Here is a 56,935-nt window from a genome sequence, read left to right on the forward strand (position 1 = left end):
CAGCTTCCATCACAATATGCAAATCCTTTCCTTTTTCCGTTAATTCATATTCAATGCGCACAGGCTTTTCAGGGTAAACGTGGCGAACAACGATGTGTTCTTCTTCTAATTCTTTTAATCGTTCTGTTAACATTTTTTGGCTAATTTCTGGAATGCTTTCTGCTAAATCTTTAAACCGAAGCGGTCCGCGAAATAATACGTGAATAATAAGTCCATTCCATCGCTTTCCAAGCAGTTGAAACGCCGCTTCAATTTTCGGACAGACATGTGAATGCTCCATGAATGATCACCCTATGCATGAAATTTGACAAACTTATTGTAACTAAATTAATATAAACATTGTTTCTAACAAAAAGTAAGTTATTTTCTTTTATAAAGGAGGATTATATATGCTTTCGATTATTGAACAACGGCAATCCGTCCGAAAATACGATCCGAACGCTTCGATTTCGAAAGAACAATTAACAAAACTGTTGCAGTTAGCAGGAAAAGCGCCTTCCGCTTGGAATTTACAACATTGGCATTTCGTCGTCATTTACGGAAAAGAAGCGCAACAAAAGCTCCTTCCGATCGCCTACAACCAACAACAAATTGTTGATGCTTCCGCCGTTGTTGCGGTGCTTGGCGACTTAGAAGCCAATAAAAAAACAGATGCCGTCTATGATCAGCTTGTCGCAGAAGGAAAAATAACAAAAGAAGTGAAAGAAACGCTCGCCAAGCAAATTGAACAGGCGTATACAAACAGCCAATATGCGCGCGATGCGGCATTTTCAAACGCATCATTAGCTGCGATGCAATTCATGCTCGCGGCAAAAGCGGAAGGTTTCGATACGTGTGCGATCGGCGGTTTTGACACACAAGCATTTGTGGAAGCATTCAACATTCCTAAGCGCTACGTTCCAGTTATGCTGATTACAGTCGGAAAAGCGAGCGCACCTGCTCATCCGTCGTACCGTTTACCAATCAACGAATTAACGACGTGGGTAGAGTGATAAGAAAAGCGCCCCCATTTCGCCATTTTTGGCGCTGCGAAGATCGCACAAACACCGAGGAGGCTTATCGGGCGGAGCGCATCACACCGATGGCGCTTGGAGCTAGACATCTCCCTGTACCCGATTTCCTATCTTTTAAAAAAGACCCGTTTTAAGACGGGTCTTTTTGTTCACATGTTGGCAACATGATCCGAACCCGTGTTCCTTTGCCGACTTCGCTTTCAATTTGCATCGTGCCTTTATGTTCATGAATGATTTTCATACTCGTCGTTAAGCCAAGTCCCATACCTTTTTCTTTTAACGTATAAAACGGTTCGCCGATATGTTTTAACCGCTCTTGTTCGATGCCTTTTCCTGTATCTTCGATGACGACATAAACGCAATCGACTTCATCTTTTGCGGAAATCGTGAGCCTTCCCCCTTTTGGCATCGCTTCTAATGCGTTTTTCACGATATTGACAAATACTTGAATGAGCTCGTTTTTGTCCCCGTATATCATTGCGGATGTGCGCGGTTCGTATTTCATTTGTACGTTTTGTAAAATTGCTTCATACGTAAACAACCCGAGCACATATTCGAGCACGTCGTGTAAAGCAAGCGGTTTGTACGCTTTCATTTGCGGTTTCGCAAGCACGAGCAGTTGGGTGACGATTTGATTGACTCGTTCAATTTCATCTAACATAATTTGTACAAATCGCTCATCCACTTCTTTCGTCTCTTTCATCATTTGCAAAAATCCTTTAATCGACGTTAACGGATTCCGAATTTCATGAGCGATCCCAGCTGCCAACTCGCCAATCACTGACAGTTTTTCTTTTTTCAACAACAGCTGTTCGGCAATTTTTTGTTGTGTAATGTCGCGCCCGATGACGACAAGTCCTTTTCTCTTGCCGTTTCCATGAAATAGCGGCACTTTAATGACGTCAAACGTTTTCATTTCACCGTTCGGCATCGAAAACGACTCTTCTGCGCGCGTCACCGTTTTCGCTTGCCACGCTTCTTCATCGGAATCGATGCAATAAAGTAACGCTTCGCGAAAATGAGGAGTGTACTCTGCGAGCTCGGCATCTGTTTTTCCTTTATAGTCGACATGCTCAAGCCCATATAGTTTTAAACCGAAATCGTTGACTCTTAACCAACGGCCTTGTCCATCTTTAAACGATACGAAATCAGGCATCGCATGAATAAGCGTTAACAATTCTTGTTCGCTTTCTTCCATTTGTTTTAACTGGCGATGTTTCCTTAAAGCGATATACATAAATACAGCAGATAAAATAACAAAAAGCGAGCCTTTGAGCGTCTGAACATATGGTGCGATATGTTGAGGAATCGGTAATTTCTCCACATACCAATCGGTCAATACAATCCAAGCAACACTTACAATCACATAAATAGAAATCGCGTATTTCATCTGGCAACGAAACCTTTCTTTACATCTCTCTCATCCATTGTGCGAGCTTCATCGCAAGTGGCAACACATGCTCTTCGTCTAACACGTTCGCAAGCGATTGTTGGAGGCGTGATTCAATATTTGCTAAATCGTCATAAGTGACATGTATCGACCATTCTAAAGAAGGAATGGCGACAACGATATATTGTTCTTTTTTATTTTCATAAATGTATACGTTTTGTTGAGTAGAGTTTTGTTGAACTGATACTTTTCTTATTTTCATGTTGCTCATGCCTTTCCATTTTTTATTATCATAGCACAAAAAATTCCCATCGTTCAAAACATTTTTTTAGGCAAATACGCTATTTTCCGCCCTTTTTTCGCCTCATTTTCTGTATTTCCCTAAGGGAAACACCGCATATGCCTAACATAAACGGGACGTTTTTTCCTACTTTCTGTTTCGTGCAACGTAAACGTTTTTGATAAGCTACATGTAACCGCGGAATATGTGAGGGCGCGCCTTCAAGAAAGGGATATATATGTTGTTTGAAACGGTTGTCGAACAATATCGCCCGCTCATTTCATATATCATTCGCCAATTACATATTCATCGCCACGTCGATGAATATGTGCAAATCGGTTTAATCGCGCTTTGGGAAGCGTACGAACGGTATGATGAAACGAAAGGTTCGTTTTGTACGTTTGCCTTTAAAATGATTCGTTGGCGCATCGTGTCGCAGCTTCGCAAAGAAACGAAAAACGTATACGTCCCGTTGCCAGATGAATATGTGTTAAAAGAAGATGTCGATTTTTTTGCCAATATCGTATGGGAAGATGCGATGCGACATTTATCACCACGCGAGCAAATATGGCTCGTTCGTCACGTAATGGAAGGAAAAACGTTCAAACAAATTGCTGCTGAAGAAGGCGTCACCGTCAATGCGGTGAAGCAATGGCGCATGTCCGCTGTAAAAAAGCTACGGCAATATGTTAACTGCGCGGTCGATCCATGTAGTAATATAAAACATCGCCACCGCGCTGCGCCACACCACGAAAATGTTTAAAATCGTCTTGCTGGACGAGCACATGACGAAACGTTAAAAAATGTTCTTTTTTCACAAGCACATACGGAATATCTCTTGTGCGCAATTGTTGCAAAAGTTGCTTTGCTTCTTGTTCAGTCATCGTCATCCCTCCCTCTTTGTTTTAACGTGGTTACGGACACATGTCAATACGATGTGCGAATGCCTAATTTTGTCATATCGACACACGTCTATAAAAAATACACATACAATGTTGGTGGATTCTAAATGAAAGAAAGGAAGATGAACGATGAATGACTGGAATATGTATGAAGATTTCCGCTTAGATCAACAAATGATGCCGCAACAAACGCAACCGATGCCACAGATGATGCCGACGCCGCAAATGATGCCGGGCGATTGTGGGTGTGGCATGCCAATGGGACCGATGTGGCCGATGGGACATATGATGCCACAGCAAATGCCACAAATGATGCCGATGCCGCACATGATGCCACAGCAAATGCCACAAATGATGCCGATGCCACAGATGATGCCGCAACAAATGCCACAAATGATGCCGGGCGGTTGTAGTGCACCGATGTGGCCGGGAATGCCCATGTCGTATGGACCACAGCGTTAAAAATAGTTGAAAATGCCCTTTACGAACGAGGAAAAATCATGCAAAATAGAAAAAAGGTTTAAAAATTCAAAAGTAAAGGGGATTTTCAATGAAAAAAGCGCAAATTGGCGACGTCATTGAATTTAAAAATGGGTTGCGGGGAATTGTGGAAAAAGTAAACGAAAATTCGGTCATTGTCGACTTAACGTACATGGAAAACTATAAAGAACTTGACTTGCAAGAACGGACGGTCGTCAACCATAAAAATTACAAAATTGTTGAATAACGAAAAGAGGGCTGCTTATTGTTGATGAGACAGCCCTCTTTGTTGTCCACATTGCTCTTTCATCTCGCTACATTCGTAAATATATACGCCTTGCTTTTCCGAAAGCGCGGCATAATACATCGCTTCTGCCACTTGTTTTGCTGCAATCGGTTTATATTTTTCCCATTTGCCAACGAACGCAAACGAAAAACCGTGACAAAGCCATTCCGCTGTTTTTTCACCGAGACGAAATTCTTGTCGCTCTCCCATTAATAAAGATGGGCGGAAAATGTGAAGCGAACGAATCGTAAGTCGCTGTAGCGCTTCTTCCGTTTCTCCTTTCACGCGATTGTAAAAAAACATCGAATGCGGATGAGCACCGATCGCAGAAACGAATAAAAACGTTTTAACATGACATTTTTCTGCCAGTTTCGCAGCACGCAACGTATATTCGTAATCGACTTTAATAAATTGTTGCCTTGTTTTCGCTTTTTTCATCGTCGTCCCTAAACAGCTAAACACATCATCAACATGAAAATATTCTTCATATTGTTCGATGTGGTTAAAATCAACGACGACTTGTTGTAATTTTTCATGTTTGAACGCCATCGGCCGTCGAACAAATACCGTTACTCGTTCATAATGCTCTGAACGAAGCAACCGTTGGAGAAGCTCGCCTCCGACTAATCCGCTTGCCCCGATCACAAGAGCAGTTCTCTGTCTCAAATGAAGACCCCCCAGACGAAAAAAGGTTCGTAACAATTTGTCATTATATACCCATTTGCAAAAAAAAACTAGGTGTGTTTTATGAATTTTTTAAGGCTGGCGTATAAGCCAGCCTTACTAGCGATTATCCACTTTTTCTGGATATAAGTCGTGGTTTAATAAACGATATTCCGCCATTTTTTCGTATTTTGTCCCCGGGCGTCCCCAGTTGCAATACGGGTCGATCGAAATGCCGCCGCGCGGTGTAAATTTGCCCCATACTTCAATGTAGCGTGGTTCCATAACACGAATTAAGTCGTTCATAATAATATTGACGCAATCTTCATGAAAATCACCATGGTTGCGAAAGCTAAATAAGTATAACTTCAATGACTTACTTTCAACACATTTTTTATCAGGGATGTAACTAATGTAAATTGTTGCAAAATCTGGTTGTCCGGTTTTTGGCAACTGCTTTTTGTAGAGCAGGTGGACTATATCTTATTCTTATTCGACTGCGATATCGAATAAGAACCCTTGCGCTTCCACCACGATATTTTCATCGTGATGTACTCTACTCTCTTCCTTTATCACTACTTTTACTCGCTTCGTGATAAAGTGATTTCGATAGTCTCTGCACCTTCCTTAAAGAAAAAGGCTGTATACATCGCACTTTCTTCTTTAAGGCTTGGCTCAGGGTTGGAGAAATAGGGTTCTAATAAATGGATAAGACGATTCTCTTCTTGAATTCTCATATAATAATTCTCTTGTCGATGGATATTGCGATGACATGCAGAACACAAACATTTGTAAATTTTACTAAAGTTTTCTTTATGGAATTTATGCATTTCTGAAATGACAGACAGTGTGTCTAAACAATTACGTTTATCTAAATAAAAGCAAATAGCATCAAAAATTTTTGTAAAAGATAGGAGATGATGTCCATTACAAGTAATGGATCTGATTCCACAGCACTCACAAGTATAGTCTTTTTCAATAACGATATATCTATTCCAAGTGTCAAGAACATACTCTTTCACACTAAGACGATCAATGTGTTTATAGACCTGAGAACTGTAAAATCCACCTTTCCAATTCGAATTATTTTTCCCTCTTTGTTTTTTGGATAGATTTTCTTTAAATTCCTCTGATCTTTTCACATTTTTATTTGAAGCAGAAATTTTATTTTTTATTTCTTGAGCCTTCTCTTTACCATAAATATCCTCATAACTTTTCCCTTTATACATAATCTCTGCTTTTCTTTTATTAGAAATCGAATATCTTTCCTTTTTCCTCTTCACTATGTTTTCAAAAACATCTAATCCGTACTCCGCAATAATCCTTTCTCTTTCCGAGTGCCTAGGTAACCCGTGAATCTGCCTCCACCTTTCAAGACTAGACCAATCCATACCTAATTCAATGGACAACTCACGAATACTTTTCCCAATGTAAATAAACTGCTCAGTAAACCATCCCTTATCTCTCCAAGGTGTACCGTACAATACAAACACCCTTTCACGAACACATATTCCTATGCTTGTATTGTACATAAAAATTCAGATAATTTCCACCCTTTTTCTCTTCCCCTGAATTCACAAGGTTTAGCCGACAGTGTCACCACTGAAGTGTGCCCTCATTGACACAAGCTCGTAAACTCCGGACAGTTAAATTTTACAAAGTAGTCGCGATCTGGATGTTTGTTATCAAACACTTCAAGAATGTCTGGGCTGTATTCGAATACATATTTCGTTCCTTGGTTGCCAAGAAGCGTGACTCCTTTTAGTTCTTCATCTTTTCTCATGTTTTTCTCCTCCTTTAGTTATACGCCGCGACGATTGCCCCATAATAACGTGTGCAGTTGCGGCAATACGCGAACGTCGTTCATTTCGTTTGATTGCACAACTTGTTCGACGAGCCATTCAAGTTTTTGTAATAATTTTAAGCGAAGCGTTATGTCGTCTGCTTCATGTATATCATCGTTGCCGACTTGAACGTAAAACGGAACGGTTGGATAGCGTTGATGCACATGTTTAGCATAAGCAAAATCTTCATCGTTAAATACGACGACTTTTAAACTCACTTGCCCGCGATGCGCTGTGAGCCGTTCCATGATTGTATCAAGCGTCGTAAAGTTTGTTTCCATGTTTGAGCTTGGCGGCTTTGGTGAAATCGTTAAATCGTCAATGTCATAAAACCAATCTTGCCATACGCTCCCTTGCGTCTCTAGTCCGATGCGTATGTTATGTTCTTTTAATAATGAAATAAGGGCACGAAGTCCTTTTAGTAACGCTGGGTTGCCCCCAGAAATCGTCACATGATTGAAACGGTCGCCGCCAAGTTGTTTCAATTGTTGCCAAATGGCTTCAGCGGTCATTTGTTTTATTTCATGTTTAGCTGAACCGTCCCACGTAAACGATGAGTCGCACCAACGACAACGGTAGTCGCATCCTGCTGTGCGGACAAACATCGTTTTTTGCCCGATGACCATCCCTTCTCCTTGAATCGTCGGACCGAAAATTTCAATAACCGGAATGCGCTCCATTATTGTTTCCCTGCTTTCGGACGATATACGACATAACTCGTTGGGGACTCTCGTACAAACACTTGGACGCACGTTGGTTTGTTTGGCAACGTGTCTAAATGTTCCTGAACGATTTCCGCAATTTTTCGCGCTACCACTTCTGTCGTCGGAAAATGCTCAGCAGCTGTATCGCTAAATACATCTTTATGGTCGTTCATGACCGTATGATCAAAGCGGTTGTGTATAAGTTTTTTCAACTGTTGAAAGTTAATTAAAAAGCCCGAATCATCAAGCTCGTCACCCGCAACCGTAATGTTTATAAAATACGTATGTCCGTGCATGTTCGCACATTGCCCTGCCGCTTCATGCGGAATAAAGTGCGCAGCCGCAATTTGCATATCTTTATTTAGCTCATAGCGAAACGGGTGAATGACTTGCGGATAAATTTGTTGGATCATTGCACACCTGCTCCTTTCTTTTCATTCATATACTGATCGAGACCACGCTTACGTAACACACATGCTGGGCATTCACCGCAACCGTCTGCGATAATACCGTTGTAGCACGTGAGCGTCTTGTGGCGCACGAATTCAAGCGCACCCAACTCATCCGCAAGCTTCCACGTTTCTGCTTTATTTAACCACATAAGCGGCGTATGAATGACGAATTCGTAATCCATCGCTAAATTAAGCGTCACGTTTAACGATTTTATAAATACGTCGCGACAGTCCGGATAGCCGCTAAAGTCCGTTTCGCACACCCCTGTCACAAGATGGCGCGCCCCTTTTTGTTTCGCCAGCACTGCCGCAAATGATAAAAATAATAAATTGCGTCCATCGACAAACGTGGATGGCAATTGCCCTTCTTTTTGCTCGATCGCTATGTCGCTTCTTGTGAGCGCATTTGGGGCGAGCTGGTTTAGTAGCGACATATCAAGCACCGTATGTGGTACGTCAAGCTCTTTGGCGATTGATGTGGCGACATCAATTTCAAGTCGGTGGCGTTGATTGTAATCAAACGTCACTGCCTCGACTTCATCAAAATGTTTTTTCGCCCAAAATAAACACGTTGTACTATCTTGGCCACCGCTAAAAACGACAACTGCTTTTTCTTTTTTCATCTTTCGCTCTCCTTTCTTACATGATGAGAAGAAAGAGCGTTCTAAAACAAAAACGCTATACCCCCTAAGGACATAGCGATCCCTAGTTTTTTTATAGAGGGTGTTCTAGAACCTCTCCTACGCAAGCAGCGTAGAATTCTTCTTCAATTGTACGCCTAACAATATACCATAAAACATATATTCATTCTATAAAAATTTATGCTTTATTTGTGAACTGTTTTCAGGATATAATAACAACAAAAAAAGTTAGGTGATTCAATATGACAAAACGTTCTACTTTTGACGCGGCACTTCAACAGCTACGCGAAAAATTAATGACGATGGTATCTGCATCTCAACAAGCGCTTCATGAATCAATTGAAGCGTTAAAAACGCAAAATATCGCAAAAGCAGATGAAATTATCGAAAACGATAAAAAAATTAACGAACTTGAGCGCGAGATTAACGAGCTGGCGATTATGACAATTTTAAAACAACAACCGGTTGCATCTGATTTACGTCGATTAATCGTTGCGCTGAAAATTTCGTCTGATGTCGAGCGCATTGGTGACATTGCAGTCAATATCGCAAAATCGGTTAAATTTATTGGCACAGAGCCACATGTAAAACCAATCGTTCACATTCCTGAAATGGCAGCAATCGTCAATGAAATGTTAGATCATGCGCTTCATGCGTTCCATAACGATGATATTGAAGAAGCGAAACGTATCGCTCTTGAAGATGATCGCGTAGATGAATTACAAGGGAAAATTATTCAAGAATTAATCGACTTAATGAGCGAAAAACCTGAGTTTACGAACCAAATTACGCAATTATCGTTTGTGACGCGCAATTTAGAGCGCGCTGGCGACCATGTGACAAACATCGCTGAAAATATTTTATATAGCGTTAAAGGAATTCGCATTGATTTAAACTATTAACATTCGGGTGCCTCATATTAGTTTGAGGCACTTTTTTCATTTGTCGATTTTTTTCCGATGTGGTGATATAATCGTTTCGGGGGAGGTGAGTAAACATGGATGAGATGCTCAAACGTATTTTTGATGAGCTCGCATTGTTGCGCGAACGTATGGCTACAAAAGACGATATCGCAAGCATTGAGCAACGCATGGCTACAAAAGATGACATTGTTGCCATAGACAAGCGTATCGGGCACATCGAGCAAACGATGGCTACAAAAGACGATATCGCAAGCATTGAGCAACGCATGGCTACAAAAGATGACATCGCTGCCATGGACAAGCGTATCGGGCACATCGAGCAAACGATGGCTACAAAAGACGATATCGCAAGCATTGAGCAACGTATGGCCACAAAAGATGACATTGTTGCCATGGACAAGCGTATCGGGCACATCGAGCAAACGATGGCTACAAAAGACGATATCGCGAGCATCGAGCAACGTATGGCTACAAAAGATGACATTGTTGCCATGGACAAGCGTATCGGGCACATCGAGCAAACGATGGCTACAAAAGACGATATTGCAAGCATCGAGCAACGTATGGCCACAAAAGATGACATTGTTGCCATGGACAAGCGTATCGAACACATCGAGCAAACGATGGCCACAAAAGACGATATCGCAAGCATTGAGCAACGTATGGCCACAAAAGATGACATCGCTGATCTTCCTCTCATTAAGCAAGCTGTATTTGAAATATTAGAAGCAGTCAATGAAATTCCAACGATCAAGCAAAACCTCGCTGAAATGTCCCAAAAACTAGATGATGTCATCCGTAAACAAGCGCAACAAGAACTTGCCATTCAATCGCTTGCTGTTCGGTCACTTGTACATGAAAACGAAATTCGCGCGTTAAAGGCAAGATAACGATCAAAAGGCTGTCTCAAGCTTCTTTGGGACAGCCTTTTCCATTTATTTTTCTTCTTTCAATAGTTGTTCAAACGACTTCACTTTCCCGTGTGGTTCGTTTTGCGCTTGCTTACGAACCGTCCATTGTCGCTCTTTTTGTCTTTTAGACTGAGTCATTCGTCTCACCTCCCTTTTTATCATTTGTTCATTTTCCTTTTTTATGACTTTTTTATTGTTTGAAAATTGTGTATATTTAAAGTAAGGGGAAAAGGGGGAGAGAAAATTGTTACAATCGAAACAAGCAAAAAAGGCGCTAAAAAAAGTGCAACACGTAGCGAAAGAAATAAAACAAACGATTCGATTCGATCAACCGCTCGCTCAACAAATCGATTCGTTGCGTGACGTATTAGACCGCCATCTTGATCGCGATGAATATTTTGTTATCGTGGATGAAGACGGACACAGTCTTGTACATACAAATCGGTTACGCGAAGGTATGTTGTTTGATGACGAAGTAGGAAAAAAATCTGCACGGACAACTGCTCCACTATTACAACTGTATAAACGAAATACAGGCGAAGTGCTCATCGACGCTTCTTGTCCGCTTGTTGAACAAAATGGAAAGCGCTTTAATTTACGCATGGGCCGTCTCATCCATCAGCCATACATGGAAATGTGGCTTGGTGCGATCGTTTTATTGCCTGTCATCGCTCTCTTTATTCTTGCCCTTCTCGTGCATTTATCGCTGAAACAAACGTTCATTCTTGTTGGTGGCACATGTGTTGTCGGCTTTTTCGTTTCTTTTTCCTTTTATCGCATCATCATGAATCGCCTTCGCGCGTGGTATCATGTCACTCGTGCCGTTTCATCTGGACAGTTGCAAGCAGAAGTGAAAACGGTCGGAAAGCGCAACGCTTTTCATCAAATCGGCTACGAAATAAACAAAGTCATTCTCGGTTTGCGCATGATTTTACAACAAATTGCTAAAGCTACCCACTCCGTCGAACATGTGAGCCACGATCAAAAAGAAGAAACGAAACGAATTGCGGAAGCGTTTGATGAAGTATCTGCGACAATGGAAACATTTCGTGAAGGGGCACAAAAACAAACCGCGTTTGTTAATGAAGCAAAAGAGCGCATTCAAACGATGTTACAATATATGCACACCGTTCAAACAGACATCGAACAAGTTGTTGAACGAGCGCAATCGACGTTTGAATCCGCCAAAACAGGATATCACGGTATGCAGACGATCGAACAACGAATGAAAGAAACGAAACAACAAATGAATGACACCGCACAAGGTATTCAAACGGTCGCAAAAGAAGCGGACACTTTAATTCAAAAAGTATCCGCCATTACCGCCATTGCGGAACAAACGAACATGTTAGCGTTAAACGCTTCGATTGAAGCGGCAAGAGCAGGGGAAGCCGGAAAAGGATTTGCGGTTGTCGCCAGCGAGGTGCGTAAACTTGCGGAACATACGAATGCGTTTGCGAATGAAATTTTATCGTCGCTTGCCAACACGCATCGTCAACTATCAACTGTCGCAAACGCAGTCATAAATCAAGCAAATACAATGGACGAAACGACTACCTCCTTAACAAAAATGACCGAAAGTCTTGCCCATTTTCAAACGATGTCGCATGAGTTAAACGCTTTAATTCAACGAAACCGAACGCTTATGCAACAAACGACAAAAGAAGGAAATGAACTATATGAAGCCATTGCAGACGTTTACACGATCGCCAACGACTTTACAAAAATTGTGCACGAAACAGCAAGCGGTCTTGAACAACAAGCAACAAGCGTTCATCAACTTGCGAAAGAGGCAGCGATACTAGCAGAAGAAGTACAGCAACTGAAACAAATTTTACATCGTTTCGGCATTAAATAAATTAAGAAAAAAAGCGAGCCTAATGCGCATTGGCTCGCTCGTTTTTTGTGTTATGCATATATGCCCCGATGCCGATCGTTAAAACAAAAAGCAGTAAAAATATGTCCCCTGTTTCTAAACTAGCTGCTACGCTACATCCGAAACAAAAAAGAAGCGGCGTTTTCAGCCACTGTTCACCGCTGAACAACCACCATTCAAATAAACCGACCGTAAACGCCAATACGTACATCGTTCCGTCATTTAGCGAAAAATAATGACCAAATGCAAGAGCTCCCATCCATAGCGCAATGGCGGCCGGCAATAAAAGAAAAGCTTCGTGCTCACGTACACCGCGCTTGAACACATATATATGAACAATAAGTCCAAAAGAAAAAACAATAACAGGCCATACGCTTGCATTATACCATTGAATGATGTGAAACGTTTCAAGCGTAAATACAATCAGTAAAGCTACAATAGCGATGACCGTTTGACGCATCATTTCACCCCCTTACATTCAATGTACTATACTTCTTTTTTTCTAGCTAGGCATTTTTCGATAGAAAAGCAAGAAAATAAATATGATGCTCATATATCCAAATAAAGGATATAACAAAGTGAGAAGCGAGTGATATCCGACTAAACTAAACGCATACATCGCCATCAAAAGCGCAATGAGGACAAAGATCGGTGTCCGAAAAAAAAGCGCTAGTTTTCGATGCAGTCCGAACACACCGGCAATAAATGAAGTGAAAATTTCACCGTAAATGATGACGACGTATAGACCATAAAATGATGCAAGCGAACGTTTCACTACTTCCGCCATCGGAATGCTGTAAGATTGCAAGTCTGGAAGCAAAGACAGAGCCAAATGACTGCTGAATAAAATGCCCATAAGCAATATGCCACCAAGCCACCCTCCAAGTCGAATCGTTCGTTCATCTTTCACTTCTGTCGCAAGTGGAACGAGCACAACTTGTGCCATCGCTAAATTAAACGCGACATACGCAAACGGAGAAAAAAGCGCAGCAAACGGCGGTTTCGTCCAGACGATGTCGCCTCCGTTCATCATCGCAATGGACAAACTAAAGACGATCATCAGTGGCACAACGACCATATTGACGCTTAATATGCCATTTAAGCCAAATAACATCGTCACAAACGCAAGCAACATCGTAAACAAAAGCCCGACATGCGCCGGCATATGAAGCTGTTCTTCAAACACCGCCCCTGCTCCCGACAACATAACAGACGTCACGCTAAATAGCACAACAAACATAAACAAATTGACAACTGCGCTCATTTTTCCGAACAAATAGGCGTTGAATTGCTCATATGACCGCGCTTGAAGCCGATTGGCCATCACCATTAAACGCGTCCCGAAAAAAATAAATAGACCTCCGCTTCCTGCAATCATGACCGTCCCAATTGCTCCGTATTGCGTAAAAAATTGCACAATTTCTTTTCCGGTCGCAAAACCGGCACCAACGACTGTTCCGACATACACAAACGCAATTTGAATCGCTCGCATCCACACGATACTCTCCCCCACTCGTCCATTTTTTCTATATATATGAAAAAAAACGGCGAATATTTTCCGCCGTTTTTCTTATTCCACTACTACATCAACTTTTGGCATATTGTGCATATTTTTTGCTGTCACATGTGCAACAACCGAATACGTCCCTTTCGTTGGGAACGTATATCGCGCAACATATTTTCCGTCACCGACGTGTTTCCCTTCAATCATTTGCCGATCTTCTTCACCGTGTTTCCATACTTCAAACTTCACTTCTGAGGCATCGGTCACTTTTTCATCACCATATGTGGCAAAACAAGCGAGTTCGACTTCTTGATTAACTGGGAGCTTTTCTTCGATCGCCATTTTGACGTCTAAATATGCCAGCTCTTCTTCTTCCGCTTTGTTCGCACAGCCAGCGACAACGAGTAAAGCAAATGCAAACAACAATAACCATTTTTTCATTTGAATCCCCTTCCATGTTACAATAGTTTCACAAAATAATCACAAATATTTGATACAATCATAATAAACATACTTGATGGAGGATGCGTGCAATGCAAGTTCGTTTCTTTTTTCTGCTCATGATCGTCGTTTTGTTGGCAAGTTGCGCCCCACAAACGTACACTCCGATTCCACGGGACAAATCGGTCGTTAGCGTCGTCAATATAAAAGAACAAAGCTTGTCATTTATTGATTATAACACGAAAAAACTTATTGCAACATGGAAGATGAAAAAACCGGTAACAAAAGCGATCCTACTTCCTGATAACGATACAGTGATGTTATTCGGACAAGATATGGACGAAATGATCGCCTATTCATTATCGACAGGAACAGAAAAGAAACGATGGAACGTACATAAAGGCGTGACGGACATACTTGTCACCGCGCATGAGTTACTTGTTGTGAACGAAAAAGATAGTACGGTGTCGATCATGACGTTCGATGGGAAAGTGAAACATACGATCGCTACTCCCCCTTCCCCTTTTTCGATCATCGAAGATAAAAAACATCATCAATGGATCGTCATTCATTTTAAACAGGGCGCCATTTCATTCATTGACAAAGCGACAAAACGAGTGAAACGAACAGTCGATACGCTCGATTTTGCCGTGAGTGGCTTAGTCGTACCTGAAACCGATGAACTATGGGTTGGCGGGCATGGAAGCGGGGCGAATATTCAACAAGAAGCATATGTTCATTCACTTGTGGACGGGCGTTTGCTCACACGTGTGAAAGCGGAAACGATGCCGATTCAATTTGTACAGACGAACAAAACGATATACGTGCTTTGCCACGGATCGAACATGCTATATGCATTTGATCCGAAAACGAAACATTTGATGCGCTCACTTGATATTGGCGCAAATCCTTTCGCCATAGTAAAAGCAAAAAAGGAGCTCGTCATCGCAAGCTACGATGGCAATGAACTTATTTTTGTCGACGAAAAAACGTTAAAACAAACAAAAACGGTTTCTGTCGGACATGGACCGTTTTACATCTTTTTCCGTGGTGCGAAGGAGGAATAAGCATGGCAACGATTTTAATTATTGACGATGAAAAAGATATGCGGGAATTGCTCCGCCTTTATTTAGAACCAGAAGGATTTACGTGCATTGAGGCAGAGGACGGCGAAGCAGGACTTGCCGAGTTTAATCGAAGACATGTCGATTTAATTTTACTAGATATTATGATGCCAAAACTTGACGGCTACCGCTTTTGCATGCACGTACGCGAACGGTCACAAGTGCCAATCATTTTTTTAACAGCAAGAAGCGATGAGTGGGATCGCGTATATGGGCTAAAAATTGGTGCGGATGACTACATCGTGAAACCGTTTAGCCCTAATGAAGTTGTGGCACGTGTGCATGCTGTTCTTCGACGAACGAAAGGAATAGATGCAACATCACAATATGAAGCAGGTCCGATTAGCATTGATGAAAAAGCTCGGAAAGTAAAGGTACATGGAAAACCGATTGTGTTAACGTTAAAAGAATTTGAACTTCTTGTGTTGTTTGTAAAACATCGCGGGCAAGTATTTACGCGCGAACAGTTGCTCGATCGCGTCTGGGGCATTCATTACGTCGGCAGCACGCGCACCGTTGATACACATATTAAAACGTTGCGCATTAAATTAGGGGAAGCAGGACAACTCATCCAAACGGTATGGGGAGTGGGATATAAATTTGATGAAACAATTTAATTCCCTTTCACTACAACAAAAACTATGGCTAACGATTAGCGCTTTTTTAGTGCTAGCGGTGTTTCTTTTATATATCGTTGTCGTTTATATATATGAAAACATTTATATCGCCAACGTCGAACAACGTTTATTACACGAAGGAATGAACATTGCTGTAAAATATAAAGGCGGTGCACTCACCGACTCGTTTCGCGACACCGTTTCCGTCATCAATGACGTATCCGATACGGAGATTGTACTTGTGAACAACCCGCGTGAATTAAGCGCGTGCTTACCGTTTGAAGTCGACCATCATTCCATTATTAGCGAGGCGGAACGACAACAATTACTTGCTGGGAAAACGGTCACGAAAAAAGGATATGAACAAACGTTTGATCGCCAAATCGTCGGCGTCATTATTCCGCTACTCGATGAACATCGCCTCATGGGCATTTTATATTTGTACGTTCCGCTCGCATCGATTGAAGATGTGCTTGAGCGTATTCAAACGTTCGTCATGATTGGCGGCATGCTTTTTTTATTCGTTACAGTGTTTGTCGGTCGAAAAATTGCGATGCACTTCACAAAACCGTTGCAACATATGCAACAAGCTGCTTACCGTGTCTCGCAAGGCGACTTCTCTGTCCAAGTCGATGTCAAAACGGAAGATGAAATTGGCCAATTAGCCAAAGCATTCAATCAAATGGCGCATGCGCTAGCGAAAGAAGATGAACGAAAAAAAGAATTTTTAGCGAACGTTTCTCACGAATTACGCACGCCGCTAAGCTATGTGAAAGGATATAGCGAAGCGCTATTAGATGGCGTCGTCAAAGAAGAAGCACAACAAAAGAAATATATGAAACTCATTTACCGTGAAGCAAGCCGCATGCAACGTCTCGTGCGTGATTTGCTCGATTTAGCGCAACTGGAAGGCACGTATCCGCTCGAGCGCACCCCGTTTTCAATCGCGCAACTCATCGAAGAAACGATGGAAAAATACGAACCGATGTTGCAAGAAAAGGAAATTCATCTTTGTATCGACCTCGATCACGACTTAATCGTTGATGGCGATCCAGACCGTATCGAACAAGTGTTGCAAAATTTACTTGATAATGCGTTGCGCTACACTCCTTCTGGCGGCACAATTTCGTTGCGCACTGTAAATAAGCATCCGATGTGCGAGCTCGTCATTTCCGATTCGGGACAAGGGATGTCAAAAGAAGATATGGAACGATTAGGCGAACGATTTTTCCGCGCCGACCGCTCACGCTCGCGCAAGCACGGTGGCACAGGGCTTGGCATTGCGATCGTCAAACAAATTGTCAAACTACACGGTGGCTCCATTCGTTTTGAAAGCGAACAAGGAAAAGGAACGACCGTACACATTGAATTGCCACTATATGACGAATCATAGTAAAATGTATGTATGACATTTGAAGGAGGAAAAGAGATGAAAGTACATGCACTCCCGATTGATTGCGTGCGCCTGTTTGAATCGATGGAACGGTCGTTTGCGATGATTTTGTTTCGTCCTGATACAACGGTATTATGGGCAAACGACGCGTTTCTTCATACGATGGGCTATACTGAACAACAAGTGCTCGGTATATCCCACCGTCAATTTTGTCTTCCAGAATACGCTAACAGCTACGCGTATACAGAGTTTTGGAATCGTCTAAAAAATAAACAACCGTTTTACGGCACGGTACAACGTGTTACTCGTCATGGGAAACATATATGGCTCGAAGCCTTGTATACCCCTGTGTTAAACGACAACGGTGAATTGGAGGCGATATTCAAACTTGCCACTGATGTTACCGACCGTCAAAACACGTTAAATGAAGAGTTTGCAAGTTTACTTGAAGAAATGAATGCGAGCACAAACGATATTCACCAAACGTCGCAACTGATTCATGAACATCTTCAACTACTAAGCCAAAAAGCCGAACGCGTAAGCAAAAGTACCGAACAAATCCAATCGGTCATTTCGTTTGTAAAAGACATTGCAATGCAGTCGAACTTGCTCGGATTAAATGCTGCCATCGAAGCCGCTCGTGCTGGTGAACACGGTCGCGGTTTTGCGATCGTCGCAGAAGAAGTGCGCAAAATGGCAGAAAAAAGCAAAACGTCCGCGGAAGATATTTCTGAACAGCTCAATCACATTACAAGCTCGGTGTTAGAAATGGTTCATATGCTCGAAGAAGTGGCGGAAAAAATAAACAATAGCACCGAAGCGATCGACGAACTTCATCAAGTGCAGCAACATATGGTGAAAATTACAGATAAATTGACGAAACTTTTGTAACTGCCCTTTGCGGCAATTTTTTTTCGTCCTAAAAAAATTTTTTAAAAAGGTCTTGAAAGTCAAAAAAGGTCAAATTATAATAAAGACAGAAAGGTCAAATATAGTCAAAGTCAAAAGGAGGTTGGTGCCTATGATGTGCCAAGTATGTAAACAAAAACAAGCAAACGTCTTTTTACACGTGCAAGTCAATAACGAAAAACAACAATTACACCTTTGCGATGCGTGCTATGAAAAACAAAAACAACAATTAAAAGTTCCAGCGGGATTCCACTTCGATCGTTTCGACCAATGGTTCTCCGACTTTTTCACACCACTTACAGAACATTCCCATATCCAGCAACAAACAGAGCAAAAACAACCGAAACGAAACGGATTGCTTGACCAATTCGGTCGCAACTTAACACAACTTGCGAAAGCCGGTCTCATCGATCCTGTTATCGGACGGGATAAAGAAATTGAACGCGTCATCGAAATTTTAAATCGCCGCAATAAAAACAATCCGGTGTTAATCGGTGAGCCGGGCGTCGGGAAAACAGCGATCGTCGAAGGATTAGCGCTCAAAATTGTCGAAGGGTCTGTTCCTACGAAATTATTAAATAAAGAAGTGTACGTGCTTGACGTCGCATCGTTAGTCGCCAATACAGGCATTCGCGGTCAATTTGAAGAGCGAATGAAACAACTCATTGCCGAATTGCAAGAGCGGAAAAACGTCATTTTGTTCATTGACGAAATTCATTTACTTGTCGGTGCTGGTTCAGCCGAAGGTTCAATGGATGCAAGCAACATTTTAAAGCCGACGCTCGCTCGCGGTGAATTACAAATCATTGGTGCAACAACGTTAAAAGAATATCGCCAAATTGAAAAAGACGCTGCGCTTGAACGTCGCTTCCAGCCTGTCATCGTTCACGAACCAACAATCGAACAAGCCATCGACATTTTAAAAGGCATTCAGCCAAAATATGAACAATTCCACCAAGTGAAATATACAGATGAAGCGATTCACGCTTGCGTCACGTTGTCGCATCGCTACATTCAAGACCGCTTCCTTCCTGACAAAGCGATTGACTTGTTAGACGAAGCTGGTTCAAAAGTAAGCTTACAAGCGATGCCGACAAACAAGGAAGCAATCGAACAACGTCTCGAACAAATAAGAAAAGAAAAAGAAAAAGCCGCGCAAGAAGAAAACTACGAACTTGCGGCAAAATTGCGCACCGAAGAATTGCAGCTTGAAAAACAATTACAACAAAACGGACAAGCAGAACAACCTATCGTTGATGTTACTCACATTCAACAAATCATTGAAGAAAAAACAGGCATTCCAGTCGGAAAATTACAAGCTGATGAACAAGCGAAAATGAAACATTTAGAAGAAAACTTAGCGAAAAAAGTGATCGGTCAAGAAGAAGCGGTGAAAAAAATCGCAAAAGCGATTCGTCGAAGCCGCGCAGGATTAAAAGCGAAAAACCGTCCGATCGGTTCGTTCTTGTTCGTTGGTCCAACGGGTGTCGGTAAAACAGAATTGTCCAAAACGCTTGCGGAACAATTGTTCGGTTCGAAAGACGCAATGATTCGGTTAGACATGAGTGAATATATGGAAAAACATGCGGTCGCAAAACTCATCGGTGCGCCTCCTGGCTACATTGGTCATGAAGAAGCGGGACAATTAACGGAAAAAGTGCGCCGCAACCCTTACAGCATCATCTTACTTGATGAAATGGAAAAAGCCCATCCAGACGTACAACATATGTTCTTACAAATTTTAGAAGACGGTCGTTTAACAGATAGCCAAGGTCGTACTGTCAGCTTTAAAGATACGGTCATCATTATGACATCGAACGCTGGCACAAACATCGAAGGCGACTTGCTCCAACGTCTCGGTCTATACTTTAAACCGGAATTTTTAAACCGTCTCGATGCGATTATCGAATTTAAACCGCTTGAAAAAACACACATGTTGCAAATTGTTGACTTAATGCTCGAAGAATTGCAACGTACACTCGCTGAACAGCAAGTGACGATGACGATTAGCGACAAAGCGAAAGAAAAATTAGCTGAACTTGGCTATCATCCAACATTTGGCGCTCGTCCACTCCGCCGCGTCATTCAAGAACATGTCGAAGATGAAATTGCCGACGTGTTGCTTGATGAACAACATGTACGCACGATCCACATCGATGTAGAAGACGACCGCATCGTTGTAAAAGCTGAAAAAGCCTAATCCGCACATGGATTAGGCTTTTAGTCCATTCATCAAAAACTGAATCGTTCGTTCCATTTCTTGTTCATCATCCCACGGATAATCGGGCATGATTAAAAAACGTGTCGCTAAAAATCCAGCAATTGTTGTAATTGTCAAGCGAATAATCGTTTCAGGAGGGAGCAGCGCGAGCTCCCCTTTTTGTTGGAAATGTTCAACAATTTGTTTAAATTTATCGTACACGTGATTGATAAAAATCGTTTGAAACTGCACTTTAATATCGCTGTGAAACGCCATCTCTTGCCACAATACACGAATCGCAGGCAAATATGTTTTCACAAATTCATACCTGTTTTTAAAAACAGCACGCACAAATTGTTCGTAATGCTCGTACTCATTTTCAAACACATCTTTGACGAATTTTTTTGCTAAAAACGGCGCAACGGATTGAAATAACGTCGGCTTTACAATCGCTAACAACAAATCTTTTTTCGTTTTATAATGGCGAAAAATCGTCCCTTCAGCGACACCTGCCCGCTTGGCAATTTCACTTGTCGATGTCGCGGCATACCCTTTTTCTGCAAACATTTCAATTGCTGCTTGTAAAATGTTCAATTGTTTTTCGCTTAACTGTTGTTCTTCGACATTCAACAAATCAAACAACCATTTTCGTTCGTCCATCACAACCTCACAACTTTCGATATTTCTTTAATGCTAATACATTTAATACCATAAATAAAAGCGAAAAGCCAACTAAAACGTATACGTCGAACGAAATCGCTTCCCAACCTTTGCCGCGAATCATAATTTCCCTTAACGCATCTGCTCCGTAATATAACGGCATCGCAACCCCAATGGAACGAAGCCACGGTTCCATCGTATCTAAGTTAAACAGCCCGGAGAAAAACACTTGCGGAACGACAACGAGCGGAATAAATTGAATCATTTGCAGTTCGTTGTTCGCAAATGCGGACAATAACGTCCCTAATGTGAGCGCCGTCATCGCTAATAAAAACGTAATGAGTAGCACATAACCGAACGAGCCTTCCATCATCATATTTAACACGTGGATGGCAAACCAAGAAATTAAACTTGCTTGAATCGTTGTAAATATCCCAAAACCGATAACGTAGCCGATGACGATTTCCCATCGTTTTAATGGCGTTGCTAGCAATCGCTCGAGCGTGCCGCTCGTCCGTTCACGTAAAAACGATACCCCGGCAATTAAAAAGACGAAAAAGAAAATGAAAAAGCCGATGAGTACGGGACCGAAATTGTCAAATAGCGCCATATGTTCTGAACCGTACATATATACCGTATCAATCGTTAACGTTTGTTTCATCGGCGGCATAAGCGATTGCGCTGCTTTTTGCACCGTCATCAGCACCTGTTTGCTAACGGACGGGTCACTTCCTTCAAGCGTCAGGCGCAACGTCGCTTTGTCCATTTCAATAAACGCATCGATTTGTTGTTCGTCCAGTTTATCCATCGCCTTCGTTTTTGTCATTGTCGCTACGTGTGCATCCGCTTCTTTTAATGCATCAACAAGCTGTTGCGGTACGTTTGAATCAATCGCCATGTGCGGTTCATACGTCTCACCGTTAAACACTAAATCCATTAAAAACAACACAAACATCGGTGCGACAATCATTAACGCAAGCGTTCGTTTGTCGCGAAAAAACTGTCGAATAATACGGACGACAATCGCTTGTATTCTCATGACTGCACCCCTCCAAATTGTAAAAATGCTTGTTCAAGCGTCAACGCATTCGTTTGTTTTTTTAATTGTTCTGGACTGCCGATCGCAATCAGTTGCCCGTTGCGAATCATCGCCAGCCGCATACATTTTTCCGCTTCGTCCATCACGTGCGTCGTCACAACGATTGTCGTTCCTTTTTGGCGAATGCGCTCAAGCTCTTCCCAAATCGCTTGGCGAAGAAGCGGGTCGATGCCGACGGTCGGCTCATCTAAAATAAGCACTTCTGGTTCGTGGAGTAGAGATGCTGCTAGCGATAACCGTCGCTTCATCCCACCAGAAAATTGATGAATGGCTTTTTTCCTATCGTCCGTTAAGTTCACAAGCTCCAACACTTCGTCGATGCGTTGTTTTTTCTTTTTTCCTTTTAGTCCGTAAATCGATGCGAAAAAGTCTAAGTTTTCGAGTGCGGTGAGCTCCCCGTATAACGCATCTGATTGCGCCATAAAACCGATGCGCGCCATCGTTTGCAAGTTCGGCATGCGCACACCAAGCACGTGAATCTCCCCTTTTGTCGCCGTATCAATGCCTGCGATCATTTTGACAATCGTCGTTTTCCCAGCGCCTGATGGGCCGAGCATACCGAAAATTTCTCCTTCGTTTACGGTCAAAGACACATCATGAATGACTTCTTTTTTATGAAACTGTTTATACACGTGCTGTAATTGAATGACCATCCTCTTCCCTCGCTTTCATAAAAGTGAGTGATTACTCACTTTTATTATATATGTTTGTTCCATACTTTGTAAATATGTACTAAACATTTTTTTCATTGACGGAACGAAAGGTTTTTTGTATGATGATAACGTCAGTTGAATATGTATTCTCTCTCGTCAACTAAGATGAGATAGAGGTCGCGGCAAATAATAGTAGTTTCATGGAGACGCAGAGACGTCGAGGAAGTGAGATGAAAGGATTTGTCGCCGAAGTTTATAGCGTGCTCTGGCGCTATAAGCTGGGCCTGTTGCCGAATAGGTGCAGGACTGTCATCGCGCATGCGGTGGAGAGCTATCGATCTTAAGTTTGATGCGGATGTGTCATATATTGTGCACCCGTTGAAAACTTAGGGTGCACTTTTTTATTTCTCGCGCCCGCTTCTAACGACAACAGCGCTCTACCGCTTCGATCACTATATACATGAAAGGATGAATAACATGAAACAACAAACACTCGGCTTTTGGGTATTGACAGCGCTCGTTGTCGGTAACATGGTCGGATCGGGTATTTTTATGCTTCCTCGTTCGCTTGCGGAGGCGGCAAGCCCGGCTGGCGTGTTGCTCGGTTGGCTATTGACGGGTGCTGGTGTGCTTATGATTGCGATGATTTTCGGCAACTTAGCGATTCGAAAACCAGAATTAAATGGTGGGCCGCAAATTTATGCGAAAGAGCTGTTTCCAAAAGGGTCAAATGCGTCGATTTTATCTGGATTTATGTCATCTTGGGGATATTGGATCGGAAACGTCGCTGGAAACGTCGCAATTATTACGACGTTTGCGAGTTATTTATCAACGTTTTTCCCTGTTTTAACGAGCGGACATGTCGTCTTCTCTGCTGGTTCATTTACATTAAAACTTGGCAATTTGCTAACGTTTGTCGTTTGCACCGCGCTTTTATGGGTGATGCACGCCATTATTTTACAAGGGGCAGAAAACGCTGGAAAACTGAATTTCGTCGCGACGGCAACGAAAGTGCTTGGCTTTTTCTTATTCATTGTTATCGGATTGTTCGCCTTTGAAAAAAGCTATCTCCAACCGTTTGTTGCTCCGCGTTACGATGAAGCAGGTCATACGCTCGGGCTTCTTTCGCAAATCAATAACGTGGCGTTAAGCACCCTTTGGGCGTTTATCGGCATTGAATCGGCGATCGTTTTTGCTTCGCGTGCCCGAAAACAAAGCGATGTGAAACGCGCAACAATTGTCGGACTATTCATTGCCTTAGCCATTTATGTTGGCATTAGCATACTCGTCATGGGACTGTTAAAACAAGAGGCGCTTATTCAATCTGAAAAACCGCTTGTTGATGCAATCGGTACTGTATTAGGTCCAATCGGAGCGCAGCTTTTGGCAGGACTTGGTTTAATTAGTTTAATCGGCTCAACGCTTGGCTGGATTTTTTTAAGTGCCGAAGTGCCGTACCAAGCAGCTAAACAAGGATTATTTATTCGCGCCTTTTTACAAGAAAATAAAAAAGGGATGCCACGCTTTTCTTTAATCGTCTCAAATATGATTGCGCAACTATTCATTTTTTCAACGATTTCAAACTCGATGGCAGCGGCATTTGATTTCGTCATTTACATTGCGACGTTATCATATCTCGTTCCGTATTTCATCGCTTCCGTCTTCCAATTGAAGCTTGTCTGGACAGGCGAAACGTATGAAACGACGCAACAACGAATGACAGACGGCATCATCGCTGTCCTTGCGACTATTTATTCCATTTGGCTTGTGAAAGCAGGAACGGCTGACATGAAAACATTTTTGCTCGGCATCGCCTTGCTTGCCAGCAGCTTGCTTTTCTATCCAATGGTTATGAAACAACATAACGAACAACCGAACAAACAAAAACAATCAGCATAACAAAACCCCCGTCCATATTTGGCGGGGGGTATTACGAATTTCTACGACGATGCTTTTTCAAAGTTAGAGACGAAAGTGTCGTACCCCTTCCCCTTCTCAATCTCCCTCCTATTTTGCTAAATGAATCTATCCTTTCTTCAAAAAACAGCCTATGATGTGATGCTAAAAATAGTGTAAGATAGTCCTGAAAATTACGTTCCTTTAATTCACTATTACTTTCCCATTCATAATATTTAATGGATGTAAAAAAATTATAGATGTCCTTATTTCTTAAAATTTCGATGGCTAAATCGTTTCTTTTTTTCTTTCCTTTTAATTTTCTTGCAACGAGTTCTTGTTCATTCAATCCATCTGGAACAACCTCATTTTTAATAATTTGTCGCACAACACCTAGCAACAAATCTGTTAACTCAATACCAATCTCCTCACGTTTTTGTTTTAATGAACACTCTATTACACTAAATTGTTCACCACGATACATTGACTGAATGTTTAACTGTTCTAGTATTTTTTCGTCTAACTTGAAATCTTCAAACCTTCTCGAATGCTCAATAAATACTCGAGATTTGACATATACATCTTTCCCATAATATCGCAAAAGACCATACAGTATTCTTTCTGGAATTTTTGTATAGATCATCATTTGCATCATCCGTTCAGCTGTTTGTTGATCTTGATTGTATAACATTTTACGAATATCAAGCGGATTCGCATTGTAATTAATCACATTAAACTTAGTAAACAAAGCATATTTTGAAAAAACATGAAGTACTTCAAGAATATCGTTCCTCATCTTTGGATATCCGGTATAATCTGTCCAATGAAGGGAAGCAAATTCTTTGTTTTGAAGTTTCCGATTGAGTTCCACAAATTCAAAGGTATTATATATTTTTGATGGAATTAATAATCCTGCCATTAACGTAGGTTTATCCTTTTTTGTCCCACTTTCATCCAAAAAAATATGCATCATTTCTGTATTCAATACTTCCCTTTCCATCTGTTTCATTCTCCCTTGACAACAATATAGTTATGTAATATTCTCTAAGTACGGTACGTTCCTCGTTCCTTGGAACGACTAGCGTGCTGTAGAATAGAAAGTAACTCGTCCCAAGGGGCGACTGAAATCTATTCGACTACATATATTTTTCTAATGACTAAGGTAACTCCCTTGGTCTTTTTTATTTTTCGCTCCTTATCATTTACAGGACATATTTCGACATCATTCGTTTTCATCCTTCCTACCCGAGCAAAATCCCCCTGCTTACACCAATGATTTTTTCAGTCTTTTTCGCATGTTTATGTTATAATATTCCTTGAATTTTGTTTTGTAGAGGGAGCATATATGGGGAGAGAGAAAATGAGACGATGGCTGTACATCTTGCTTGTTGTTATCCCATGCCTTGTAGGAAGCGTGTGGATTGTGCTTTGGCAAGATGAACAACAACAGCAACAACTCGTCGAAGAAACGCGCCTGTTTGCGAATATACATAAAAACGATTTAGATCGCTTTCTTGCGGAAACGACAGCTCGACTGGAGACGTTGGCGCTCATTATAAGCAAACATATGGCGATGTTAAAAAAAGAAGAAATATACGACATCTTACATGAAATGCAAAAACGAGACGTTCGTTTTGAACGCATCTCCTTTTTTTCGGAAAGTACAACTGCGGCAATGCAGTTAGCAAAAACAACAAACCGGACGGTCATTGACAGCCATCATACGACGACGATCGTCACACCCATTATAGATGAAAAAACAAATGAAACAGCTGGCTTTTTAGTAGCGGAGTTACGAACAGATTATATGAAACATCGAATGAAGATCATTTACCCAAACGCATCATTTCGCTTATATGATGAAAATGGAGCCGTCCTTTTGGCGACAAACAAACTTCGCCCGTCAAAACAAACGGTGACGGTTCATTTAAATAACGCACCGTGGATGATTGAAGCGAATGTACCAAGCGTCAGTACAAAACAAAAGATACGAACGGCTCTTCCATACATTTTGTCGCTCATCGTTTTCATTCATATCATTTGGTTATTCATTCAATATTGGCTGCTGAAGCGACAAACGATGATGGAGCGCATGGAAACAGAAGCGCAAAAACTTGAATTAGTTGGCACGCTCGCTGCGAGTACGGCACACGAAATTCGCAATCCGCTCGCTGGCATTAAAGGGTTTATCCAACTATTAAGTGAAAAACATAAAGATAACGAATCACAGCTTTATTTTTCCGTTATTCAAAACGAAATTACACGCATTAATGACATCGTGAATGAATTTTTAATTCTCGGCAAGCCAACAGCACAAAAGCTTGAAACGTGTGATCTCAACTCCATTGTACAAAGCATTCATCCGATGATTGAGTCGCAAGCGCATTTACATAACATTGTCTATACGTTTCATCGTTCTGATGTGCCGCTGCCGATTCGCTGTTCAAAAGACCATTTAAAACAAGTCGTATTAAATTTAGCAAAAAATGCAATCGAATCGATGTCACGTGGCGGACAACTGACCATTTCTCTTACGAAACAAAACGGTTGGGCGGTGTTGCACGTCGCTGACACAGGTTGTGGCATGCCAAAGCATGTGAAAGACAAACTGTTTCAACCGTTTGTCACATCGAAACAAACAGGGACAGGGCTTGGGCTCGTCATATGTAAACGTATCATCGATATGCACGAAGGGACAATCGACATTCATAGTATAGAAAAGAAAGGAACGACGATTACCGTTCGCCTTCCTTTACGGTAGGGGGTGGAAACATGTTTGACATGCTTGTAGGCAGTACGTTATCCGCGCTAGCAACAGGTGCTGGCGCTGTTCCGATTTTATTTTTGTCGCGCTCATTAACGCACAAATGGCGCGATATGTTGCTTGCTTTTACAGCTGGCATTATGATGGCCGCATCGATGCTCGGATTAATTCCTGAGGCGTTATCATCTGGCACGTTTTTTGCCCTTGCGATCGGATTATGCGTTGGCGTGTTCACGTTAACGCTTCTTGAAAACATCGTGCCGCATATCGACTTAGCGCATACAAAAAGCGGCATGAAGATGGATCAAAAAGCCGTGCTTGTGCTTGCGGCAATTACGCTTCATAACATTCCAGAAGGGTTATCCGTTGGCGTCAGCTACGCCTCTGGGGAACAAAACCATATCGGTGATTTAATTGCGCTAGCGATCGGCTTCCAAAACGCGCCTGAAGGATTGCTCGTTGCGCTTTTTTTATTTAACCAACATATATCAAAAGGAAAAGCGTTTTTCATGGCAACAGGAACGGGGCTCATTGAACTTGTCGCCTCCATCATCGGCTTTTATTTAACCGCAGTCGTTCAGTCGCTCGTTCCGTACGGATTAGCGTTTGCTGCTGGGGCGATGTTGTTTATTATTTATAAAGAGCTAATCCCTGAAAGCCATGGTGATGGAAATGAAAAATCGTCAACGTATGCCTTTATTATCGGGCTGTTAGTTATGGTGTTTTTAATTGAAACGTTTTAAAAAAAGAAGGAGCGTTTTTATGCCCCTTCTTTTTCCTCGTATGGATGTGCTACCCAACCAGATGGATCAATAAACAACCGAACGGCAACAACTTGGCGGTCGTCCATTAATGTAAAGAAATGTGGATTTCCTTCTGGAACAGAAATGACATCGCCCGCTTCAAGTTCAACATCAAAGTAGCCTGTTTGTTCATCACCTTTAATAACGAAAATGCCATGACCAGCAACGATTGCACGCACTTCGTCTTCTGTGTGCGTATGCACTTGTTCAAATTTTTTCAATAGCTCTTCTAAATTTGGTGTTTGTTCGCATAAAGCGACAACGTCCCACGCTTGATAGCCTCTTCGCTTCGCTAAATCTTCAATTTCTGTTTGAAACGCGGCTAAAATGTCCGCTTTTTCTTCGTCTGTTAATACAAATTTGTTTTGAAGATGATTTGGAAGTTTCCTTGCATCCCAATGTTCATATAACACTCCTTGCTTATTTAAAAATGCTGCGACGTTTTCCTTTCCTTCAATCACTTCACCTGTGTTGCGCACTTTAATGACTGCCATATTTCTTCCCCCTTATCGTTTTAAAAGTAATAATTTGACGTAGTACTGACATAAAAACTCGCAAGCTTCTAAAAACTTTTTCGCTTCAAACGCATCTTTTCCCCATACGGTCACGCCGTGGTTGCGAATAAGCACTGCGCCTCGATCTTCATGAACATGGTCGGCAAACGCTTTGGCTAACGTCGGAATATGGGCGAAATTCGGAATAATCGGAATGCGAAACGCCGCATCTTCTTCCCATAATCCGAACGCTTTAATCATTTCTTGATTTGTAAAAATGACCTCCCCTTCGTCGCCGTACCATTCGGAAATAATGTTGTTGTCAACGGTATGAACATGAAGCACACAACCGGCGTTCGTTTTGTTGTAAATTTTAACGTGAAGAAGCGTCTCGGCTGACGGTTTCAAATACGTTGCTTCCGCTGGCTGTCCGTCGGCACCGACAAGTAAAAAATCTTCCGCCGTCTCTTTTCGTTTATCTTTTCCGCTCGCAGTGACAAGAAACGTAAGCGGCTCATCGCTCACTTTTATCGACAAGTTGCCACTCGTCCCCATAAACCAGTCGCGCGCCGCTAGCTCTCGTTTCACCTCAGCAAGCTCTGCCCATTTTTGTTGTCTCACGCGATCACCTCGCTTTCTTTTAACGCGTCAATGACATCATAAAACGTCGTAAACGGTGTATGTGGCAAGTTAAGCTCACGGCATTTTTCAAGTAAAAAGTCGCGCGCCATGACGTGATCGGCTAGTTTGGCTGCTGCCAAGTCGGTAATGGAGTCGCCAATGACGATCGTTTTTGCCCCTTTTGGTGCAAGTTTGCGAAGAAGCGACGGCTTGCAGCAACCGCATCCGTTTTGACAATGTTCATCGCACGCATACGGCCACGTAATGCGAATCGTTTCCCCGCTAAAATCGGCGCTGTTACAAAAAATGCGCTCTTTTTCAACGAGTCCGTGAAGAAGTGGATACACGAAAAAGTCAATGCCACCGCTCACAATATAAAGCGGGATTTGCCGTTCGTTCGTAAACGCGACAAAGTCGGAAAATCCGTCGCGAATGCGTGCGGTGTCAAGCAAAAATTGCACGATGTCTTCTTTCAACGTCGTCGGCAACAGCGAAAACATGCGCCCGACCCCTTGTTGTACGGAACACGTTTGGGCGAGTATATCGTCTTTGATCGCTTCCCATTCTGGCGGAGCGAACTGTTTCATAAGCGCAATAATGTTATCGTTTAACGTAATCGTCCCGTCAAAGTCGCAAAAAATGACTAGCTTCATCATGCGCTCCCCCATAAGTCAAGCGCTTGTCGTAACGGTTCGTTTTCTTTTGCGGCGTCATGGAGCGAACGCCCAGCAAGCACCGCATCAACTGCGACACGAAACGCTTGCCCACCACCGACTGCTCCGCTCGGATGCCCGTGCACGCCACCTCCTGCGTTAATGACGGAGTCGATGCCAAAATCGCGCACAAGAAGCGGCACAAGCCCCGGATGAATGCCGGCAGATGGCACAGGAAACGCGCGCAAAAACGGTTCTTCTTTCGTTAATTCATCGCGAATCGCAACCGTTTGTTCTTTTTCAAGTGCGACGCTTCCGTACGGTGATGGGAAGAGTGAAAAGTCCGCCCCTGCCATGCGCAACAGTTTGCCGAGAAGTAACGCGTAGCTTACGCCATATACGCGCGATGAAGCAATCGCCCCGCTAAACGACGGATGCGCCATAATTGGCAAACGAATGTCATCATCTTCACGAAGCGCTTGCAACACATCAAGTCCGTATGTAAACACGTTAAACAATAATACGTCCGCGCCAAGCTCTGCAGCTCGCTTTGCCTTTTCTTTTAACTGAAACGTTTTTCCGGTTAAGTTCACCGCATATAACGTCCGGTGCCCTGTTTGTTCGTACACTTCTTGAAGCGCTTGTTTTCCTGCCACGATGCGCTTGTCAAACGGTGTGAGGTCGTTGTCAAATAAAATTTCATCGTCTTTGACGAGATCGACGCCGCCAAGCGCTTGTAGCTTTAATTGTTCGGTGACGTATTGTAAATCACGCCCAATCACCGCTTTAAAAATACTCATGACAAGCGGACGGTGAAAGACGCCGAGCTTTTCACGAATGCCGTCAATGCCAAAGCGCGGGCCCGGAAACGCGCGCTTTAGTTCGTCTGAAAACGTTAAGTCAACAAGTTTAATCGTTCCGTCAAGCGACAATTTGCCGAACGTCGTCGTCAAAATGGCTGGAAAATCGGCACTAAAATTGACGCTCGGGTACGAAATGCGCACGAGTGCGCGTTTTAATCTCTTTCCAAAAAACGTATTGACACGCTCGTCTTCCTCTAACTCTTCAATCGACTGAACGATCCCTTTATGTTTTTTTAACTGTTCTTGTTCAAGCTGCGGCAAATCAGTCCACGACCCGACAGTCAGTCCAAGCGCGATACCTTCTGCTTTTTTCGCTAAATCTTTGTCGTCATGAATCAAATATGTTGCGGTAATCATATGTCCACCCCTTTACAAATAAAAAACCTCTTCATAAGAAGAGGCTAATTGTTCGTCTCTTCTTATCTCTCAGCCTACTGCTGCGAGAATTAGCACCGTGCTTAACACTTGTTAAGTCGGTTGCCGGGCTTCATCGGGCTCGTCCCTCCGCCTACTCTTGATAAGAATTTGTAATGTATTTAATTTTTTGAACAGTTCGTTTTTCATAAATTTACTTCGAATTATGACAGCACATGTTGCATTTGTCAATCATTTTTTTAAAAAAGTTGCAGTTGCCCGATGCGATAAGCTGCTTCTTTTAATTTTTCTTCGCTCGTCAGTAGCCCTGTGCGCACATAGCCTTCCCCATGTTCACCAAACCCGATGCCTGGAGCGACCGCCACATGCGCTTTTTTAAGCAACAGATCGGCAAATGTTTCTGACGTATAACCGTTTGGCACCGGAAGCCAAGCGAAAAACGAACCTGCTGGCGCTTGAACGTCCCAACCGATGTCACGTAAGGCGTGAATAAACGTATTTCGTCTTGCTTCATACGTGGCGACAAGCGCCTCGACGCACTGTTGCGACTCGAGTAGCGCGACCGCTGCCGCTTCTTGAATCGCACCGAACATGCTCACGTACAAATGGTCTTGCAACACGTTGATCGCTTCAATCATGCTTTCGTTGCCGACCGCAAATCCGATGCGCCACCCTGCCATATTGTACGTTTTTGAGAACGTATAAATTTCAATGCCGACGTCTTTTGCCCCTTCCACTTGTAAAAAGCTGACCGGCTTTTTCCCATCAAAGCCGATCGCCCCATACGCGAAATCGTGCACGACAGCAATGCCGTATTTTTCCGCAAACGAAACCGTTTCTTGAAAAAACGATTCCGTTGCGGTTGCGCCTGTCGGGTTGTTCGGATAGTTTAAAAACATCAGTTTTGCCTTGCGAACGACGTCTTCTTTTAGCTCATCGTAATCGGGTAAAAAGCTGTTTTCCGCCCGCAGTGGCATCATTTCCATGCGCGCCCGCGCAAGCACGACTCCCGACCAATAGTCTGGATAACCGGGATCAGGAACGAGCACAACATCGCCCGGGTCTAATAAACAAAGCGGCATTTCGACAAGCCCTGCTTTTCCGCCAAATAAAATGGCGACTTCTTTTTCGGGATCAATTGTCACCCCATATTCGCGCTTGTAAAACGCGGCGACCGCCTCTTTGAAAAACGAATAGCCGCGAAATGGTGAATATTTATGATACATCGGCTTTGCCACCGCCTGTTGCATCGCGTTCACAATATGTGCGGGCGTCGGCTGATCTGGATTTCCTTGCCCGAGGTTAATGACATCGTGCCCTTCAGCGATGACCGCATTCACTTTTTGCACGAGCGAAGCAAAAAATTGCTTCGGTAGTTGTTGTAACACGTTCGATTGTGGGAATGTTTTCATTTTTTTCACACCTACTTCACAAAAAGGTTGAAATTCTAGTCAAGTATCATATATCGTAAAAATCAAAATGTAAAGAAAATTTTTTGTTGAGGTGAATGATATGAACATCGCTTGCATACAAATGGACATTGCGTTTGGAACACCCGAAAAAAATAAACAAACCGCCTTGCGCTACATCGAACAAATCGCTCGTGACGTTGACGTCGTCGTTTTGCCTGAACTATGGACGACGGGCTATGATTTAACGAGGCTTGCTCATATTGCCGATGAAAACGGGGAAGAGACAAAAGCGTTTCTCGCATCCGTTGCGCGCACGTACGATGTGCATATCGTCGGCGGATCGGTCGCGAAAAAAACGAACGAACGAATGACAAATACGATGTATGTCGTCCAGCGCAACGGCGATGTCGTTTGCGAATATAGTAAACTTCATTTGTTCCAATTGATGAATGAGCATTTGTATTTGCAAGCTGGAGAAACGATGGGGCTATTTTCGCTCGATGAAACGACGTGTGCCGGCGTCATTTGTTACGATATTCGTTTTCCAGAATGGATTCGCGCGCATGCGCTACACGGTGCAGAAGTGTTGTTTGTCGTCGCGGAATGGCCTCTTGCTCGCCTGCATCATTGGCGCACGCTATTAACGGCGCGGGCGATCGAAAATCAATGTTACGTCGTCGCTTGCAACCGCGCGGGAAAAGACCCGAACAACGTGTTTGCTGGACATTCGCTGATCATTGGTCCGTGGGGAAACATTCTTGCCGAAGGAGACGAACAAGAAGAGATTATTGTGGCGAATATCGACATAAACGAAGTACAACATGTGCGCGGACGCATCCCAATTTTTGCCGATCGTCGCCCGGATGTGTATAAAATTTTTGAAAAAAAGGATTGACAAACGAGCATAAAGCGATGTATGATTCGAATCAAGCGAATTCACGAAACTTTTTCACTGTTTAGAACATTCGAATAATAACAAACACTCTTATCAAGAGCAGGTGGAGGGACGAGCCCGATGAAGCCCGGCAACCGGCGATGACGCACGGTGCTAATTCTTGCAGCAGTAGGCTGAGAGATAAGAGGTGCGAAGCAAACTTCAAACCTCTTTCGTTCAGCGAAAGAGGTTTTTTATTTTGAGAGGAGGAATCTACATGTACGAACCGTTAACAGAACAAAAAGCGATTGCCCTCGCTGTTCGTTTAGGGCTATTTGGAGAAGATGCCCTTCTTTCGTGTCAAGAAATTGGGGATGGAAACTTAAATCTCGTGTTTCGTATCGTCAACGAACGAACAAACGACAGCATCATCATTAAACAAGCGTTACCATATGCGAAAGTCGTTGGCGAAAGCTGGCCGCTTACATTAAAACGGGCAACGATCGAAAGCCAAGCGTTGCGCACGTTCGCGAGCTACGTTCCTCACTATGTTCCGAAAGTGTACTATTCCGATGAGACATTAGCAATTACAGTGATGGAAGATTTGTCGCATTTACACATTGCACGCCGTGGGCTGATTGAAGGAAAAACGTTTCCAAATCTTTCAACACATATCGGCGAATTTATCGCGAAAACGGCGTTTTACACGTCGGATTTTGGCATGAATCAACAACAAAAAAAGAAGCTCGTACAACAATTTACAAATCCGGAACTATGTAAAATTACGGAAGATCTCGTCTTTACTGACCCGTTTTTTGACCACGACACGAACAACTTTGAAGCAGAACTTCGCGCCGATGTCGAACAGCTTTGGCAAGATGATGTGCTTCAGCGCGAAACAGCGAAATTAAAACGGCTTTTTTTAACGAAAGCGGATGTGTTGCTTCATGGCGATTTACATACGGGAAGCATTTTCGCAAGCGACGAGGAAACGAAAGTGATCGATCCAGAATTTGCGTTTTACGGTCCGATCGGCTTCGATTTAGGGCAATTTTTTGCCAATTTACTATTAAACGCGCTCTCTCGTCATGAACGTGACCGCGAACCGCTTTTTGCTCATATTGAAAACACATGGGACGTCTTTACCCGCACGTTTGCTGAGCTTTGGCGCGAAAGCAACGAACCGTATGCGCGCACATGTGGCGTGCTTGATGACATCATAAGCGATGCGCTCGTTGAGGCGATCGGCTTTGCCGGTTGTGAAGTCATTCGCCGGACGATCGGGTTGGCGCATGTGGCGGACCTTGATGAATTGCCGCTTGAGCGCAGACTTCACGCAAAACGCCACGCTCTTCGTCTCGGTCGTGAGCTCATCGTGCAGCGAAACACATTGACGATAAAAGACTTGAAACATCTTGTACAACAAACGGTGCATGTCAACAGCTAGGAGGAACAAAATGAAATCGGTACAATGGCATGATACACATATTACGATTTTAAACCAACAAGCGTTGCCTCATAAGACTGAATATTTAGAATTAAAACGTATCGAAGACGTATGGGACGCGATCGTTACGTTAAAAGTGCGCGGAGCGCCAGCGATCGGCATGACTGCCGCATACGGTTTAGCACTTGCGGCCCAATCATATGAGACTGATGATTTAGCGACATTTCATACCGAACTAAAACGCGACCGCGACTATTTAGCAAGCTCGCGTCCGACCGCCGTCAATTTATTTTGGGCGCTTGACCGGCTCATAAAAAGCGTCGCTAATGCTACATCCGTCAACGAAGCGAAAACGACGCTTATTCATGAAGCAATTTGCATGCAAATCGAAGATGAAGACGTCTGTCGTCGCATCGGTGAACATGCCCTTTCCTTGTTTCAAGACGGCGACCGTATCATGACGATTTGCAATGCGGGAGCGATTGCCACAGCCCGTTACGGCACCGCGCTTGCGCCGTTTCATTTAGCGAAAGAAAAAGGGATGTCGCTTCATGCGTACGCTTGCGAAACACGCCCGGTGTTGCAAGGAGCAAGACTAACCGCATGGGAACTTTCACAAGCTGGCGTCGATGTGACGCTCATTACAGATAACATGGCGGCACAAACGATGAAAGCAAAGCACATTTCCGCAGTCATCGTCGGGGCAGATCGCATTGCCGCCAACGGCGATACCGCAAACAAAATCGGCACGTTCGGCTTAGCCATTTTAGCGAAAGCGTTCAACATTCCGTTTTACGTCGCCGCTCCGCTATCGACGATCGACTTACAGACGAAAACAGGCGACGACATTCCGATTGAAGAGCGAGCGAAAGAAGAAGTCACACATATCGGCGGCGTGTGCATCGCGCCAGATGTGAACGTCTACAATCCGGCATTCGATGTCACACCGCACGAACTCATTACCGGCATCATTACTGAAAAAGGGATCATCTTCGGCGACTACGAAACGAAACTGCCGACATTATTTGAGGAGGTTTTGGCATGAAAAACATATGGGCAATGATCGTGCTTTTATTCGCGCTTTTAGTCGGTTGCACAAACGAACAAGACGCCGTCTCAAAACCAGCGGAACAACCGAAAGAAGAAGCGAAACAAACGAACGAAACAACGGATGAAAAAGCGGACATTCCTGCAGCATTAAACAAACCGATTAAAATTGCTGCCATTATGCAAATGTCGATCGGTACATTTTCATCGCAATATATCGCTGGTGTAAAAGAGCAAGTCGCGAAATTTGGCGGCGATGTGCAAATTTATAACGCCGATAACGATTTAACGAAAATGGCGTCGTACGTCGAAACAGCAATTAGCCAAAACGTCGATGCGATTTTATTAGACCACGGACGCGCAGATGCATTAAAAGCACCTGTTGAAAAAGCGCTGGAGAAAGGCATTCACGTCGTTGCATTTGATAACGATTTAAACATTCCTGGAGTGACCGTTATTGACCAAGACGACTACAGCTTAGCATGGAAAACGTTAAAAACGTTAGCGGAAGATTTAAACGGCGAAGGAGAAATTGTCACGATTTGGGTCGGTGGCTTTACGCCGATGGAACGCCGCCATGTCATTTACGAAGCGTTTCAAAAACGGTATCCGAACATAAAAGAAGTAGCGAAATTCGGTACCGCAAGCGCCAACACCGCTTTAGATACACAAACACAAATGGAAGCGATTTTGAAAAAATATCCGAACAAAGGCGATATTGATGCCGTCTTTGCGACGTGGGATGAGTTCGCCAAAGGGGCGACGCGCGCCATTCAACAAGCAGGTCGAACAGAAATTAAAGTGTACGGCATCGACTTAAGCGACGAAGATTTACAAATGATTCAACAACCAAATAGCCCATGGGTCGCAACAACAGCAACCGACCCAGCGGAAGTCGGGCGCGTTCAAGTGCGCTTTGCGTATCAAAAAATTGCTGGGGAACAAACGCCAAACATTTATTCACTTGAACCACACTTAGTGAAACGGTCTGATTTACCAAATACACCAATTACGATGAACGAGCTAAACAACTACATGCCAAGCTGGGGACAATCAAACGTTGCCATCTCCCCATGGATGAAGACGCTTGAAGAAAAGGTGAAAAAACAATGAGCGGTTTGCGCATGAAACAAATCGTCCATACATTTGGCGATGTGACCGTATTAAACGGCGTGAACTTCCATGTCCAACCGGGCGAAGTTCACGCCCTTTTAGGCATGAATGGAGCTGGAAAAAGCACGTTAATGAACATTTTAGCTGGCGTCTTGCAGCCGGTGAGCGGAACGATCGAAATCGACGGAAAGACACATACGTTTTCTTCCCCGAAAGATGCCAAACGAGCAGGCATCGGACACGTCGTGCAAGAAGTCGATGCGGCGTTATTCCCTGCTTTGTCCGTATATGAAAATATTCTCGCTGAACAAATCGTTGAACAAAAACATATGTTCTTTTCTAAAACAAAAAAGCGCACCTTCGTGTCTCAACTGCTTGAGCGCGTCGGCTTAGCACACTTGTCGCCTGATACAACGGTACAAACATGCACGCTTCATGAAAAACAGCTCATTTTGCTAGCACGCGTCCTTTCCTCTTCCGCTCGCTACATTATTTTAGATGAGCCAACCGCCTCGTTAAGCGAAGAAGAAACGAAACGATTGTTTACGATGATTGAACAATTAAAAACGCAAGGTGTGTCGTTTATTTACATTTCGCATAAATTGCACGAAGTAAAACGCATATGCGATCGGATGACGATTTTACGGGACGGCAGTGTCGTTTACGAAGGCGATGTATCGCTCGCGACAGAAGATATCGTTCGCCATATGGTCGGTCGACAACCGGAAGTGCGCAACGCACGGGCACGCAACATAAGCAAAGAAACGATTTTTGAAGTCAAACAATTGTACATTCCAAAAACGAAAACGACGGTCGATCTTGCGGTTCGGCGCGGTGAAATTGTCGGCATTGCCGGTCTCGTTGGCGCTGGAAAAACAGAACTCGCCGAAAGCATGATCGCTTATGTCAAAACGACAGGCGAACGCATCATGCAGGGAAAAAAACAAACATGGGCGTCACCGAAAGAGGCGATTGAAGCGGGCGTTTGTTTAATTCCAGAAGAACGACGAAAACAAGGGCTCTTTATGAACGAGACGGTCGAAAAAAATTTGACCGTGCGTCTATTGTCAACCATCGCCCCATGGCAATGGATTCGAAAACGGCACGAACGCGCCATCGCGACAAACCTTGTTTCATCGTTACATATTCGTCCATCTTCGCCGACGGCGCTTGTGAAACATTTAAGCGGCGGCAATCAACAAAAAGTGGTAATCGGGAAATGGTTACAAACAAATAGCGACGTCTTTATTTTTGATGAGCCGACAAAAGGCATTGACGTGCATGCGAAAGAAGAAGTATTTTCGATCATTCGCGCGCTTGCTGAAAAAGGAAAAGCGATCATTTATTTCACGAGCGAATGTCAAGAATTGCTTCATATCGCCGATACGATTTACGTTATGGTCGATGGTCAGTTCGTAAAAAAAGTGGACGCACTCGAAGCGACATATGAACAGCTCGTCTATGACATGACTGGAGGTGGAACGAATTGAAGTTTTTATACAAATACGGAACGATACTCGCCATCGTTATCGTCATCGCTTTTTTTAGCTTGACGCTCGATTCATTTTTTACGTATGCGAACTTTAGCGACATTTTGCGCTCCATTTCGATTGTGACGCTCGTTGCGATCGGCATTACGTTTTCGTTAATTGTCGATGGATTCGATTTATCGGTCGGCTCCACCGTCAGTTTGGCAACCATCGCAAGTGCCTCGGCGCTCGTCTTACATCGCCAAGAGCTGCTTGTTGCGCTTGTCGTTCCACTTTTACTCGGTGCACTCGTTGGGCTGTTAAACGCTTTTTTCATTATCCGCCTTCGTCTACCTGATTTATTGGCGACGTTAGCGGTCATGTACATCATTAATGGCGTGCAGCTCACATACACGAAAGGATTTTCCATTTATAACGACATGCCGCTTCCCGAAGGCGGCGTGGCGCCGGGAAAATTTATTCCGTCGTTTTTATTTATCGGACAAGGCGAGCTGTTTGGCGTCCCGTTTTCTGTGTTGCTTATGCTTTTGCTCGTCATTAGTGCTCATCTTTTTTTAACGTATACAAAAACGGGGCGTTTATTTTATATGACAGGAGAAAATCGTGAAGCCGCTCATCTCACCGGCATTCCTGTCAACCGCTACCGTACATATGCGTATATGATTAGCGGACTGTTTGCGGCTTTAGGTGGCATTGTGCTTGCTTCACGCATCGGCACGGGGCAAGTATCCGCGGGGGCATCACTATTAATGGACGGGGTAGCTGCCGCGTTTATCGGCTTTTCCGTTTTCGGTATCGGCAAACCAAATGTGATTGGTACGTTACTTGGCTCAATTTTTATTGGCGTCTTATTAAACGGACTGACGATGATGAACGTTCCGTATTACGCACAAGATATTGTAAAAGGTGCACTATTAATTTTCGCACTTGCGTTGTCCCATATGGTCAAAAAGTAACCCACCTTATGCAAGGTGGGTTTCAAACGTCCGTTCTTTTTCTACTTTTTCGATGAGTTCATCAAGCAGGCGAATGACTTCTACAGATGCTTGTTCTAATTCGATTAACTGCGCTTCGGCACCTCTTATATCGCCTTTGCCGTACGCTTCGGCTGCTTTTTTCGCTGCGATATGCACGCGTTCATGTGGAGCGTCTAACTTGTCATATGCTGGCGTGCCTTGCAGTTGTTTTTTCGTTTGTTCATCAAAATACCATTTGCCTAATCGGCATTGGTGGTGGGAAGCGACATCTTCAGGTCGCACCGTTTCATAGCCGACGATCATATTGTAAATGCGCCATTTCCATAATAAATGGTCTGTTTTTGCTAAATGCAATAGCGCTTTCGCAGATAGTTTTACACTATTTTCATTCACCATAGTTAAACGGAACCGGTCGATTGCTTTACTTAACGCATGCACGGTTTTTCCTGTTTTTTCACCAAGTTCGCGCACGTATTCCGTCAGTGAAGCAATGGATGACATGCGCGTCGCGATTTCATCGACAGCAGCAGCTTGTTCTTCAGCTACAGCGGCGTTTGTATTTGTACTATCTTGAATTTCTCCCATAGCAGATACAATTTCTTCTAAAAGCGGCATCGCTTCTTGCGCTTGATGAACCGCTTGACGAATCGTTGTTGACGTCGAGTAAATCGCGGATGATACTTCCGATGAAATCGTGCGCAATTCTCCGACGTTTCGTTGCACTTCCCCAAGCGATTGCACGGTATGGTCAGCGAGTTTGCGAATTTCTTCTGCGACGACCGAAAACCCTTTTCCATATTCGCCTGCACGTGCGGCTTCAATGGATGCATTTAACGCGAGTAAGTTCGTTTGATCTGCAATGCCGTTGACGAGTTGCATCACTTTTTCAATCGCGCTTAAATGTTGTTGTAAATGTTCAAAACGGTCAACCATTTGCGTAAACTGTTCGGACGTTTCAATAATTTCTCCGAACGCCTCCGTCATCATTTGTTGTCCTTTTTCTGCCCGTTCAACTGATGTGGTCGTTTTTTCAGCGATGACTGTCGCTGCATGCGCGACTTCTGATACGGCTGTCGTCATTTCTTCCGTTGCGGCAGTCACCATTTGCACATCGCTATTTTGTTGATCGAGCGCTTGAAGCAAGTCTTTAATAAACATAATTTCGGCATTTTGTTCCATTAGTTTTGCCGTTCCGCTTGCGATTTGTTCCATCATCGTTTCCGTGTACACTTCTACAAGAAGCTGCTGTTCGATGTTAATCGCTCGCTGCAACGCTTCCATAAGCGTTAAACAACGTTTCGGCGCAAGCGCTACCTTCGCTAACAACGTCGTTAAAACGAAGAAATTGAATTGGTTAAACGCAACGATGAGCTTCCCGACGTTCACTTTTTCTTTTCGCAACAAATGGAAAAAGCGAAGCGATTCATCGACGTATGCGCGGTTTCGCTCCATCGTAAAAAAGGCGTTTAAATATGCTTCGATGCGGGCTTCCGTAATCATCTTCGCCGCTTCTGGCTGCACTTGTTTTAGCCCTTCATGAAAGAGACGAACCATTTCTTGTTTATGTGGAGCGATAAGTTCATCAATTTGTTTTAACTTTGCGAAATCTTCCGTTGTAAAATGGTTGTACGATAACGTGTCAACAAATCGTCCGTGAAACGAATAGTCTGTCCCTTGTTCAAGCAATTCGTTTAACGACGGACGAAGGCGTTTAAATAACATGCTATTCACCTCTTTAGCTGTCTTGACATATAAGTCTATTGTACTACATTGCTTTACCGCATGTCATTATTTATTGGTAAGGTAATATAAAACGTTGTACCAACGCCGACTTCGCTTTCGACATCAATGCGCCCGTCATGCTCCTCAATAATTTTATAGCTAACCATTAAGCCAAGACCCGTCCCCCGCTCTTTCGTCGTATAAAACGGCTCGCCTAATTTTTTAATTTTATCTTTCGGAATGCCGCTTCCTTCATCGCGAATGGCGATGCGTATATGATCTCCGACATGCTCAACGGAGACGGTAATCGTTCCGCCGTTTGGCATGACTTCCATCGCATTTTTTAATATGTTAATAAACACTTGTTTTAATTGTTTCGGCTCGCAGTATATACGCGGCACTTGATCGTACGTTGCTTCAATTTGAATGTTGTGCATCATTGCTTGCACGCTTAATAAATCGACTGTTTCTTGCATAATTTTTGCGACGTCGCCCCGTTCGTAATGAACAGCTTGCGGTTTTGCCAATACGAGAAATTCGGTAATAATCGACTCAATGCGCTTTAATTCCGACATAATGACGTGAAAGTACATATTATATTGCTCACAATCATTGCCGATGCTTCCTTGTAAAAGTTGGATAAATCCTTTTAACGCCGTCATCGGATTGCGAATTTCATGAGCGATACCTGCCGCCAGTTGACCGACAACGCTTAACGTATCAGACTTACGTAATTGCTCTTCCATTTCTTTTTTCTCCGTTATATCACGTACCATCATCAGTCCGACATGCTCAATAATGCTCGGTTTAAACGACAGTTCAACGATTTTGTTCTTTCCTTCGCCGTCTGTAATCGTAAACTCTTCCTCTTCCGCTCCATTATTCAACCACTTTTGAAATTTATTTAAATCGTTGCTTCCGATAAACGTATGCATGCATTTTTCAATGAGCTGCTCTTTCGGAAGGGCAAAAATACGGCACGCCACCGGATTGGCGTCAAAAATGCGATGTTTGTCGTCAATTAACACAATGCCATCCATCGCATGATTAAAGACGCTACGAAACTTTTGTTCTTGTTCGCGCAACTGTTTTTCCATTTTGCGTCGTTCGCTGACATTGCGAAAAATCGTTAAATGATAGCCGTTAATGGCGCCTTTTTTTGATGTAAATTCGAGCTGTTTTTTTTCACCGTTCGGCATATGAAATGTTAATTCATCGCGAATTTCTCCATCGCGGAAAAATTGTTGTAATACGTGGCGTACTTTATCTTGTTTTGAATCAATAAACTGCATTAAATTCGCATGAACGAGATCGTGAAGCGGCAATTCAAACGTTCGGCTTGCGGCAGGATTGGCGCGCAAAATATTTCCGAAATCGTCACAAATTAAAATCGCTTCATGGGCTTGTTCAAAAATGGCGCGAAACCGCTCTTCACTCCGTTGCAAGTTCATTTCCATATTTCGTTTTTCGGTCACGTTGCGCATAATGGCCATAAAAAAGCCGCTATGTACGTTCGTTGTTAACGTCAGTTCGAACAATTTTTGCATGCCGTCCCCTAAAATAAACGGCAGTTCGCTTGATACCGTTCCGTTTCGTTTTAACGTGACTAACAGTTGGTCGAATAAATTATGATATTCCATTGGGATAAATGTTTGGATTGATAATTTGAATAGTTCTTCTTTTGTAATGTTGACGCTCGCACAAAAGGAAGGATTCGCGTCAATAAAGCGTCCTTGTCCATCGAAAATGACGATGCTATCGCCCGCGCGATTAAACAAATCTTTAAATAACGTTTCATTAATTGTTCGTTCACGCTCAAGCGCTTTTTTTGAGGTAATATCGCGGATCATATATAAATCAAACGGTTGCTTTTTATGGCGGCGCATAAATAGTTGTACATGCTTGATTTCGCCATCTGCCAAGCGAATGACGATTTCATCATCATATGTTCCAAATTTATGCAACATTTGTTTTTGAAAATGAAAAATATGTTCCGGGACGAGATATACGTATTCATGAAAATTTTTTTGCAACAGCTGGTCACGCGACGTGCGAAATAAACGGCACGCTGCCTCGTTCACATCCACGAACGTCCCGTCATCTTTTACTAACACAATCGCATCCGTCACTTGTTGTAAAATGAAATCGTACTGATTTATTCGCTCATCGATCGCTTCCTTTTCTTGTTTCGAAAGCTGTACAAATCGTGAATCTTCCATTATACCTTTCAAACTCAAACGCGTTCCCTCCTAACAAACTCCCTCTCTACATTTATATAGTTATGATGTATATTCGCCTGATGTTTTTTTATTCCTTCTTAAAATTCCGAAAATTTTACTAATCTTATCGGAATAAAAAAGAGCAGCTCATTTGCTGCTCAACGATCGATAATAACGATATATGTTGCTTTCACTGGTCCGTGCACACCGACAACTAAATTCATTTCAATGTCGGCGGAATTGCTCGGTCCAGTAATAAAGTTAATGCACGACGGCACGCGCTCGCCACGCGCCATCTTTTCGCGAATGAGGCGCGCCGCTTGCGTCATACGTGGAACAATTGTACTTTTCGGAATAAGCGCCACGTACGTTGTTGGCAAAAAGCTAATCGTTCTCCCTTGATTTTGATTGTTTAATAACACAACTGTTCCTGATTCCGCTAACGTGATATCACTCCATGTGATGCCGATGTTTGCTCGCTCTGCTGCTTCAATGTTATGACGTCCACGTGTAGCGTCCCATACGTACACATCTTCTCGCTTTAAAAAAGAAGATAGTCCAACCTGTTCGTAGCGCTCATCGTTAGCGATGATAATCGGGCCTCCGCCATGCGCATGAATGACGTGTTCGACCGTGTCATGAAGCTCGGCGCTGTTTGTTTCAATGAGCGTCGTATGAATGCGAGTACACTGATTTTTCAACACATCAAGCAGCTCGTCTTCGCTATATCCTTGAAACACGGTTTGTTGCGGTGCATGTTTCCACTGTGGACGCTCAACGGACGTGCGCACGTCGCGTCCGAGACGGGAGGCAATTCGCTGTAAAAAAGCTTCCATCATTCGTTCCCCCTTTGTTTTAGCCAGTCGCGGAACCGTTCTTTTTCTGGCGCTGGAAATTCACGAATGTCCGTCCACGCTTTTAACGGTCCCGGTCCTTTCGAAATGCGGTCGTTTACTGTAAACGGATGGACGGCAGTCGGTGCGACTTTCGAACCGAGTTTATACAACAGCGACGACGCCGCACCTAATCCGAACGCTTTCATCGCCAATTTTTCCGAAATCGGCGCTTTTCCTTCCCGTTCGACAATCGTTTGGCGATGTTTTAGCAACAGTTCATGAAGCGGAATTTTTACCGGACACGCTTCCGTACAAGCAGCGCATAACGTTGATGCGTACGGCAATTCTTTATAATCGTCATAGCCGCCAAGAAGCGGCGACAACACCGCCCCGATCGGTCCCGAATAAATCGAACCGTACGAATGACCGCCAATATGGCGATATACCGGACAAACGTTGACGCAAGCGGCGCAACGAATACATTGCAGCACCGGCTGAAATGCTGTTCCTAAAATATCGGAACGTCCGTTGTCGACAATGACGAGATGAAATTCTTCTGGACCGTCCACTTCTCCTTCATCGCGCGGACCGGTTAATACCGTAATGTAACTCGTCAATTTTTGCCCGACCGCGCTTCTTGTGAGTAAACTAACGAGCACTTCCATTTCTTCAAACGTCGGTACGATACGCTCCATTCCCATGACCGTAATTTGCGTTTTCGGCAATGCGGTGACTAAATCGGCGTTTCCTTCGTTTGTGACAAGCGTGATCGAACCAGATTCTGCAATGGCGAAATTGCATCCGGTAATGCCGACATCTGCTGTCATATATTCATGGCGAAGCATATGGCGCGCATGAAGCGCAAGCTCCTCTGGCTTTTCCGTTTTTGTATACGCCAGCTTCTCTTGAAATACGTCGCGAATTTGTTCTTTATTTTTATGAAGCGCAGGTGCGACAATATGCGACGGCGGATCGTGGTCATCGACTTGCAAAATGTATTCGCCAAGGTCCGTTTCAATGACTTCACAGCCGAGCTTTTCGAGCGCGGCGTTCATATGAATTTCTTCCGTCACCATCGATTTTGATTTCACAATTTTTTTCGCTTGTTTGCTTGCAACGACGCGACAAATGTAGTCGTTCGCTTCTTCCGCTGTTTGCGCAAAAAAGACGTGCCCCCCGCGTTTTTTTACGTTTTCGCTCAGTTGCATTAAATAATAGTCTAAGTTTTCAAGTGTATGTTGGCGAATTTCTTCTCCAAGCGCGCGCCATTCTTCCCAATTGCCGAGTTCTTCCGCCGCCTCGAGCCGACGCGTGCGCAACCGCTCTTGCGCCCCTGCCACCGCTCCGCGCATAAACGTATTATGAATCCCTTTTTCTACCCGCTCGTGAAATTCTCCCATGTTAATTTTCATTGCCATATAATTCCCCCCTATCTACTATTAAGTACTTCGGCAATGTGCATGACACGAATCGGTTTTCCTTTTCGCTCGATGCGCCCGCCGATGTTCATTAAACAGCCGCAATCAGCACCGATTAAATAGTCGGCTTCGACTTGTTCGATACATTGAATTTTTTCATCGACCATCTGTTCTGAAATTGGTCCCATTTTTACGGAAAACGTCCCGCCAAATCCACAGCAATTGTGCGCGTTCGGAAGCGGAACGACTTCAAGCCCTTTGACGTGTTGCAATAACGTAAGTGGTGCATCTTTGACGCCAAGTAAGCGCGTCATATGGCATGATGTATGATACGTCGCCTTTCCTTCTAAGCGCGCCCCAACGTCTTCTATCTTTAACACATCAACGATAAATTGCGTCAGTTCATACGTTTTATTAGCGACGTGTTGTGCTCGTTCTTCCCATTCAATGTCGCCTTTAAAAATGTGCGGATATTCTTTAAACATCGTCGCACACGAGCCAGACGGCGTAACGATATATTCGGCATGTTCAAACGTGCGAATCATATGTTTCATCGCTTCTTTCGCTTCTTTTACATAACCGCTATTGTAAGCTGGCTGTCCACAGCACGTTTGCGCCTCTGGAAAATGAATAGTACAGCCGAGCCGTTCTAACAACTCTACTGTCGCTTTGCCAACATTGACGTGAAATAAATCCACTAAACATGTAACAAATAATGTGACGTTCATTCCCGATCCCCTCTCTAAGAAAACGTTTTCTTTTTTCACTTTACATCTCATTGCCAAATTAGTCAACCGGTCATCTGATGATTAAGAAAAGCGCAAAGCGCCGTATATCGGCGAAGATCGCGCAAGCCCCACCGAGGAGGCTTAGCCGCCGCAGTATGGGGCGGAGCGACTCGAGCCGATGGCGCTTGAAGCTAGACAGCTCTATCTTTATGAAGATATTCCTAAACTCAAAATTTTATAAATTCCTTTGAACACGGAGGAAGAACCTCCATTATGAAGATATGTAGCTAGCAAGCACTTTTTCAACATGCCCTAAATGTTCTTTCATTCGTTCTTGGGCTAGTTCAATGTGTTGATCGCGAATCGCTTCAAAAATGGCGATATGATCTTCAAGGAGTTGTTCGGTCGTCGCTTGTTTGGCAAACAGCCAAATGCGGCGCGTTTCTCGCATCGTTTCCATCATCATGCCGGATACGTTGTTCATTAAGCTGACTAACAACGGATTTTTCGTTGCCGCCGCAATCGCCATATGGAATAAAAAGTCGGCTTTTTCCCCAAGCTCTTCATCGCCAATTGCTTCGCGCATTTGCGTAAGGGCGCTTTGCATCGCGCGCAAATCTTCGTCCGTTCGCTTTCTAGCCGCCACCCCTGCGGCACCGACTTCAAGCAGTTTACGCACTTCAAGTAAATGAGCGACATCTTCTTTATTCATAAGCACCGCTGCGGAAATCGGGAACGACAACATCGCTGGGTCAAACTCGCGCACATATGTGCCTTCCCCTTGTTTCATTTCAATGAGCCCCATCGCTCGAAGCGCCGTCAACGCTTCACGAATAGCTGCGCGCCCAACTTGAAAGTTTTCGGCTAGCTGTTGAACGGAATCGAGTTTATCTCCCGGCTTTAACTGTCCCGTTTGAATCATATGTAAAATTGCTTCCGCTACTTCTTCATATATCTTTTTCGGTTTAATTTGTTTATACACGTTGTCCACCCCATCATCTCTTGTTTGCTCCCCCATACAAATAGAATATCATATCATATTTTTCTACAAAATAACTGTGAAAAATTTTTAAATATTCATATTGAAAAATGGTTACGCTTACATTATGATATACTCATCAGATGATTGTATGACCTTATGACGAGGGGATAAGGAATAACGTCATCACAATGAAACAAAGGGGGATGAACATGTTATCATTTATCGCACTATTACCAATTTTAACAGTTTTCTTATTTCTTGTTGTATTAAAATGGCCAGCGAGTCGCGCCATGCCTGTTGCGCTCGTTGTCACTGCGGCAATCGCCCTATTCGTTTGGGGGACGAAAATGAATGTCGTCGCTGCCGCCAGCGTCAACGGTATAAAGACAGCCATTGAAATTATGTTTATCGTCTTTGGAGCGGTATTGCTTTTAAATACGGTAAAAGAAAGCGGCGCGATCGAAACGATTCGCCAAGGATTTATTCACATTTCGCCAGACCGTCGCATTCAAGCGATCATTATCGCATGGTTGTTCGGTTCGTTTATTGAAGGGGCAGCCGGATTCGGTACGCCCGCTGCGATTGCCGCTCCGCTTCTTGTTGCGATCGGTTTTCCTGCGATGGCTGCCGTATTAGTCGCGCTAATTATTCAAAGTACACCTGTTTCGTTCGGAGCAATCGGAACGCCTATTCTCGTCGGGGTCAATACAGGGCTTGCGAATCAAGAAGCGGTCATGAAAGCCATTGGCGATATGGAATTTACCGATTATTTATTACAAATTGCTGCCAACGTCGGCATCATTCACGCCCTCGTCGGAACGTTCATTCCGCTTATTATGGTTGGGATGCTTACGCGCTTTTTCGGCAAAAATCGTTCGTTCCGTGAAGGATTGCGCGTTTGGAAGTTTGCGATGCTTGCCGGCTTTGCATTTACCGTTCCGTACGCAATCATCGCGAACGTACTTGGACCGGAGTTTCCTTCATTACTCGGTTCACTCATCGGTCTTATTATTGTCGTTCCAGCCGCAAAAGCCGGGCTATTTATGCCGAAAGATACGTTTGATTTCGAACATCGCAGCCATTGGGAACAAGAATGGATCGGTCGTTTAAACAACGAACAAACGAACATCGGACAAGGAAAAAAGCGCATTTCGCTTTTGAACGCTTGGTTCCCGTACGTCTTAGTGGCGATTTTGCTTGTCATTACACGCACAGTCACGGAAGTAAAAGCGTTTTTAACAGGAGAAAGCGTCACGATTTTAATCGACAACGTATTCAACTCTGGCATTGCGATTAAATCAACGCCACTTTATTTGCCGGGTACGATTTTCGTCATCGTTTCGCTCGTCACGTACGTATTGCATCGCATGGATGCAAAAAGCTACAAAAAAGCGTTTACTGATTCGTTTAAAACGGCATTAAGCGCAGGTTCAGCACTCATTTTCGCCGTACCGATGATCAACATTTTCATTAATACGAAAACAGATGAGCTTGCTAGCATGCCGCTCGTTTTAGCCGAAGGCGTATCACATATCGCTGGTTCCTCATGGCCAATCGTTGCGCCGCTCATCGGTGCGCTCGGCGCGTTTATCGCAGGAAGCAACACATTCAGCAATATGATGTTCTCGCTTTTCCAATTCGGTACAGCGGAAAGCATCGGCTTATCGGCTTCAGGTGCTGCCGTTGTCGTAGCACTACAAGCGGTTGGCGGTGCAGCTGGAAATATGATTTGCGTTCATAACGTCGTTGCCGCTTCCGCGACAGTCGGGCTTGTCGGTCAAGAAGGAAGCTTAATTCGCAAAGCGCTCATTCCGATGACGTATTACATTTTAGCGGCTGGTATGCTCGGTATGGGCTTTATCGTCGGTGGCTTCAACGTATGGTTTATTCTTTATGCTGTCGTCGTTGTCGCATTCATTTTGTTTATGGTATCAAACCGCGGCAAAACGAAACGAGCAGAAAACCAAATTTCTGCATAATACAAAAGGGTGTCCTTACAAAAAAGGGCACCCTTTTTCCTTCCCTTTAGATATGATATAATTGTTCGTTGCAACCTATATGTGAAGGAGTCGTTTGCAGTGCATATTATCTGTACAACGTTAAATGCAAAATATATTCATACAAACTTAGCGATTCGCTATTTAAAAGCATACGCCCAACCAGAATTTGATGTGGAGCTTGTCGAATATACGATTAAAGATCCGGTGTTAAATATCGTCACCGATTTATACCGTCGCAAACCTGACGTCATCGGGTTTAGCTGTTACATTTGGAATATCGAACAGACGATTGAAGTCATTCAACTGTTGAAAAAAGTGCATCCGACCGTCACGATCGTCGTCGGTGGTCCAGAAGTGTCATACGACGTCGCTTATTGGCTTGAGCGCGTGCCGGAATTTGATTACATCGTTATCGGCGAAGGCGAAGAAACGTTTAAACAGCTTCTCACAGCGCTTGAGCGCGGTGAAGATGTCGCCAATATTGCTGGAATCGCATATCATCAAAACGGAAAAGCGGTCATCAACCCGCAACGAAATAAAATCAACTTAGCGAACATGCCGTCGCCGTTTCGCTTTCCAGAAGATATCCCGCATTTGTCTAAGCGCGTCACGTACGTCGAAACGAGCCGCGGCTGTCCGTTTAGCTGTCAATTTTGTTTATCGTCCATTGAAGTTGGCGTCCGTTATTTTGATCGGGAGAAGATAAAGGAAGATTTACGTTATTTAATGAAACACGGGGCGAAAGTCATTAAATTTGTCGATCGTACATTTAACATTAGCCGAAGCTACGCGATGGATATGTTTCAATTTTTAATTGACGAGCACGTTCCCGGCGTCGTCTTTCAATTTGAAATTACTGCCGACATTATGCGCCCAGAAGTCATTCAGTTTTTAAACGAACAGGCGCCACCGGGACTATTTCGCTTTGAAATTGGGGTGCAATCGACAAACGATGAAGTGAACAAGCTCGTCATGCGCAAACAAAATTTCGAAAAGCTCACCCGCACGGTCACGATGGTCAAACAAGGTGGAAAAATCGCCCAACATCTCGATTTAATTGCCGGACTTCCGGAAGAAGATTACACATCGTTTCGCAAAACGTTTAACGACGTGTTTGCCCTTCGCCCCGAAGAATTGCAGCTCGGCTTTTTAAAAATGTTGCGCGGCACAGGCTTGCGCCATAAGGCGAACGAGTATGGGTACGTGTTTATGGACCGCGCGCCGTATGAAATTTTACGAAATAACGTCTTGTCTTTTGACGACATCATTCGCTTAAAACAAGTCGAAGATGTGCTCGAAAAATATTGGAACGATCATCGCATGGACGAAACGATCGAATATATCGTCACCCATCTGTTTGACACGCCGTTTGACTTTTTCCAATCGTTCGGCACATATTGGGACGAACAAGGTTGGGCACGCATCGGTCACCAGCTTGAAGATTTATTCCGTCGCCTGTATTCGTTTTTACAAACGATCGATACAGACGACTTGCCGATTGTGGAAGCATTGATGAAATACGACTATTTGCGCAACCAAAAACAAAAGCCGCGCAAACCGTGGTGGGATGAAAAAACGGACAAACATATGCGCACATACGTATATGAACAGTTGATGAAAGAGCCACATCTTCTTTCATTAACCGAAAAAGAGCTATTTAAACATACCGTCGTCGAAATGATCCCGTTCGACTTACCGCATTATTTACAAACGAAACACATTCGCCATTGCAATATGGCAATGATCGTATACTTCAACCAAACGACGATGAAAGCGGAAACGTATTTTTTGGAAGTGGACACGAATTGACAAAGCGTTTATTGAAGTTTTATAATTTCAACTATAAGGAAGATTTAAGTTGCGAGAAGGACATCATCCGGAGATGTTCCTTGCTAGAGAAGATAGCTGTCGAATGTTCGAAATTCGATAGCTTAGAGATGATGTAAAAAGCGCTAGCATGAGGAGCTAGCGCTTTTAGTCGTATTAGGGGGGAGAAGGATGTGAAAAGAATCATGGTTTTTATTGATGGAAATAATTTCGAAAGCGCTGTTACGAATCTTTTCAGCGGAAATTATCAGCGGATTGACTATGGAAAATTAGCTCATTATATAGCTGACATAAGAAACGGTCATCTACAAAGGTTATATTACTATACGGCTATGAGTAGTCACGATAAATCGAAGGCAGCCGCAACAAAAAAGTTTATTGATACATTAAACAAGCATGTCCCTTACTGCATTGCAAAAGCTGGCTATCTTAAATATGTCGGTCAAGATGGGAGCGGAAAAGACATTTATATTGAAAAAGGCACAGATGTAAATATAGCCGTTGATTTAGTGTCTTTAGCTTATCATCACGCCTACGACGAAGCCATTTTGTTAAGCGCAGATACGGATTATGAACCTGCTATTCGGGTCGTACAACAACTAGGGAAAAATGTCGTAGCCTGTCTCGTTGATCAACAAAAAGCTGGATATTTAAAAGATTTATGTGATGACCACTTTTTTCTAAAGAAAGAAGACTTTGAACATGTACAACGATAATCGGGCTGCTTTCGTGTATACGTAAGCAGCCCTTTCTCTATAGCTACATAGTCCGAACCTATGTAGCCTCCACTTTATACTATGCAATTATTTCATAAATATACTTTACTCATTTTTCTTTTCCTTTTTCGCCTCTTCCATTAACTCCATCACTTTATGCGCATTGACGTCGCCTTGTTCTTGTCCGAATTCTTCCTTTAGTATATCGCTTGGAATTGGAATTGTTTTGCCCGCTCGTTTATTTTTCATTTCCCTTGCCGTCCTTTTTTCGAATTTCGGTTTGCGCCGCGGCTCATATCTTCTCCGCCAGCATATTGCGCTTCAAATTCGTCTTTCGGCATGCTTTCCGTCGGCGTTTGGTTGTTCGTTTTCGCCGCATCATGTGTTACTTTTCGCTTCATGATCGTTCACCTCTCGTACGTTCTTTTTTGTAAGCAATGAGTATAATGTCTTCACCTGTTTGTTGGCGCAGTTGCCGTTCCAATTGTTGCACTTGGGCGATATCGCGTTCATGCAACGGTGCGATCGGGAAATGCATGTGAATACCCCCTTCACAAGTAATGTCACGCAAAGCGACATATTTTATACGCCATTTAGCCACATTAATGATGAGGTGAAGACAATGAAAAAAGAAATCGAATCGCCGATTTTCGATGAAACGCAACCACATCAAATTCACGCCCCGTCGTTTAAAGGAACGGGTATCGAGATGAAGCCGCCGTTTGTCAATAAGTATGGCGTCGTCATCGGCGATAGTAAATACAATTCGCCAAACTCCCCGCTCAACAAGTGGAGCGATGAAACCGACCCAAGCGTGATGGCGGGTGATGAATGGGTGCACCCGACGAACGACATCGGTTGGAATACGGCAGAAAACCGCAAACTGCTTGAAGAAAAACGAGGGGGAAACGCGCCATTTATGCATCCTGATAAAGATGTCGGATACGGGGCGGATTGACACATTCGCCCGACTCCTATCATACATTGAAGAAGCAATGCATAATGGGGTGTCATATATGGATCAAGAATGGATGCAACTCATGAGAGTCATCGGTGTTGGGATTATTGTGACAGGATATATCCTTTTATTTATAAGCGAATATAGCGAATGGGAAAAAATAAAAAGAGGGGGATCATTTTCCCCCTGTAAATGAAATGCCTTTAATAAAGTAACGGTTGAAAAATGCATAAATAACTAACACAGGCAACGTAAATACCATCGACGCTGCCATAATGTAGTTCCAATAGCTAATGTATTGTCCTTTAAAGCTATTTAACCCGAGTGGAAGCGTAAACAAGTTTGGATCAGACAAAATGATAAGCGGACGCATAAAATCGTTCCACGAGCCCATAAAGACGAAAATGGCTTGCGCCGCGAGCGCCGGGCGAGCGAGCGGCAACACGATGCGGAAAAACGTGCCGATGCGGCTTAATCCGTCTAACGCGGCCGCTTCTTCTAACTCTTTCGGGAAATTGATGAAAAATTGGCGCATCATAAAAATAAACGTCGCGTTAATCATCGCTGGGACAATCATCCCTTGATACGAGTTCAGCCAGCCGAGCTGTTTTAAAATTAAATAGTTCGGAATCATCGTCACTTGTGCTGGAATCATTAACACTGCCAAAATGATCATAAAAATCGTTTGTTTTCCTCGGAAATGAAGACGGGCAAGCGCATAACCAGCCATCGAGTTAAATATTAAATTCAACATTGTCACCGTCACCGCAATGATGACGCTGTTCATAAACCAACGCGGGAAAAGCTCTTGTTCAATAAAAATTTGTTTATAATTATCAAGCGTAAAGTCTTTCGGAATAAAACTGATCGAACCGCTCACAATTTCTTCAAGCGTTTTAAACGATGACGAAAGCGCCCATAAAAACGGAATCATCGTTACGATTGCATACAATACGAGAATCGTATATAACAACGCTTTGCCCAATCGCATGTTCTTCCCCCCTTAATAAAGCGACTCTTCTTTTGAAAATTTCCGCTGCAGCCACGTCGCAAGTAAAATGACGATCGCTAACGCAAACGCCAACGCTGCCGCATAGCCCATCGTTCCGAGCGATTTAAACGCATATTGATAAATAAGTAGAACGACCGTTAACGTAGCATTGTTCGGACCGCCTGAACCGCCAGAGAAAATGTATGACTGGTCAAACAATTGGAACGTACCGATTAAGCCCATAATGACGACAAACGATGTGACAGGTTTTAAGTACGGCACCGTAACATACCAAAACTTATGCCAAGCGTTTGCCCCGTCTAACTCCGCCGCTTCGTATAACGAATCCGGAATGTCTTGCAGTGCCGCTAAATAAATGACCATAAAAAACGGTGCCGTTGACCAAATGTTCATAATCATAATGGCGTTTAACGCAACAGACGGATCACCAAGCCAGTTGTACGTCGGCAAGCCGAAAAACTCGAGCACGTGATTGACAAGCCCGTTTTGGTTGTACATCCACATAAAAATAAGCGTCAATACAGCCGATGACGTTAACGTCGGCAAAAAGTAGACGATGCGGAAAAACTTCTCCCCTTTCAAGCCCGCATTAAGCGTTGCGGCTAAAACGAGCGCTAACATCGTTTGTGTCGGCACGACGATCACCACATATTTGACCGTATTCCAAAGTGCAATTTTTGCTCGTGTATCGTCGAGTATACGCGTAAAGTTATCAAACCCGACAAACTGAAAACTTGCCGTTCCTAATAACTGCACTTTATGAAACGATAAATAAATCGCAAATAAAATCGGACCGATGACAAATAAAAGAAGGACAAATAATGTTGGCGATAATAACGTATATGCCGTTCCTGCTTCTTTCCATCGCTTACGACTAAACATATGTTCATCTCCTTTTGTCGTGCTATTCGCCTCTTTCAAGTGAAGATTGTGCAACACTTCACTTGAAAGAAGGGAACAGCGAGGGGAATACCCCCTCGGCCGTTACTTCGCTTCAATTTCTTTGTTCGCAATGTCTTGCGCTTTTTTGAGCGCTTCGTCAAGCGGTTGCTCACCTAAAAAAGCGCTCACAAATTGGTTGTTAAAGTTGTTCATAATAATCGGCAAGTTTGTGCCGTTTTGCCATACAGTCGCATACGGTGCCCCTGCAACGAGCGCGGCGCGCAATTCATCTTTGTCGTATCCTAATTCAGACGCAATCGATTTACGTGTTGGCAACGCAAAACCTTTACTTGTCCAAATTTTCATTCCTTCTTTTCCTGTTAAGAATGAAATGAGTTTCCATGCTGCTTCTTTCTTTTGTGAATCTTTGTTCATGACGTACGCAACGGTATACGCCATTGTTCCTTTTTTGCCGTCAATCGTTGGCACTTCTGCGGTGCCGAACTCTGTATTCGGGAACGTTTCTTGAAGGAACGGAATCGCCCAGTTTCCTTCAATGACCATCGCCGCTTTTTGTTGACCGAACATTTCACCGCCCCAGCCGGCGCCAACTTCATTTGGTTGCGCGGCTGATTTATCTTTTAAGCGCATGTCGACAATCGGCTGCAACGCTTCAACAACTTTCGGATCAGCAAAGCTTGCTTTATTGTCTGTCACGACTTTGCCGCCTTTAGATTCCGCAATGTAGTATAGGCGCGCTAATTCTGGTGCGACACCAAAACCGTACACTTCTGTTCCTTTTGTTAATTTTTTCGCTGCTTCGCGCAATTCATCCCACGTTTTCGGTACGTCTAACCCTGCTTCTGCAAACATTTTTTTGTTGTAGAAAAGCGCTAACGTCGAATAGTCTTTCGGGAAGCCGTATATTTTGCCGTCTGGACCTTTAAATGCGTCAAGAAGCGGCTTTTCAAAATCATCGATGTCGAAATCGTCTGTCACATAATCATCTAACGGTTCTAACACGCCTGTTTCAATCATCGCTGGTGCTTCAAACGCATCTAAATAAAATACGTCTGGACCTTCGCCACCAATTAAGCGCGTTTTAATGACGTCCATATATTGATCGGAAATGACTTCATGTTTTACTTTAATGTTCGGATATTTTTTTTCAAATTCATCTAACGTTTGTTTGAGCAACTTTTGTTCCATTGGGTTGCCGCCCCAACCGGCAAGTGTCACTTCTACTTGTTCTTCTTTCGTTTCACCTTTGTTTTCGTTTTTCGCTGTTTTTTCTTCACCACCACATCCGGCTAAAACGCTTCCAAAAAGCATCGTTGACATACCGATGGCAAACCATGTTTTCTTGTTCATCATATAAGACCCCTTTCTTATTCAATATAGTATATGGAAGGGAGACGAGCTCCCTTATTCCCGATAAAATGCACGTACAATCGCATCGTACGTTAAATCGGCGGTCGTTTCGACGATATAGTCCGCTTCTTTTAACGCTTCTTTGTCGCCGACGCCAATCGCAAACATGTTTGCTGCTTTAATGGCCGCCACCCCCGCTTGCGCATCTTCTACGCCAATGCACGTAGACGGATCGACACGTAACTGCTCGGCGGCAGTAAGAAAAATTTCTGGATGCGGTTTGCTGTTTTGTACTTTTGCGGCATCGACGATCGTATCGAAATATTCTCGAATGCCGAGCCGTTCGATAACCGTAAACGCGTTTTTACTTGCGGACGCTAAGCCGATTTTTATGTTTTGGCGCTTCAGTTCACGCAATAAATCGAGCATGCCGGGAAGTAAATCGTCCGGCGTCATGCGCGCAATGAGCT

At 43.5% G+C, this 56,935-nt stretch carries 60 protein-coding genes, 2 pseudogenes and 4 riboswitches (2 of these 66 only partly in view); of the genes and pseudogenes, 25 read left to right on the forward strand and 37 right to left on the reverse strand.

Features of this window, described 5'->3' with window-relative positions; all coding sequences use genetic code 11:
- Positions 1–280, reverse strand: the 5' portion of a protein-coding gene (locus HNR43_RS00290; RefSeq protein ID WP_183240101.1) for a winged helix-turn-helix transcriptional regulator. The gene continues 29 nt to the left of window position 1, outside the view; only the first 280 of its 309 coding nucleotides appear in the window; the start codon lies at positions 278–280; its stop codon lies off the left edge, out of view.
- 109 nt (positions 281–389) lie between these two features.
- Here HNR43_RS00290 and HNR43_RS00295 point away from each other — a divergent pair, with 109 nt between their 5' ends.
- Entirely contained in the window at positions 390–992 is a 603-nt protein-coding gene (locus HNR43_RS00295; protein ID WP_183240103.1) for a nitroreductase family protein, read from the forward strand.
- A 151-nt stretch (positions 993–1,143) separates the two neighbouring features.
- Here the strand turns inward: HNR43_RS00295 and HNR43_RS00300 are convergent, their stop codons facing one another.
- On the reverse strand, positions 1,144–2,403 hold the full coding sequence (locus HNR43_RS00300; protein ID WP_183240105.1) for an ATP-binding protein: 1,260 nt from the start codon (positions 2,401–2,403) through the stop codon (positions 1,144–1,146).
- Positions 2,404–2,422: 19 nt separating this feature from the next.
- A complete protein-coding gene (locus tag HNR43_RS00305; protein WP_183240108.1) occupies positions 2,423–2,665 on the reverse strand; it encodes a YueH family protein in 243 nt (80 codons plus the stop codon).
- A gap of 256 nt (positions 2,666–2,921) precedes the next feature.
- On the opposite strand from HNR43_RS00305, the gene HNR43_RS00310 reads away from it, so the two are divergent.
- A complete protein-coding gene (locus tag HNR43_RS00310; RefSeq protein WP_183240110.1) occupies positions 2,922–3,446 on the forward strand; it encodes a sigma-70 family RNA polymerase sigma factor in 525 nt (174 codons plus the stop codon).
- On the opposite strand, the gene HNR43_RS00315 is transcribed toward HNR43_RS00310, so the two are convergent.
- Positions 3,373–3,567, reverse strand: coding sequence for a hypothetical protein (locus tag HNR43_RS00315; RefSeq protein WP_183240112.1), 195 nt, complete (start codon positions 3,565–3,567; stop codon positions 3,373–3,375). The two genes, HNR43_RS00310 and HNR43_RS00315, sit on opposite strands and share 74 nt — an antisense overlap.
- Before the next feature lie 147 nt (positions 3,568–3,714).
- Here HNR43_RS00315 and HNR43_RS00320 point away from each other — a divergent pair, with 147 nt between their 5' ends.
- A complete protein-coding gene (locus tag HNR43_RS00320) occupies positions 3,715–4,047 on the forward strand; it encodes a hypothetical protein (protein ID WP_183240114.1) in 333 nt (110 codons plus the stop codon).
- Between the two features lie 88 nt (positions 4,048–4,135).
- Positions 4,136–4,312, forward strand: coding sequence for a YkvS family protein (locus HNR43_RS00325; RefSeq protein ID WP_003396733.1), 177 nt, complete (start codon positions 4,136–4,138; stop codon positions 4,310–4,312).
- 15 nt (positions 4,313–4,327) lie between these two features.
- Here the strand turns inward: HNR43_RS00325 and HNR43_RS00330 are convergent, their stop codons facing one another.
- The 7 genes and pseudogenes from HNR43_RS00330 to queC all read right to left on the reverse strand — a co-directional run bounded on the left by HNR43_RS00330 (position 4,328) and on the right by queC (position 8,637).
- Positions 4,328–5,017, reverse strand: coding sequence for an oxidoreductase (locus HNR43_RS00330; RefSeq protein ID WP_246346198.1), 690 nt, complete (start codon positions 5,015–5,017; stop codon positions 4,328–4,330).
- A gap of 117 nt (positions 5,018–5,134) precedes the next feature.
- Positions 5,135–5,464: pseudogene (queF, locus tag HNR43_RS00335) on the reverse strand (preQ(1) synthase); the annotation flags it as partial.
- A gap of 131 nt (positions 5,465–5,595) precedes the next feature.
- The gene (locus tag HNR43_RS00340; protein WP_183240117.1) at positions 5,596–6,498 is read right to left on the reverse strand and encodes a hypothetical protein; all 903 of its coding nucleotides are present in this window, start codon (positions 6,496–6,498) and stop codon (positions 5,596–5,598) included.
- Positions 6,499–6,635: 137 nt separating this feature from the next.
- A pseudogene (locus HNR43_RS00345) lies at positions 6,636–6,797 on the reverse strand (preQ(1) synthase); the annotation flags it as partial.
- Positions 6,798–6,815: 18 nt separating this feature from the next.
- Positions 6,816–7,538: a 7-carboxy-7-deazaguanine synthase QueE gene (queE, locus tag HNR43_RS00350; protein ID WP_183240119.1), complete on the reverse strand. Its 723-nt coding sequence runs from the start codon at positions 7,536–7,538 to the stop codon at positions 6,816–6,818.
- Positions 7,538–7,975 carry a 6-carboxytetrahydropterin synthase QueD gene (queD, locus tag HNR43_RS00355; protein ID WP_055440294.1) on the reverse strand — a complete coding sequence of 146 codons (438 nt, stop codon included), beginning with the start codon at positions 7,973–7,975 and terminating at the stop codon, positions 7,538–7,540. The genes queE and queD overlap by 1 nt, the downstream gene beginning before the upstream one ends.
- On the reverse strand, positions 7,972–8,637 hold the full coding sequence (gene queC / locus HNR43_RS00360) for a 7-cyano-7-deazaguanine synthase QueC (RefSeq protein ID WP_183240122.1): 666 nt from the start codon (positions 8,635–8,637) through the stop codon (positions 7,972–7,974). Before queC ends, queD begins: the two co-directional genes overlap by 4 nt.
- 76 nt (positions 8,638–8,713) lie before the next feature.
- Positions 8,714–8,758: riboswitch (PreQ1 riboswitch) on the reverse strand.
- 139 nt (positions 8,759–8,897) lie between these two features.
- Between queC and phoU the strand changes: the two genes are divergently transcribed.
- The gene (gene phoU / locus HNR43_RS00365; RefSeq protein ID WP_006321631.1) at positions 8,898–9,557 is read left to right on the forward strand and encodes a phosphate signaling complex protein PhoU; all 660 of its coding nucleotides are present in this window, start codon (positions 8,898–8,900) and stop codon (positions 9,555–9,557) included.
- A 95-nt stretch (positions 9,558–9,652) separates the two neighbouring features.
- On the forward strand, positions 9,653–10,468 hold the full coding sequence (locus tag HNR43_RS00370) for a hypothetical protein (RefSeq protein WP_183240124.1): 816 nt from the start codon (positions 9,653–9,655) through the stop codon (positions 10,466–10,468).
- 45 nt (positions 10,469–10,513) lie between these two features.
- On the opposite strand, the gene HNR43_RS14065 is transcribed toward HNR43_RS00370, so the two are convergent.
- Entirely contained in the window at positions 10,514–10,627 is a 114-nt protein-coding gene (locus HNR43_RS14065) for a DUF6254 family protein (protein ID WP_221248102.1), read from the reverse strand.
- Positions 10,628–10,733: 106 nt separating this feature from the next.
- Here HNR43_RS14065 and HNR43_RS00375 point away from each other — a divergent pair, with 106 nt between their 5' ends.
- Positions 10,734–12,347 carry a methyl-accepting chemotaxis protein gene (locus HNR43_RS00375; RefSeq protein WP_183240126.1) on the forward strand — a complete coding sequence of 538 codons (1,614 nt, stop codon included), beginning with the start codon at positions 10,734–10,736 and terminating at the stop codon, positions 12,345–12,347.
- 19 nt (positions 12,348–12,366) lie between these two features.
- On the opposite strand, the gene HNR43_RS00380 is transcribed toward HNR43_RS00375, so the two are convergent.
- From HNR43_RS00380 to HNR43_RS00390, 3 genes are all read right to left on the reverse strand, one after another.
- Positions 12,367–12,825, reverse strand: a complete 459-nt coding sequence (locus tag HNR43_RS00380) for a hypothetical protein (RefSeq protein WP_183240129.1) — start codon at positions 12,823–12,825, stop codon at positions 12,367–12,369.
- A gap of 42 nt (positions 12,826–12,867) precedes the next feature.
- The gene (locus HNR43_RS00385; RefSeq protein ID WP_183240131.1) at positions 12,868–13,863 is read right to left on the reverse strand and encodes a hypothetical protein; all 996 of its coding nucleotides are present in this window, start codon (positions 13,861–13,863) and stop codon (positions 12,868–12,870) included.
- Between the two features lie 72 nt (positions 13,864–13,935).
- Positions 13,936–14,310 (reverse strand): FixH family protein, encoded by a 375-nt coding sequence (locus HNR43_RS00390; protein WP_183240133.1) that lies wholly within the window; start codon positions 14,308–14,310, stop codon positions 13,936–13,938.
- Positions 14,311–14,402: 92 nt separating this feature from the next.
- On the opposite strand from HNR43_RS00390, the gene HNR43_RS00395 reads away from it, so the two are divergent.
- The 5 genes from HNR43_RS00395 (at position 14,403) to HNR43_RS00415 (ending at position 20,553) form a co-directional block, all read left to right on the forward strand.
- Positions 14,403–15,377 (forward strand): YncE family protein, encoded by a 975-nt coding sequence (locus HNR43_RS00395; RefSeq protein WP_183240763.1) that lies wholly within the window; start codon positions 14,403–14,405, stop codon positions 15,375–15,377.
- 2 nt (positions 15,378–15,379) lie between these two features.
- Positions 15,380–16,051 (forward strand): response regulator transcription factor, encoded by a 672-nt coding sequence (locus HNR43_RS00400; protein WP_183240136.1) that lies wholly within the window; start codon positions 15,380–15,382, stop codon positions 16,049–16,051.
- Complete coding sequence (locus tag HNR43_RS00405) at positions 16,038–17,444, forward strand: sensor histidine kinase (RefSeq protein WP_183240138.1); 1,407 nt, start codon at positions 16,038–16,040, stop codon at positions 17,442–17,444. Before HNR43_RS00400 ends, HNR43_RS00405 begins: the two co-directional genes overlap by 14 nt.
- A gap of 36 nt (positions 17,445–17,480) precedes the next feature.
- Positions 17,481–18,335, forward strand: coding sequence for a methyl-accepting chemotaxis protein (locus HNR43_RS14230; protein WP_183240140.1), 855 nt, complete (start codon positions 17,481–17,483; stop codon positions 18,333–18,335).
- Positions 18,336–18,465: 130 nt separating this feature from the next.
- On the forward strand, positions 18,466–20,553 hold the full coding sequence (locus HNR43_RS00415; RefSeq protein WP_183240143.1) for an ATP-dependent Clp protease ATP-binding subunit: 2,088 nt from the start codon (positions 18,466–18,468) through the stop codon (positions 20,551–20,553).
- Between the two features lie 12 nt (positions 20,554–20,565).
- Here HNR43_RS00415 and HNR43_RS00420 read toward each other — a convergent pair whose 3' ends face one another.
- From HNR43_RS00420 to HNR43_RS00430, 3 genes are read right to left on the reverse strand one after another with little or no spacing between them, the layout of a single operon-like run.
- Positions 20,566–21,213: a TetR/AcrR family transcriptional regulator gene (locus HNR43_RS00420; protein ID WP_183240145.1), complete on the reverse strand. Its 648-nt coding sequence runs from the start codon at positions 21,211–21,213 to the stop codon at positions 20,566–20,568.
- 7 nt (positions 21,214–21,220) lie between these two features.
- Positions 21,221–22,252: an ABC transporter permease gene (locus HNR43_RS00425; RefSeq protein ID WP_183240147.1), complete on the reverse strand. Its 1,032-nt coding sequence runs from the start codon at positions 22,250–22,252 to the stop codon at positions 21,221–21,223.
- Positions 22,249–22,965 (reverse strand): ABC transporter ATP-binding protein, encoded by a 717-nt coding sequence (locus HNR43_RS00430; RefSeq protein ID WP_183240149.1) that lies wholly within the window; start codon positions 22,963–22,965, stop codon positions 22,249–22,251. The genes HNR43_RS00425 and HNR43_RS00430 overlap by 4 nt, the downstream gene beginning before the upstream one ends.
- A gap of 163 nt (positions 22,966–23,128) precedes the next feature.
- Positions 23,129–23,307, forward strand: a riboswitch (Lysine riboswitch).
- 135 nt (positions 23,308–23,442) lie between these two features.
- Between HNR43_RS00430 and HNR43_RS00435 the strand changes: the two genes are divergently transcribed.
- Positions 23,443–24,864: an amino acid permease gene (locus HNR43_RS00435; RefSeq protein WP_183240151.1), complete on the forward strand. Its 1,422-nt coding sequence runs from the start codon at positions 23,443–23,445 to the stop codon at positions 24,862–24,864.
- Between the two features lie 31 nt (positions 24,865–24,895).
- Here the strand turns inward: HNR43_RS00435 and HNR43_RS00440 are convergent, their stop codons facing one another.
- A complete protein-coding gene (locus tag HNR43_RS00440; protein WP_183240153.1) occupies positions 24,896–25,870 on the reverse strand; it encodes a DUF3800 domain-containing protein in 975 nt (324 codons plus the stop codon).
- 336 nt (positions 25,871–26,206) lie between these two features.
- On the opposite strand from HNR43_RS00440, the gene HNR43_RS00445 reads away from it, so the two are divergent.
- Both HNR43_RS00445 and HNR43_RS00450 read left to right on the forward strand, forming a co-directional pair.
- Positions 26,207–27,622 (forward strand): ATP-binding protein, encoded by a 1,416-nt coding sequence (locus tag HNR43_RS00445; RefSeq protein WP_183240155.1) that lies wholly within the window; start codon positions 26,207–26,209, stop codon positions 27,620–27,622.
- Between the two features lie 11 nt (positions 27,623–27,633).
- Positions 27,634–28,368, forward strand: coding sequence for a ZIP family metal transporter (locus HNR43_RS00450; RefSeq protein WP_183240157.1), 735 nt, complete (start codon positions 27,634–27,636; stop codon positions 28,366–28,368).
- Positions 28,369–28,385: 17 nt separating this feature from the next.
- Here HNR43_RS00450 and HNR43_RS00455 read toward each other — a convergent pair whose 3' ends face one another.
- The 5 genes from HNR43_RS00455 to HNR43_RS00475 form a co-directional block, all read right to left on the reverse strand.
- Entirely contained in the window at positions 28,386–28,922 is a 537-nt protein-coding gene (locus HNR43_RS00455) for a 1,2-dihydroxy-3-keto-5-methylthiopentene dioxygenase (RefSeq protein ID WP_183240160.1), read from the reverse strand.
- A gap of 12 nt (positions 28,923–28,934) precedes the next feature.
- On the reverse strand, positions 28,935–29,543 hold the full coding sequence (locus tag HNR43_RS00460; RefSeq protein ID WP_183240162.1) for a methylthioribulose 1-phosphate dehydratase: 609 nt from the start codon (positions 29,541–29,543) through the stop codon (positions 28,935–28,937).
- Positions 29,540–30,199 carry a 2-hydroxy-3-keto-5-methylthiopentenyl-1-phosphate phosphatase gene (locus HNR43_RS00465; protein WP_281380304.1) on the reverse strand — a complete coding sequence of 220 codons (660 nt, stop codon included), beginning with the start codon at positions 30,197–30,199 and terminating at the stop codon, positions 29,540–29,542. The genes HNR43_RS00460 and HNR43_RS00465 overlap by 4 nt, the downstream gene beginning before the upstream one ends.
- Entirely contained in the window at positions 30,196–31,416 is a 1,221-nt protein-coding gene (mtnW, locus tag HNR43_RS00470) for a 2,3-diketo-5-methylthiopentyl-1-phosphate enolase (protein ID WP_183240166.1), read from the reverse strand. The genes HNR43_RS00465 and mtnW overlap by 4 nt, the downstream gene beginning before the upstream one ends.
- Positions 31,417–31,475: 59 nt before the next feature.
- Positions 31,476–31,583, reverse strand: a riboswitch (SAM riboswitch).
- A 90-nt stretch (positions 31,584–31,673) separates the two neighbouring features.
- Complete coding sequence (locus HNR43_RS00475; protein WP_183240168.1) at positions 31,674–32,846, reverse strand: pyridoxal phosphate-dependent aminotransferase; 1,173 nt, start codon at positions 32,844–32,846, stop codon at positions 31,674–31,676.
- 100 nt (positions 32,847–32,946) lie between these two features.
- On the opposite strand from HNR43_RS00475, the gene HNR43_RS00480 reads away from it, so the two are divergent.
- From HNR43_RS00480 to HNR43_RS00505, 6 genes are all read left to right on the forward strand, one after another.
- On the forward strand, positions 32,947–33,741 hold the full coding sequence (locus HNR43_RS00480) for a carbon-nitrogen family hydrolase (protein WP_183240171.1): 795 nt from the start codon (positions 32,947–32,949) through the stop codon (positions 33,739–33,741).
- Between the two features lie 87 nt (positions 33,742–33,828).
- A riboswitch (SAM riboswitch) is annotated at positions 33,829–33,928 on the forward strand.
- A gap of 69 nt (positions 33,929–33,997) precedes the next feature.
- Complete coding sequence (gene mtnK, locus HNR43_RS00485; protein WP_183240173.1) at positions 33,998–35,167, forward strand: S-methyl-5-thioribose kinase; 1,170 nt, start codon at positions 33,998–34,000, stop codon at positions 35,165–35,167.
- Between the two features lie 10 nt (positions 35,168–35,177).
- Entirely contained in the window at positions 35,178–36,212 is a 1,035-nt protein-coding gene (gene mtnA / locus HNR43_RS00490; RefSeq protein WP_183240175.1) for an S-methyl-5-thioribose-1-phosphate isomerase, read from the forward strand.
- A complete protein-coding gene (locus HNR43_RS00495) occupies positions 36,209–37,327 on the forward strand; it encodes a sugar ABC transporter substrate-binding protein (RefSeq protein WP_183240177.1) in 1,119 nt (372 codons plus the stop codon). Before mtnA ends, HNR43_RS00495 begins: the two co-directional genes overlap by 4 nt.
- On the forward strand, positions 37,324–38,817 hold the full coding sequence (locus HNR43_RS00500) for a sugar ABC transporter ATP-binding protein (RefSeq protein ID WP_183240180.1): 1,494 nt from the start codon (positions 37,324–37,326) through the stop codon (positions 38,815–38,817). Before HNR43_RS00495 ends, HNR43_RS00500 begins: the two co-directional genes overlap by 4 nt.
- Positions 38,814–39,773 (forward strand): ABC transporter permease, encoded by a 960-nt coding sequence (locus HNR43_RS00505; protein ID WP_183240182.1) that lies wholly within the window; start codon positions 38,814–38,816, stop codon positions 39,771–39,773. The genes HNR43_RS00500 and HNR43_RS00505 overlap by 4 nt, the downstream gene beginning before the upstream one ends.
- A 6-nt stretch (positions 39,774–39,779) precedes the next feature.
- Here the strand turns inward: HNR43_RS00505 and HNR43_RS00510 are convergent, their stop codons facing one another.
- The 6 genes from HNR43_RS00510 to HNR43_RS00535 form a co-directional block, all read right to left on the reverse strand.
- Positions 39,780–41,516, reverse strand: a complete 1,737-nt coding sequence (locus HNR43_RS00510) for a methyl-accepting chemotaxis protein (protein ID WP_183240184.1) — start codon at positions 41,514–41,516, stop codon at positions 39,780–39,782.
- A 53-nt stretch (positions 41,517–41,569) separates the two neighbouring features.
- Positions 41,570–43,735, reverse strand: coding sequence for a PAS domain-containing sensor histidine kinase (locus tag HNR43_RS00515; RefSeq protein WP_183240765.1), 2,166 nt, complete (start codon positions 43,733–43,735; stop codon positions 41,570–41,572).
- A gap of 158 nt (positions 43,736–43,893) precedes the next feature.
- Positions 43,894–44,571: a LutC/YkgG family protein gene (locus HNR43_RS00520; RefSeq protein WP_183240187.1), complete on the reverse strand. Its 678-nt coding sequence runs from the start codon at positions 44,569–44,571 to the stop codon at positions 43,894–43,896.
- A complete protein-coding gene (locus HNR43_RS00525; protein WP_183240189.1) occupies positions 44,571–45,989 on the reverse strand; it encodes a LutB/LldF family L-lactate oxidation iron-sulfur protein in 1,419 nt (472 codons plus the stop codon). Before HNR43_RS00525 ends, HNR43_RS00520 begins: the two co-directional genes overlap by 1 nt.
- 11 nt (positions 45,990–46,000) lie before the next feature.
- Positions 46,001–46,717 (reverse strand): (Fe-S)-binding protein, encoded by a 717-nt coding sequence (locus HNR43_RS00530; RefSeq protein ID WP_183240191.1) that lies wholly within the window; start codon positions 46,715–46,717, stop codon positions 46,001–46,003.
- A gap of 271 nt (positions 46,718–46,988) precedes the next feature.
- Positions 46,989–47,735: a FadR/GntR family transcriptional regulator gene (locus HNR43_RS00535; RefSeq protein WP_183240193.1), complete on the reverse strand. Its 747-nt coding sequence runs from the start codon at positions 47,733–47,735 to the stop codon at positions 46,989–46,991.
- A gap of 167 nt (positions 47,736–47,902) precedes the next feature.
- Between HNR43_RS00535 and HNR43_RS00540 the strand changes: the two genes are divergently transcribed.
- The 3 genes from HNR43_RS00540 (at position 47,903) to HNR43_RS00550 (ending at position 52,242) form a co-directional block, all read left to right on the forward strand.
- The gene (locus HNR43_RS00540) at positions 47,903–49,678 is read left to right on the forward strand and encodes an L-lactate permease (protein ID WP_183240195.1); all 1,776 of its coding nucleotides are present in this window, start codon (positions 47,903–47,905) and stop codon (positions 49,676–49,678) included.
- A 99-nt stretch (positions 49,679–49,777) separates the two neighbouring features.
- Positions 49,778–51,508 carry a DUF4080 domain-containing protein gene (locus HNR43_RS00545; protein WP_183240198.1) on the forward strand — a complete coding sequence of 577 codons (1,731 nt, stop codon included), beginning with the start codon at positions 49,778–49,780 and terminating at the stop codon, positions 51,506–51,508.
- Positions 51,509–51,699: 191 nt separating this feature from the next.
- A complete protein-coding gene (locus tag HNR43_RS00550) occupies positions 51,700–52,242 on the forward strand; it encodes a LabA-like NYN domain-containing protein (protein ID WP_009362505.1) in 543 nt (180 codons plus the stop codon).
- Positions 52,243–52,347: 105 nt separating this feature from the next.
- On the opposite strand, the gene HNR43_RS00555 is transcribed toward HNR43_RS00550, so the two are convergent.
- The 3 genes from HNR43_RS00555 to HNR43_RS00565 are packed head-to-tail and all read right to left on the reverse strand — an operon-like array spanning position 52,348 to position 52,780.
- Positions 52,348–52,491, reverse strand: coding sequence for a hypothetical protein (locus tag HNR43_RS00555; RefSeq protein WP_183240200.1), 144 nt, complete (start codon positions 52,489–52,491; stop codon positions 52,348–52,350).
- On the reverse strand, positions 52,488–52,643 hold the full coding sequence (locus HNR43_RS00560) for a hypothetical protein (RefSeq protein WP_006321568.1): 156 nt from the start codon (positions 52,641–52,643) through the stop codon (positions 52,488–52,490). The genes HNR43_RS00555 and HNR43_RS00560 overlap by 4 nt, the downstream gene beginning before the upstream one ends.
- Positions 52,640–52,780 carry a hypothetical protein gene (locus tag HNR43_RS00565; protein ID WP_183240202.1) on the reverse strand — a complete coding sequence of 47 codons (141 nt, stop codon included), beginning with the start codon at positions 52,778–52,780 and terminating at the stop codon, positions 52,640–52,642. The genes HNR43_RS00560 and HNR43_RS00565 overlap by 4 nt, the downstream gene beginning before the upstream one ends.
- An 84-nt stretch (positions 52,781–52,864) precedes the next feature.
- On the opposite strand from HNR43_RS00565, the gene HNR43_RS00570 reads away from it, so the two are divergent.
- Complete coding sequence (locus HNR43_RS00570) at positions 52,865–53,200, forward strand: DUF3905 domain-containing protein (protein ID WP_183240205.1); 336 nt, start codon at positions 52,865–52,867, stop codon at positions 53,198–53,200.
- A gap of 175 nt (positions 53,201–53,375) precedes the next feature.
- Here HNR43_RS00570 and HNR43_RS00575 read toward each other — a convergent pair whose 3' ends face one another.
- The 4 genes from HNR43_RS00575 to pgmB form a co-directional block, all read right to left on the reverse strand.
- The gene (locus HNR43_RS00575; protein ID WP_183240207.1) at positions 53,376–54,191 is read right to left on the reverse strand and encodes a carbohydrate ABC transporter permease; all 816 of its coding nucleotides are present in this window, start codon (positions 54,189–54,191) and stop codon (positions 53,376–53,378) included.
- A 12-nt stretch (positions 54,192–54,203) separates the two neighbouring features.
- Positions 54,204–55,094, reverse strand: a complete 891-nt coding sequence (locus HNR43_RS00580) for a carbohydrate ABC transporter permease (RefSeq protein WP_055440334.1) — start codon at positions 55,092–55,094, stop codon at positions 54,204–54,206.
- Between the two features lie 102 nt (positions 55,095–55,196).
- On the reverse strand, positions 55,197–56,465 hold the full coding sequence (locus HNR43_RS00585; RefSeq protein WP_183240209.1) for an ABC transporter substrate-binding protein: 1,269 nt from the start codon (positions 56,463–56,465) through the stop codon (positions 55,197–55,199).
- 54 nt (positions 56,466–56,519) lie between these two features.
- Positions 56,520–56,935 carry the 3' portion of a beta-phosphoglucomutase gene (gene pgmB / locus HNR43_RS00590; RefSeq protein ID WP_183240212.1) on the reverse strand. The gene runs 274 nt beyond the window's last position, so 416 of the gene's 690 nt are visible here — the last part of the coding sequence; its start codon lies off the right edge, out of view; it ends in the stop codon at positions 56,520–56,522.

It is taken from the genome of Anoxybacillus mongoliensis (assembly GCF_014201515.1).
GTDB classification, from domain to species: Bacteria; Bacillota; Bacilli; order Bacillales; family Anoxybacillaceae; genus Anoxybacillus; species Anoxybacillus mongoliensis.

What these genes read in the sequence shown, in the direction of transcription:
- HNR43_RS00295 (WP_183240103.1), top strand. Translation starts at nt 390, where the DNA reads ATGCTTTCGATTATTGAACAACGGCAATCCGTCCGAAAATACGATCCG.
- HNR43_RS00300 (WP_183240105.1), bottom strand. Translation starts at nt 2,403, where the DNA reads ATGAAATACGCGATTTCTATTTATGTGATTGTAAGTGTTGCTTGGATT.
- HNR43_RS00305 (WP_183240108.1), bottom strand. Translation starts at nt 2,665, where the DNA reads ATGAAAATAAGAAAAGTATCAGTTCAACAAAACTCTACTCAACAAAAC.
- HNR43_RS00310 (WP_183240110.1), top strand. Translation starts at nt 2,922, where the DNA reads ATGTTGTTTGAAACGGTTGTCGAACAATATCGCCCGCTCATTTCATAT.
- HNR43_RS00315 (WP_183240112.1), bottom strand. Translation starts at nt 3,567, where the DNA reads ATGACTGAACAAGAAGCAAAGCAACTTTTGCAACAATTGCGCACAAGA.
- HNR43_RS00320 (WP_183240114.1), top strand. Translation starts at nt 3,715, where the DNA reads ATGAATGACTGGAATATGTATGAAGATTTCCGCTTAGATCAACAAATG.
- HNR43_RS00325 (WP_003396733.1), top strand. Translation starts at nt 4,136, where the DNA reads ATGAAAAAAGCGCAAATTGGCGACGTCATTGAATTTAAAAATGGGTTG.
- queE (WP_183240119.1), bottom strand. Translation starts at nt 7,538, where the DNA reads ATGGAGCGCATTCCGGTTATTGAAATTTTCGGTCCGACGATTCAAGGA.
- queD (WP_055440294.1), bottom strand. Translation starts at nt 7,975, where the DNA reads ATGATCCAACAAATTTATCCGCAAGTCATTCACCCGTTTCGCTATGAG.
- queC (WP_183240122.1), bottom strand. Translation starts at nt 8,637, where the DNA reads ATGAAAAAAGAAAAAGCAGTTGTCGTTTTTAGCGGTGGCCAAGATAGT.
- phoU (WP_006321631.1), top strand. Translation starts at nt 8,898, where the DNA reads ATGACAAAACGTTCTACTTTTGACGCGGCACTTCAACAGCTACGCGAA.
- HNR43_RS00370 (WP_183240124.1), top strand. Translation starts at nt 9,653, where the DNA reads ATGGATGAGATGCTCAAACGTATTTTTGATGAGCTCGCATTGTTGCGC.
- HNR43_RS14065 (WP_221248102.1), bottom strand. Translation starts at nt 10,627, where the DNA reads ATGACTCAGTCTAAAAGACAAAAAGAGCGACAATGGACGGTTCGTAAG.
- HNR43_RS00380 (WP_183240129.1), bottom strand. Translation starts at nt 12,825, where the DNA reads ATGCGTCAAACGGTCATCGCTATTGTAGCTTTACTGATTGTATTTACG.
- HNR43_RS00390 (WP_183240133.1), bottom strand. Translation starts at nt 14,310, where the DNA reads ATGAAAAAATGGTTATTGTTGTTTGCATTTGCTTTACTCGTTGTCGCT.
- HNR43_RS00395 (WP_183240763.1), top strand. Translation starts at nt 14,403, where the DNA reads ATGCAAGTTCGTTTCTTTTTTCTGCTCATGATCGTCGTTTTGTTGGCA.
- HNR43_RS00400 (WP_183240136.1), top strand. Translation starts at nt 15,380, where the DNA reads ATGGCAACGATTTTAATTATTGACGATGAAAAAGATATGCGGGAATTG.
- HNR43_RS00405 (WP_183240138.1), top strand. Translation starts at nt 16,038, where the DNA reads ATGAAACAATTTAATTCCCTTTCACTACAACAAAAACTATGGCTAACG.
- HNR43_RS14230 (WP_183240140.1), top strand. Translation starts at nt 17,481, where the DNA reads ATGAAAGTACATGCACTCCCGATTGATTGCGTGCGCCTGTTTGAATCG.
- HNR43_RS00415 (WP_183240143.1), top strand. Translation starts at nt 18,466, where the DNA reads ATGATGTGCCAAGTATGTAAACAAAAACAAGCAAACGTCTTTTTACAC.
- HNR43_RS00420 (WP_183240145.1), bottom strand. Translation starts at nt 21,213, where the DNA reads ATGGACGAACGAAAATGGTTGTTTGATTTGTTGAATGTCGAAGAACAA.
- HNR43_RS00425 (WP_183240147.1), bottom strand. Translation starts at nt 22,252, where the DNA reads ATGAGAATACAAGCGATTGTCGTCCGTATTATTCGACAGTTTTTTCGC.
- HNR43_RS00430 (WP_183240149.1), bottom strand. Translation starts at nt 22,965, where the DNA reads ATGGTCATTCAATTACAGCACGTGTATAAACAGTTTCATAAAAAAGAA.
- HNR43_RS00435 (WP_183240151.1), top strand. Translation starts at nt 23,443, where the DNA reads ATGAAACAACAAACACTCGGCTTTTGGGTATTGACAGCGCTCGTTGTC.
- HNR43_RS00440 (WP_183240153.1), bottom strand. Translation starts at nt 25,870, where the DNA reads ATGAAACAGATGGAAAGGGAAGTATTGAATACAGAAATGATGCATATT.
- HNR43_RS00445 (WP_183240155.1), top strand. Translation starts at nt 26,207, where the DNA reads ATGGGGAGAGAGAAAATGAGACGATGGCTGTACATCTTGCTTGTTGTT.
- HNR43_RS00450 (WP_183240157.1), top strand. Translation starts at nt 27,634, where the DNA reads ATGTTTGACATGCTTGTAGGCAGTACGTTATCCGCGCTAGCAACAGGT.
- HNR43_RS00455 (WP_183240160.1), bottom strand. Translation starts at nt 28,922, where the DNA reads ATGGCAGTCATTAAAGTGCGCAACACAGGTGAAGTGATTGAAGGAAAG.
- HNR43_RS00465 (WP_281380304.1), bottom strand. Translation starts at nt 30,199, where the DNA reads ATGATGAAGCTAGTCATTTTTTGCGACTTTGACGGGACGATTACGTTA.
- mtnW (WP_183240166.1), bottom strand. Translation starts at nt 31,416, where the DNA reads ATGATTACCGCAACATATTTGATTCATGACGACAAAGATTTAGCGAAA.
- HNR43_RS00475 (WP_183240168.1), bottom strand. Translation starts at nt 32,846, where the DNA reads ATGAAAACATTCCCACAATCGAACGTGTTACAACAACTACCGAAGCAA.
- HNR43_RS00480 (WP_183240171.1), top strand. Translation starts at nt 32,947, where the DNA reads ATGAACATCGCTTGCATACAAATGGACATTGCGTTTGGAACACCCGAA.
- mtnK (WP_183240173.1), top strand. Translation starts at nt 33,998, where the DNA reads ATGTACGAACCGTTAACAGAACAAAAAGCGATTGCCCTCGCTGTTCGT.
- mtnA (WP_183240175.1), top strand. Translation starts at nt 35,178, where the DNA reads ATGAAATCGGTACAATGGCATGATACACATATTACGATTTTAAACCAA.
- HNR43_RS00495 (WP_183240177.1), top strand. Translation starts at nt 36,209, where the DNA reads ATGAAAAACATATGGGCAATGATCGTGCTTTTATTCGCGCTTTTAGTC.
- HNR43_RS00500 (WP_183240180.1), top strand. Translation starts at nt 37,324, where the DNA reads ATGAGCGGTTTGCGCATGAAACAAATCGTCCATACATTTGGCGATGTG.
- HNR43_RS00510 (WP_183240184.1), bottom strand. Translation starts at nt 41,516, where the DNA reads ATGTTATTTAAACGCCTTCGTCCGTCGTTAAACGAATTGCTTGAACAA.
- HNR43_RS00515 (WP_183240765.1), bottom strand. Translation starts at nt 43,735, where the DNA reads ATGGAAGATTCACGATTTGTACAGCTTTCGAAACAAGAAAAGGAAGCG.
- HNR43_RS00520 (WP_183240187.1), bottom strand. Translation starts at nt 44,571, where the DNA reads ATGGAAGCTTTTTTACAGCGAATTGCCTCCCGTCTCGGACGCGACGTG.
- HNR43_RS00525 (WP_183240189.1), bottom strand. Translation starts at nt 45,989, where the DNA reads ATGGCAATGAAAATTAACATGGGAGAATTTCACGAGCGGGTAGAAAAA.
- HNR43_RS00530 (WP_183240191.1), bottom strand. Translation starts at nt 46,717, where the DNA reads ATGAACGTCACATTATTTGTTACATGTTTAGTGGATTTATTTCACGTC.
- HNR43_RS00535 (WP_183240193.1), bottom strand. Translation starts at nt 47,735, where the DNA reads ATGGGGGAGCAAACAAGAGATGATGGGGTGGACAACGTGTATAAACAA.
- HNR43_RS00540 (WP_183240195.1), top strand. Translation starts at nt 47,903, where the DNA reads ATGAACATGTTATCATTTATCGCACTATTACCAATTTTAACAGTTTTC.
- HNR43_RS00555 (WP_183240200.1), bottom strand. Translation starts at nt 52,491, where the DNA reads ATGAAAAATAAACGAGCGGGCAAAACAATTCCAATTCCAAGCGATATA.
- HNR43_RS00560 (WP_006321568.1), bottom strand. Translation starts at nt 52,643, where the DNA reads ATGAAGCGAAAAGTAACACATGATGCGGCGAAAACGAACAACCAAACG.
- HNR43_RS00565 (WP_183240202.1), bottom strand. Translation starts at nt 52,780, where the DNA reads ATGCATTTCCCGATCGCACCGTTGCATGAACGCGATATCGCCCAAGTG.
- HNR43_RS00570 (WP_183240205.1), top strand. Translation starts at nt 52,865, where the DNA reads ATGAAAAAAGAAATCGAATCGCCGATTTTCGATGAAACGCAACCACAT.
- HNR43_RS00575 (WP_183240207.1), bottom strand. Translation starts at nt 54,191, where the DNA reads ATGCGATTGGGCAAAGCGTTGTTATATACGATTCTCGTATTGTATGCA.
- HNR43_RS00580 (WP_055440334.1), bottom strand. Translation starts at nt 55,094, where the DNA reads ATGTTTAGTCGTAAGCGATGGAAAGAAGCAGGAACGGCATATACGTTA.
- HNR43_RS00585 (WP_183240209.1), bottom strand. Translation starts at nt 56,465, where the DNA reads ATGAACAAGAAAACATGGTTTGCCATCGGTATGTCAACGATGCTTTTT.